Genomic DNA, 57,671 nt, shown 5'->3' with positions numbered 1-57,671 from the left:
ACTGTTTGACTTGTTCCGGTGCCTGTTTGTAGATTTCCCCTTGCGCAAATTGCGCCTGAATTGCCGATTGTTCCTGCTCCAGCGCTTCAATTTCGCCGGGCAAAGCCTCCAGTTCGCGTTGTTCCTTGAAACTCAACGTTTTTCGTGTGGTTGCCGTGGATACATTTGTGGTTGCAGCGGCCGATACTTTTGGCGTGGAAGCGGTTTTTCGACTACGATCCTGGCTGAATCTTAACCAGTCATCGTATCCACCACCAAATTCGGTCAATTTGCCTTGTCCTTCAAAAGCAATCACTTGCGTGACGGTGTTTTCCAGAAAAGCGCGGTCATGACTGACAAGGAAGAGGGTGCCTGAATAATCCTGTAGCAGGTTCTCCAGTAGCTCCAGCGTATCAATATCCAGATCATTGGTCGGTTCATCCAGCACCAGTACGTTGGCCGGACGGGCAAACAGGCGTGCCAGGAGTAAACGGTTGCGTTCGCCACCGGAAAGTGATTTCACCGGTGAGCGTGAGCGTTGTGGCGGAAACAGAAAGTCTTCCAGGTAGCTGATCACATGTTTGCGCTCATTCCCGATTTCGACAAAGTCTGAACCTGGACTAATGGTATCGGCCAAGGTCGCTTCTTCATCCAGCTGTTCCCGCATCTGGTCAAAGTACGCAACATTGATTTTTGTGCCACGCTGAATCTCGCCACTGTCCGCTTCAATGTCACCTAAAATAAGTTTCAAGAGCGTGGATTTTCCAATTCCGTTTGGACCGAGCAAACCAATTTTATCGCCACGTAAAATACGGGTGCTGAAGCCTTTAATTAATACTTTATCGCCATAGGATTTATAGACTCGATCAAGTTCTGCAACCAGTTTTCCACTGCGTTCGCCAGCATCCAGGTTGAGCTTGACATCACCCTGGCGTTCACGTCTGGCGGCGCGGTCTAAACGTAGCGCTTCCAGTCTTCTCACGCGCCCTTCATTGCGTGTGCGGCGGGCTTTAATTCCCTGGCGGATCCACACTTCTTCCTGCGCCAAAAATTTATCGAATTTTGCTGCATGGGTTTCTTCGACAGCAAGCAGCTCTTCTTTTTTAATTTGGTATTGTGAAAAGTTGCCCACAAAATTTGTCAGGTTGCCACGGTCAAGTTCAGTAATGCGTGTGGCCAGCTTGTCTAAAAAACGCCGGTCATGGGTAATAAACAACACACTGCCATTAAATCCCAATAACAAATCTTCCAGCCACTCGATGGCTTCCAGGTCCAGGTGGTTGGTCGGCTCATCCAGCAACAATACTTCAGGCTCTGCCACCAGTGCGCGCCCTAATGCCACGCGTTTGCGCCAGCCACCAGACAGCGTGGAGACGAGTACATCTGCATCGAGCTTTAAGCGACTGAGCACGGTTTCGACACGAGACTGCGCTGCCCATCCGTTCTGCGCATCCATTTCATGCTGCAATGCCTGCATGTGTGCCATCAGCGCGTCAATATCGGCATCCGGCATGCCCATGTCATGCGTAACCTGATGGTAGTCAATAATGGTTTGTTGCAAGCTGCCCAGACCTTCTGCCACCGCTTCAAACACGGTATGTGCATTATCCAGTTCAGGCTCTTGCGGCACATAGACCACACGCACGCCTGGTGCTCGCCATACGGTGCCTTCATCTAGTTTGATGGTGCCTGCAATGGCTTTGAGTAAACTGGATTTACCTGCCCCGTTGCGACCAATCAAGCCGACGCGTTCACCTGGGTCTAACTGAAATGAGGCTTGGGCAAGCAAGGCATGATGACCGAATGCCAGACTGGCATTATCAAGCGTAATATGAGGCATAAAGGGCGTAAGCGCAGAGGTTGTTGAACGGGTTGATATTGTAAACGACATCAAACCATAGGCTAAGCGTCAAGCGTAAATAAAAGAATAGATCAGTGCTTATCGACGGGTCAGCTGCCTCGCTGGCAATCAAGGTAGCACAGTGATCGCGCATGGCTTGGAAGGATACGCTTCTCCTGGTCTTGTATGCTGTTCACAGCGGTTGCTCTGAGTAATGTTGTCGGGCGATGCAAGCCGGTGCACGTCAAACTAGGATAAAACGTACAGCGCAGCACCCAAGACTGGCCATTTTAAGGCCAATAAGTAGTTAATGTATCTGTTGTGAGGGTGAAGGCAAGGTGCCCAGTGTCAGGGCACTGCCCCGGGTGAAGACTTCAGGTGCCGGGCGTGGATCTGGTTGATACTCCTCTACCCAGCGTTGCAAATCTTTTTTGATCTGTGCATCGGACATGGTCGGTGTCTGTTGCAGCCACGACAGCAAAGCTTGTAGCCAGTCATGATCTGCACTGCGCGCACGCGCAATACGCAATTTTTCATGACTGGTTGGCAATGTGTTTTCGTCATCTGCCAGTAATTCTTCGTACAGTTTTTCACCTGGACGCAAACCGGTAAACGCAATCTGGATATCCTGTGCTTGCAGCCCAGAGAGGGTAATCATGTCGCGGGCCAGGTCGACAATTTTGACCGGCGTGCCCATGTCCAGTACAAACACCTCGCCGCCATTGCCCATGGTGGCGGCTTGCAACACCAGTTGCGCCGCCTCTGGGATAGACATGAAGTAGCGTGTGATATCAGGATGCGTAATCGTAATCGGGCCCCCCTGAGCGATCTGCTCGCGAAACTTCGGAATCACACTGCCGCTGCTGCCGAGCACATTGCCAAAACGCACTGTAATAAAACGCGTGACGGATTGTTTGGCGCCATGCTGCAAACCCTGGCAAATCAGCTCCGCCAGTCGTTTGCTAGCCCCCATGACGTTGGTCGGATTGACCGCTTTATCGGTTGAAACCAGTACAAAAGTCGGTACGCCTACTTGTTGGCAAGCAGAGGCCATTTGGTACGTCCCGTAAGCATTGTTCTGCAACGCCTCTACCACGTTAAAATGTTCCATCATTGGCACATGCTTGTAAGCCCCGGCATGCAGCACCACATCCGGATGGTGCTCTGCAAGGATGCGCTGAATGCGCGCCTGGTTTTTCACATCCGCCACCAGATACACCAGTTCGGTATCGGTCACCAGTTGGCTGAATTCCTGCTGCAATGTATAAAGCGCATATTCTGAAATATCCAGACAAATCAATTGCGTAGGATGAAAGCTCAGAATCTGACGACACAGCTCGGAGCCAATGGAACCGGCAGCGCCGGAAACCAGTACGACTTTATATGCCAGCATCTGGCTCAAACCATGCGTATCCAGCTGCACCACATCCCGTCCCAGCAAATCTTCCACATCAATTTTGCGGATCTGCGACAAACTGATGCGGCCACTGATCAAGTCAGACATGGCCGGCAGCGTTAAGACTTCCATGCCTTCCACCTGGCGTGCGGCTTCCACTGCTGCACGGCGTTTTTCGTGACGGCTTCCCGGCATGGCAATCATGCAATGCAAAGAGCCATATCGCTCGGCAATCTGAGGAATATCCTCCAGACCACCTTCAACCTTGGTATGCATGATCTCACGCCCGACCAATTTTTTGCTGGGGTCTATCATTGCGACCACGCGCCACTCAGGGCTTTTGCTTAACTCTTTAATCAGGTTGAGTGAACTGTCTTCCACACCAATCACAATCACCGGCTTACCTTGCGCGGCGACATTGTTAAATAAACGTCTTTCTTTCCAGGAGCGATATAGAAAGCGACTGCCACCCATCATGATCACCAGCAACATCGGATGAATAAAAAGGACCGATCTTGGAATAATAATTGAGGGATGCGCCAACAAAGCGAAGCTCACCATGAGCAACGCGCCAAAGGCGATTGCGCGTACGATACGTTTCAAATCCGGCAGGCTGGCAAAGCGCCATAAGCCACGATAAAGACCGAAGACATAAAAACAAACGCTATAAAAAATAAATACTGCAGGCAGGCTGTCTAAAAAATACCCCTGAAACACTGGCGGGACATCAAAATTGAAACGTAAGTGAAAAGCCATCCACCAGGCAAACGCCAAGGCCAATCCATCGTGTAGAAAGGCTAGGCTAGATAAAATTCGCGTAGGCAGTTTGAGCATTAGAGGGTTTTGAAGGCTGATTAATGCGTGATGTTATCACGTCTTAACACTTTGATAATGGTTAATATAATGATCTTCAGGTCCAGCCATAATGTCTGATTTTGCAAGTAGTAACCATCCAGAGCCACTTTTTGTGGAATAGGAATTTCATCGCGTCCATTGACTTGTGCCCATCCGGTAATCCCCGGTTTTAACGTATGCACATTCATTTGCGTACGCAACTGAATCAAGTCGTCCTGATTAAACAGGGCGGGGCGCGGACCCACAATCGACATGTCTCCTTTCAGCACACTCCATAGTTGAGGCAATTCATCGAGACTGGTTTTCCGTATAAAGCTACCTACAGGGGTCAGGAATGCATCAGGATTGGCTTGCTGATTCATCAGATGTGTGGCGATTTGCGGGGTGCCTGTCCGCATGGAACGGAATTTAGGCATCAGGAAAAGCTGGTTCTCACAGCCTACACGTTGGCTCCAGAACAAGGCTGGCCCAGGGGAGCTCAGTTTAACGAGCAGATAGGTGATAGCAATGAGCGGGAATAATAGGATTATTCCAATGATGGTCAGGGCAAGGTCGAGCAATCTTTTCAGCATAGTTATTCTTTTAATGACCGCACAATACCTTCATGGAAGCTTATTTTTGGCTGCCACCCGAGGAGTGCTTTAGCTTTTGAAATATCTACCTGCAAAGTGCCTATTAGGCGTAACGCCATGCTGGATTTGCCTATAAGTTTAAACAGCAACGTCAGAAACCAAACCGGCATAGGAATAAGCAAGGCTTTTTGATTATTCGCCTGTCGAATTGTTTTAATCAATGTTGCCGTAGAGACATCTTCCCCATCTGAAATCAGAAAAGTTTGATCAGCAGCCTTGGGGTGCCAGCTACATAACATAATAAAATCAGCTAGGTTATCCAGGCTGATAAAACTGCGCTTGTTGGGTACAGAAGCAAATGGGAGTGGCAGGGATAAGAAACATAGCTTAATTAATTGCCTGAAGTTTGCTTTAACGCCAGGACCGTAAATGAGAGGAGGGCGAATAATCACCAATTCGATTTGGTGCGCTGTACAAAATTCTTTGAGAGCGATTTCAGCCTCAAGCTTGGTCTGGCCATAAGCATCCAGCGGTGCAGGCGTATCGGTCTCAGTAAAAGGCTTGCTTGAAGCTTCCCCATTCACTTTGATCGAGCTCAAGAATACAAACCGCTTGATCTTGAGGCGCCTCGCCAACTCAGCTACTTTAAGCGTGTAATCAATATTCACGGCAGCATATGCCTGGTAAATATTTTCTTCCGTCTCATGCATGACATGCGCACGTCCGGCTAAGTGAATCATGCAATCATATGTCGCTGGATAACATTCAGCATCAAGCACATCACGCTCTATCACAGTGTGATCATATGACTTGGCAGCCAGTTGACGACATAATCTCTGGCCGACAAAACCGCTGGCACCTGTGACTAATACTTGCATTAATTAAAGTCTGGTTTGCTAAAAAACTGCGGAATTCTGGAAAAGATTTTTTTGATGATGAAAAAAGGACCTACCTGTAAATTATGCATTTTGCAGGCACGGTAGGCCTCCAGATTCCCTTTAATAATGCCTTTAATACTATTGTTGGATGCACCGCCAGTTCGCATCCTTACCCAAACTTTCGGAATATAGACTGATTTTATCTGATGGATTTCAAGAAAGCGCATCGTCAATTCAAAATCCGCCTGACGAGGAAAGTTGAGATTGAAATTTCCGAATTGCTCATATACTTCTCGCCGCGCAAAAAAAGTGGGATGCGCAGGCATCCAACCTTTTTTAAAGAGGCCAGCGCAAAATGGTCGGGATTTCCAGTAACGAGTTATACGCGAAGTATCACTTTTATCCACATATACGAGATCCGCATAACATGCCTGCACCGATGAGTCTTGAAATGCTATAGAAACTTGGGTCAAGACAATATCATCGGCATAAAAGTCATCCGCATTTAAGAAACCAATTACATCCCCATTGGCTAAGTTTAAGCCTTTATTCATGGCATCATAAATACCTTTATCTTGCTCAGATATGAGTTTCGTCACACTGGATGCCGACTTCACTATAGTTAATGTTTCGTCTTTTGAGCCTCCGTCAACGACTATATGCTCAATATCAGGATGATCCTGATTAGCAATTGAGGTGATGGTGTCTTGAATGGTCGCCGCGCTGTTGTAGCACACCGTGATGATTGAAATTTTCATTCGCTTCAAATCCCAGGGATGCGGTAAAAGCTTAGGAATGCCAGGCCGTTATTGAATAGGTAAATTGCATGCGTGAGTTTTTTACCTAAACTTCCCTTGCGCTCAAGCTTTTCGATAAGTAAAGCCAGTAATTTCAAATAGCGAGCCCTGAAAGAATGGTTGCCAAATTTCATCCCTTCAAATGCGGCCAATTCAAATATTCTCTTCGACTTCACTGACATCGACTTATTTTCTCCATGAAGACGATAACCGGCTACTGGCATCGGAGATTCCAGCCATTGATACTTGAGATATGCCTGATAAAAGAAGACTACATCAAATACAAAATGATAGTTGGATGGCCATTCGTCTGGCTTGTAGACGTGCTTTTGCCAGAAAGTCGCAGGCTGGATGATCGCAGTTCTATAAGGCATCCAATGGAATCCGTCTAGTGGATGATAGCGATAATTTATTTTCTTTATTTTCTTACCATCGGCATCTAGATAGTCTCCGCCGTAAGTCAGGACACTAACTTGTGGATGCATTTTAAAGTCATTCACTACTGTACTAAAAACGTGATTATGCAAAAAGCAATCATCAGCATTCAGAAAGCAAAGAATATCCCCGGTAGCATATGCAAATGCCAGTTTTATCGCATCAGCCTGGCCAGCATCAGAGCGGCTGACAAATTTGAATCTATTATCTTTCTGGCAGTATGCTTCAATGATCTCTACCGAACCATCGGTTGAGCCACCATCAGCAATGAGTACTTCGATGTCTTGATGTGCCTGTGTGCGAATGCTATCCAGGCATTGGCTCAGAAAGCGCGCATAATTGAAAGAGGGGACTGCAATACTGATCTTCATAGATGGCCATCCATGCGCTTATTTACAAACAGCATGTCGGCTTCCAGGATATGGCCGGTTTGTTTATCACGGAGAAGATCTAATAGCTGTATGCATTCAAAACCATGTTCACGCAAAGCTAGCATGACTTCGTCAGCATGCGCACCGTTGGTATAAGACGAAGAAAAAGAAACTTCAGCAAGTACATAGCGACAGTGCCGAAAAAAATTAGTTGAACCCTTTATCACAGCAAGTTCAAAGCCTTGCACATCCAGTTTAAGAAGGGCAGCCTTTGTTCTGGGTAAGGTTGTACTGAACGTATCTAAGGTAGTACAGTCTACAATTACCTTAGTATATGACTCGGTCTCGTTGTGCTCTGTCCTAGTCAAAAACGAGTTATTGACGGGGTTTGCATAACGACGCAACTCCAAGCTTGCTTGTTCTGCACCAAGCGCGACATTGTGCGGCTGGCCCGGAATGGCATATTTGGCAAAATTCTGCTGCAATTGTACAAAACTATCGGGATCCGGTTCAAAACTATAAATTGGAAGTTCCGGCCAGACACAATGAGCCATAAAGGCAAATTGCCCCTGATTCGCCCCGATATCCCATATTGAATCAATACCAGAGATTGTCTTCCTACGTTTCATCACATTCAAATTAGCTAGCAGCCCAAATGACACCATTTCTTTTCGGCAAAGGCGCTTCAAAATCGCGGATGGTGCAGTTAATATACCCATGCAGTCAGGTAAGAGATTATCTAAGAACATTTAATTTACCAACTCGTTAAGGTATTGATCTCGCAGTTTATGGTTAGAATGCTCCTGTCTGAAGCGCTCTACTCCAAGCAGGAGTTTTGAATATTCTTTACTACCAGCACGAGGAAGCGATTGGAGTAGAGACTCTATGTCAGCATGGTTTGAAGGGGCAATTAATCCGTTGCCATATTCAATCACCTGCCTGCCACACCAGCCATTGCCAAAAGCAATCACTGGTCGACCTGCGCGTGCCGCCAGATAAAGCACAGCACTTTCCATTCGAGCATCCCAGTTATCGTAGAGCATGAGCAAGTAGTGTTGTTGTTGAGCAATTGCCAGCATTGTATCATCCGCCAGATATTCATTACGGAAGCCACTGAAGCCTTGTAAAAAAGCCATAGCTTCGGCCTCTCTGGGGTTGTTAAAAGCGCCAGCGACTAAAAGCTCTCCTAGTTCAGGTTTACTTATAAACATGGGCACCAGCCACTCAAGCCCTTTACCTTGGCGAATCTGCCCTAAGATGCCGAACTTGAGATGATTGCAAATGATTGGAGACACAATTGGAGCAAGTGGACCAGGCAGTTCGAGAGATGGTAGATGCCGAATACTGGTAGGTGGTACTCTAGTAAAAACCTTATGCCATGCGCCCACGAGTTCTTCAGTACGTAGATAGAGCGTCACCTCTTTACGTCTTAAGAAACGACTCACAAAGCTTGTAGCTATTCGAGAGCGTAATATACGCTCAGGACCCATTAAATAAATGAGGCTAAGTCGTTGTGGTTTTAAAACAGAATAAAAAAAAGGCCATAGAATGGAGAGAAATACTAAATGTGCATCAAAAAAAAACACATGCTGAAAGCGTCTTTTCTGCTTGTTTAGTTTAAAGAGCTTACACAATGCTTTTAGCGTACCCTCACGTAGTGACGAACTACTCACCTTGAAGTTTTCTGCGTCTGCCAGGACACACAATTTTTTAAATGGTTCTTCAGAAGTGCCATCTTGCGCAGAAACTAAATAGCTAATGCCTGTTGAACTGCTCAGAGCTTTAGCCGTATTTAAAATAGATTGAGCGGGGTGACCAACTGCTGTAAACCAGGGCTGTACGATTACAACCTTAGTCATATTATTTCTCTTAAAGGTCTTAATATTTTAAAAGGCTGTATTTTACTGTTTTTTTAAGTAAATCGCGGCATCTTCTTAACAGCATTAAAAGAGAGATTTTTTCAGGGAAAGAAGGGATTTCCATTTGCATCGCATTGAGTAGCTTTAGTTTTTCTTGTAGCGTTTCTATATAAGCCTTATATAAAAACATACTTTGTTTACTGATCTTATAGCCCTCATACAGTCTGACAATTGTTTTACCAGCCAGTCGTAGTGAGTGGAAATGATAAAACACAGGTGTTTGAGCTTGGTTCGCCATGTAGAAACTGACATTCCAGGGTGCCAAGGTTCTATGCACTTGCGCAAGGATATGCACATGATCTCCAAATAACCCAGGCCACTTGTTCAGGTATTTTTGATCACCAAAACGATCTTTTTCAATACGCGCATAACACCAGTCTATGCATGCATCTTGCCACCAGTGCATCACCTTAAATGCTTCGGGGGTATTGTTGAAGGTGAGGAACTGCACGCAAAACCTGCCACTGGCTTCCTCCCAATGCGCATATTCCGGGGCAAAACCATGTTCGGTTATTAATACTTCTTTATTATTTTTCTCAAGTTCTTCAAAAAAACAGGCTGGATTATCATAAAAAAACAGGTCAGCATCTAAATAAGTGACACGCTTTGCTTCAGGAGCTAACTTGAATACAATTTCCGGCGTGAATGGGGTCATCGTCCAGCAATACTCCCCTTTGCTTCGATCATTCTTTACGGATAGCAGGCGATCATTTTCTGCTATTTCTAAAGAAATGAGCTTTACTTGTGGCAGATCTAGTTCAGCCAGTTGTTGCTCAACCTTCTTGTCCATGCACACTATCCATAGCGTGAATTCGGAGGCATGCTCAATCAATGAACTATGTAAACACAAGCCTGAAGGCAGAAAGCTGCTGTCAAAAAGGGTGACGTAATGCTCCATGTATAAACTCTTTAAGATAGGCTCAATGCTTTGGTTTAGTTGCATTTTTTATAAGAACATATGAAAAATGCATTTTCAGGCTCGCAGTGTTCAAGATGTTTTCTCGAACAAGAAACCTTTGACTTCTCCAAACTCAAAATTTTCATCACAATCAAATTCGTAAATACATTTATATCCTAACGCGTGCATGAGTTTATCAAACTCTTTCTCTGAGAAAAACCACGCAGGGTAACTGGCTTTATAAATGGATTTTGGTACGCTTTGTATAGTCAGCCTATCTTTTTCGCATTGGATAAAAGGTGTTCTATCAATCAATATATATTTGAATCCAAGTTCGGCAATTTCGGTTAATAATTTCTGTGGTTTTTCAATGTAAGGGAGTACGCTTGATAAAAGAACAGTATCTGCTTTACCGGCCTTGAGGCTTTCCGCTAATGTCAGATGGAAACTCAATTGCTGGTTTTGTAATTGTTTTTTTCCGTATTCAACATAGTGAGACTGCTCAACAATCGACCAGTTTACTTCTTGAATCGTACTCAAGAAATCCCTATGCTGGTAATACAGGCTGCCTAGAGCACCTCCGAAATCAATAATGTTCAGCTTGTTGTTTTGTTTGTTTGCAATTAATAATAAACAGGCTAATAAAGGCCAGCGATATGTGTGTTCGTAAAAGCATACGGAATCTCTTTCATACGCAGCTTCCCCGGAAACCACTTTTTGAGAAGACTGTTTAACTTTTTCAAAAATATGGTCGCTATCGTACCCCATAGCTCTATTTTTAGCTTCGTTCCAGGAGGCATAATCACCAGTGAACTGAATCCTGTCGTGCCGAAAAAAGGCTAAAATTTTAAGCAGAATGGGAGGGCATAAGAGCTTCAATATTTTTTTTAAAGTCAAAGTCCCAACTTTCTTTTTATTCTACGTAATATGTTCATTGACCTATTTTTTTGCGTTTTGAAATATTTTTCAATCAATCTTAAAGCTACTAAATCATCCTCTACATTTATTGGAAAATTATTAATTTTTTGATCAGAAACTCGAGATGTAAAAATGTCGGTATTACTGAAATGTGTACCGCTTCCATCATTACCAATATTTTCAACCAAAGATTTCCCAGGATATAAGGTATACAGATTATTTAAGAAAGCGCTAGCATGCCAACGAATAGCCCAGGAATCATTTTTCCCCGCTATCTGATCTTCTAGCATCCTGGAATATGGATAAGAGCCATTGAAATCAAAGCGTTTTAAAAGTTTCTGCTTTTTAAGTCCGTCTAAGAGCTGAGCTCCATCGGAGTTGAATAATTCCCATTTTTCATTCCAAGTGGCCCAACCCCAGCAATCAGCTCCTCTCAAGAAAAATGTTTCAGGTAAACCTTGAGTCGGGTATATATAACCATGAATACTTGCTACCTTTTTGTTATTCTTATAATGGTTAAGCGCATCGTTCATATAGGTTAAAAAATAGTTGGAGGTGACAATGTCATCTTCCAAAACAATTACTTTTCCAAATTCACTACATACTTTTGTTACTCCATCAATGATAGAGTTCGCTAAACCATAATTGCAATCCCGCTCGACAATCTTAATCGACTTGAACCCATCGATAGACTTAATAAAGCTTCTTACGCTCTCCACTTTTTTACTCTGTTCTGAAGAGCGAGGCCCATCAGAGAAAATAATAAGGTTAGTTTCAGAGGATAGAGGGTTTGATTTTAGTGCTTGTACTGTATTTTGAGTATGAAGAAGTCTGTTGTATACAAATAAAGCGATAGGCGCATACTCCAATTAAGAACTCCTAGAGTCTTTGTAGATAATAGTATTATACGTCCGGAATTTTGCCTGATAATCGACAGATTTCATGTAGTGATGAATTGGAAAGTCCAAATTCTCAATGCTCTCGAGTTCTAATTGCTCAGCGAGCAAATATTGAGGTCGAAATTTTGCCCAGTTATTAGACATTAAAACATTTAGATCTAAACCTTCAACGTCAACTGACAAAAAGTCTATCTTTCTATTTTTAGGAGCAAATTGCTCAAGCAGCTCACTTAATGGATGGACTTCGATTTGAATTGTTTTATTAACAAAGTAAGTTGTGTTAGATAGACGACTTTTCACTAAGTCAGGGTCAAAAGTGTTCAAAGCCGGTTCATTAAACATGTAGTACTCCAAAGTTCCATTGATCGCATCTACTCCGCAATTCACATTAATGTCTCTGGGGCGATTTTTTTTAAAAAGAGAATACATATCTGGATTGGGTTCAATGTTTATGCCAGTCCAGCCTTTTTTATAAAGTGCAAAGGTATTCGAAAATCGAACAGGATGATGAGCCCCAACATCTACATAAAAACCATACCGTTGATCAGAGAATAACCTTTGAAGCAGGATATCCTCACCTTCTTGACTATAAGATGAGTTTAGGTACTTATATTGGCTAGGCAAAAATCTTTTAAGTTTTTCAAAAAGATACATAGTATTTATTGGGATAATTAAAGTGATATTTCAGATAACTTCAAAAATTTAAAAGCTTCGTTACTGGCAGAATGATTTATGTGCTTTGCTGTATTGCAAACATTTGTTTATATAATTTGCATGCTTTCAGCAATTCTACATGCGTACCTACAGCTACTACAGATCCCTTATTTAAAACATAAATTTTATCGCAAAATATAGCGGTAGATAATTTGTGAGTTACCATGATACTTGACACATTTCCGCGAAGACTCGCAATTTCATCAATGAGCAGTCTTTCTGAAACTGCATCTAAAGCACTTGTCGCTTCATCAAAAATAAGAATACTGGGCATTTTATATAAAGCTCTAGCTATCCCAATTCTCTGGCGTTGCCCTCCAGAGAGTCTTAATCCATTTTCGCCGACTTTTGTAAATAGACCCTCTGGGATATCTTTAATTAAATCTTCCAGGCATGCTTTGCGAATCACATCATTTAATTTTTTGAGATCGGGAGCACTTTGAAACGTGATGTTATATGCAATTGTTTCATCTAATAGGGTTATTGCTTGAGGCACATAACCAATTAGATTGTGAATCGATTCACTAGTATAGGGATTAAAAGGCTCATCATCACAAATAAATTGGCCGCTTGTGGCAGGTTGCAAGCCTGTAAATATATCTAATAGTGTCGATTTTCCTGCACCGGAAGGCCCCACAATCGCTATTGATTCGCCGAACTTTATATCTAAAGATATATTATTAATAATCTTATTTTTATGATAGCTAAAACATATATCTTTCAGTTGAATACTTTTACTAAAGCTAAGATTGTCTTTGATATATGGGGCTGATGCGCTGGAAAGTGTTTGTTCTAATGCAAAAAGATTTTGGACGAATCTAGATGAAAATTTATAGCTACTAAGTGAATTGAATAGCCTTGAAAATGCTGGAACAGCTCGTACTGTTGCTACAGCAAGTAAACCTAGAGCAGGAGTTGCATCCTCTCCGGGGATCTGTGAAATTATTGTAATAATAGCCACCGCTACAACCGCAGACAGGGCAAGAAACTCTATGATAAACCTTGGAAGCGCTGAGTTATGGTTATAACGCCACGCTAAGTCGGCGTATTGTTTCGATATTTCCTGATTCTTTTTATCAAATAAATTCTCTAATCCCATAATCTTAATATCCCGGATAGATGTAGTTATTGAAAAAAGCAATCTGTAGCGAATATTTTCTATATGCGTTTGAGCTACTCCAAGGTTGGATGACTTTTTAATGACAAAATTAAAGAGTAGAAAACTGATTAATATCAACACTCCAATTGTGCCAACAGCAAGCACCGGGTTAATCCAGAAGAACCCAATCATCAAAAATACAATTATTAATGCTTCGTTAAACGATTGAATTAAAGCAGCTAAAGCGATAGAAGTATGAACAGTATTTGAATACGCCGTACCTGAAATTTCTGAAGCAGCCGTATTTTGAAATATGGAATATCTAGCTTGTAGTATTTTGGAAACAATATCGTTTGTGTTTTTACCGGTATATCTTGAAAGATATTGAGCTTGCTTCTTTGCCAGCTTGGATTGAGCCAGGGATTTCAAAGCATAAAAAGAAATCAAAAGAAATCCAAGAGATAAAACCAAATTTTGATGTGAAAAAGGTATATGAATATTCAGTTGATTGGCTTTGTCGATAAGTAGACTCGGGTTAGCAATAATTTGTAAGAAAGGAAAAATGAGCGCTATGCCAACAATGTCTAAAATTGAGTTAATGAAAACAATTACCAATAAATGAAGTAATCTTTTCTTACCAATGCTATTGAGTAGGAATGTTATAGGGTGAGTATTTTGTGTTTCTATTTTTTTCAAAATCAAATTGCCAATCAATCTTATTAAGATTTAATCAAGCTTTTCAGCCTGAAGTGATTTTTTTAAGTTATCAGAATACTTGTCAAGAGTTTTTCTAGTTTTTTCTCGGTATTTTTGTAAGTGACTAAGGTCGGAATTGCCTCTTAAAGTAGAGTTAGGTTGGGTTTTATTGCCCATAGGTGAAAGCTTTAAAAGTGCGTTAGAACTTTTGAAAACTTTATTAAACACCGAACTTGCAACTGGATATGTGTAATTATTATTGAAAACCAAATTAAACCCTCTGCGGAACAATGTTTTAAATCCACCACTATTTCTAAAGGTTAAAATCGTTTGGAACTGACTTTCGTATGCATTCGTTGTCCAGTAAATTAACTTTAAGTCATCAATTTTTGGTGGTGTCGTTCCGCTAAATATGCATGCAGTAAGTGCTTCTATTGTAGTTGGATGCGCTACAAATTGTTCAAGAGGATACATGAGATATTTAGGGAATGCCGATACAACAGGGACTCCCATTAAAAGTGATTCAATTCCAAAGGTCGACCACGAAACAATGACTAACGTTGATTTTGAGGCTAGATAATAAGACGATATTTTGCTATCTCCCAAAATAATCATTAAGTTCTTCGGTATTAATTGATTAGATAGAAAGTGCTTATATTTTTTATGCTCTTCTGACTCAAAACTATCTCTCTTATTAACGGCCATCCTAGGATGTAGCCTTACAATAAAACCAATTTCAGGCGCATTGTGAGCTTGTTTGATAAAGTATTCCGTAAACTCGAATTGACTGCTAAAGCGAGATTCGATTGAACCATTTGTGGTTAAATTGTGAGTAGTGATGTGTGGTGTTAATTCGTCTTCACTGCTTAAGAAGTAAGAGTGTACTTTTTTATATTCTTTTAAAAAACCAACTAATTCACTAACTTCAGTCTTTGCGAGAAGTGTATTGTCAAGATTGGTATAGGCATTATATTCGGCACCATTAATTCGAGATTGAAAATTATGAAGCACTCTTTTTATATCATCTTTATTAAATCTCGCAGTCATTTCCTTCACAGCAAATAAGGCTTCTTGTTCTAACTCTAGTCTATTTATTTTGAATGTAATTTTATTAAATAGGCTTTGTGTGAATAATTGAGGTTCAACACTCCAACATAGTATGTTCTTATTTTTTGTATATTCTCTTACGAAAGTGTTCTGACTATAGTTCCCATTAATGTAAATAAAGGCTGTCACAGGATGTGACTTTAAGAAGGAGTCAAGATTACTTTTAATTGAAAATAAATCTCTTAAGCCACCGAGAAAGTCTTGAATCTGCTCATTATCAAGATTTGATGTTTGAGAAACTTTATTTTTTATTGAGAAATCAAAAAATGCAATCTGACATAGATTAATGCTTTGGTACGGCATGTTTATTACAGATTGGAGTGTTCTTTGGGCAAATAGTGTAGATGAAATAGCGTCTACAAAAAGTTCTTGCTCAGGATTAACCCGCTTTGAAATATCAAATATTGGACTATCGGAATGTAATTGCCTCTGACTATTAATACATTTGCAACAAATAGACTCTTTCTGAATCGGGTTTAATTTTGTTTTCCCAAGTGAATTTATTGATGTACATGTAGATAAAGCCCTGTTACAGCCAATAACATGGTGTTGCAACTTTTCCTTTTTAAGGAGCCATGTTATTTGACGCAATGTTTCAGCATACATGGATACGTAACCATCCAAACAAAGAATAGCTATAGATTGATGCTGATGAGTCATTTTTAGATCATATCCCAACGGAGAGCAGTGCCCTTTGCAACATCAGCTTTTACTGACTTACCCAAAAACTTATCAAGATATTTACATGCAAGTCCCAGACCTGGCCTAATCGCCCGTAGATTCTCTGTTGTTAGCATTTCTCCAGCTTTGATGTCTTTCACAACATATAAAGAGCGTCTAAATTGAATGGATTTATTCTCTGCTTCTGTAGCACCGTAACTAACTTTCCCCAAAGCCTCCCAAGCACGCTTAGTCTCAACGACCAGTTGAGCCATTTCATCTGGTTCCATTGAGAAGGTACTATCAACCCCGCCATCTGCGCGGTTTAAAGTAAAGTGCTTTTCAATAACAGTGGCACCTAAAGCCACACTAGCTACAGATACGCCCACGCCCATGGTATGGTCAGACAAACCTACCTCACACCCAAACAACTCCCGCATATGGGGGATGGTTAATATATTGGTATTTTCAGGTGTAGCAGGATAAGTGCTGGTGCATTTAAGCAAAATTAAATCTTTGCAACCAGCCTCACGCGCAGCGCGAACAGTTTCATCCAGTTCTGCGGTTGAAGCCATTCCGGTCGAGATGATGAGTGGCTTACCTGTAGCCGCAACCCTTTTAATGAGAGGGATGTCGGTATTTTCAAATGAGGCTATTTTGTAGCAGGGTACATTTAATGACTCAAGAAAGTCGACAGAAGTGCCATCAAATGGTGTGCTAAAAGCGATGATGCCAAGTTCTTTGGCACGGGAAAAAATCGGCTCATGCCATTCCCAAGGTGTGTATGCTTCACCATAAAGTTTATAAAGCGATGTGCCTAGCCACAGGCTTTTGGGGTCTGAAATATGAAATTCACGTTCGTCTATATCCAGCGTCATAGTATCTGGAGTATAAGTTTGAATCTTAAGGGCATGGGCGCCAGATTTTGCTGCAGCCTCAACGATTTCCAATGCACGTGCTAGTGATTGATTATGGTTGCCAGACATTTCGGCAATAATAAAAGGAGGACGATTCGCTCCAATTTTTCTATTGGCGATAGTGACTTCCAAATTATTCATTATTTGCCTTTTCGATTTTAATTAAATATCTATGACCTCGGTGGTCAAAAAAACATGGGTAGCGGTTGTTATCTGCAACACGTAACAAATCAATCTGTTCAGATATCGTTTTATTTGGATCAAGCCTACTGTCATTGGGTAATCTTCTTACCCAATATGTCGGATCTCCCCTTTGTTCATAGGGTTGAATCTGATAGTGATTTTCAATAGCTTCGGACATTAAATCAACTTCTGTTTTGAATAGAAGATTATTAATTTCAGCCGCCAGTTCATGGCCTTCTAAAGCGAATTGTTTTTTTAACCAAATGCGGCCTGTGTCTACTTTTTCTGCTACTTCCAACAAAGAAACAGTAATAGTGTGCTCACCATTTAAAATACTCCATATATAAGGTGACCAGCCTCGGCCTTTGGGTAAGTCGCTTGCATGCAGTACCAGACTATATTTGAAATTTTTGAGTATTGCTTTTTCAATGATCTGACTACATGAAATCAAGAAAAGAAAGTCTCCGGACACCAAGTCGCTTTTATTATCAACAATTATTATCTCGTGTCCCAGGGAGCTTTGCATTTTACTCCAGTCTATAAGATGCTCCATGACTGGATGTAGGGGGTCGCTGCATAAAATAGCAATTTTCATTTTATAAATTAAGCTCCTTAACAACCCTTAAAGCACCCTCAGCATCAACGAGTTGCATACTTTTGCGAGATATATATTCGCGGAGTAGGGCGTTATTATACAAGGCCGTAAAGTGTAAACGTATGGTTTCGACTAAGTTTTTACTGGGGGTGGGGGCATATATCAGGCATGCTCGGGCAGCATTTTTAGTAAGTTCTTGCTGATTTTCTGCGACAACGAAAGTTATTGAAGGCAACCCTAAAGCACATCTTTCCCATGTGGCTGATCCTCCAGCACCAATACATAAATCTGCCTGTGCAATCAGTTCTGCCATTTTGTTTGTTTGAACATGACAGTGATATCCCAATTGCTGGCAGATAGAAATAATATTTTCTTTATTAGGGTGCGTGTTGCCGATCACAACATCCACCATAAAGGATAGTTCTTTAAGCATGGAGAGCGCTTCTATCGCGATAGAAGTCATATCGCCAGTATCGACTCCACCAAAAAATATCAAGACGCGTTGTACCTCATGATTTCTTTGCTTAATTTGATTTCTCAGCTGTCTAAACTCGGGTCTTAGTAAAGCATACCTTGGTCCAATAAGTAACTGGCAGTCATTTGTCACCAAGTCAGAGTAAGGGTTTATATCGTCATGGTAATAGTTTTGATCTAATAGCAAGTCACATCCGTGCTTACGATTGCCAAGATCATCAATCACCATGATTTTTTCTGTGCAGGCCTTTAATTTGGTTTCCCATCTGTGATCAAGTGCATAGTGATCAACTATTAACCAAGTGGTCTTGGTGCCAGAAAGTACTTCTATTGTTGCTTCTGCATCGACTAGCTGGTTAGTCCCAAGCCAGTCGGCATATGTGTCAGTATCAAATGTAATTGCAAGGGGAGTGTTGGGCGAGGGTAATTGTTTCAGCCCTATCCCATGCTGTTTTAGAAGATAAGCCAGCGGGGGTAATATGTGTCGGCAGACAAAGCAAACTTTCGCGCCTTGCTTTAATAATTCGGTAGCGAGTGTGAAGCATCGCATAAAATGCCCCGTACCGATTTTGGTTGAGGCATCCACTCTAAAAGCAATTTGACGATTATCCATTTTTATATTGATGTGCAAATTTACGAAAGCGTGAGATACATCTTTAGACTGGATTTAAAAGCCTAATTGCCAGAATTGCTTAAATGTGGGCTCTTTGCTTGAATTATAAAGTCAGCATAGTTTAGATCTGATGCATTATCTATATCAATAGACCTTTCTGCGGGCATGGTGTAGCCAATAAGAGGTTGTGCGTAGTAGGACTTTTCCTTTTTAAATGTTTCAACATTCAATATGTGAATTGCCCCATTTGCCCGATAAGCTTTCGGCATTTGCTGAGATTTTTTTCCAATATAATCGGGGAAAAATGGATCGAGTATGCCGCTCTCATCAAGCTTCATTGCCGCGAATGGTGTGTGGCTATATTCGGAGACACTCATCAAGAAATGGGCATGTTCTTGTTCATAAAGTTTTAACGCTTGCTGAACATCCTCTGCGGTTCTGAATGGACATGTGGGAAGCAGGATAATCAAAGTTTGGTAATGTTTCCCCTGACTTTCCAATTCACTCAGCACATACAATGCCACGTCTACGACACCTGCAGGATCAACAGCCAGCTTCTCAGGCCGCTGTTGTATAAGAATATTTTGAGATAAGGCGAATTGAATAATCTCATTGCTCTCTGATGAGACCAGAATGTCTGCGTCTAATTGAGCTTCTTTTGCGCAATCAATCGCCCATTGCAGCAATGGCTTCCCTCTCAATAACTGCATATTCTTTAGCTTGAGTCTAGTAGACGCGGCTTTGGCAGGTAGCAGGATTAATATTTCTTTCATGGATAATCAGATAACCCTAAATGTTTTTGAGGGAACATCCAATGCCTGTTCTCCCGATTTTTCTGGAGGATTGTCCGGGTTATAATACAGATTCCTATTTTCTTCCGAAAACGTTCTTTCCTGAACTTGTGGTCCACGTGATTTTTCTTCACGTTCCGTAATCGCGTGATTAAAAACCGCATCATTGGCGACCCAGCCGCCATTTTCATTTTTCTTCCAGAGTGTTTGATCCCTCATAGGAGCGACCCAGTCGTAAAACTGCTCTTTCGAAATGCCCATAAAGTCACAGTAAGTTTCCAGTGTTGAAGGTTCGCGACTGTCATATCGCTTGACCAGCTCCATTCCTTCTTCACGGGTCATGCGGCCATGCCTGATTTCCATGCTGGCGTCATCGGTGGCACGACCATAACCAAATTTAAGATACTTAAGATAATCATGAACATCATTGGCATGATCTTCAATTTTGCTATGGAGGTTGAATGTTCGCTCTCTCTCATATGCAATTGGCGCAAAGTCCCATTCTTCCATCATGACTTCTGCTTGCTTTTTCGCATTCCAGTAAATGAAATTAGACAGATAGATGCCTCTTACCTCGACGCGTGCTATATCTTCATCGGACGGATATATATAAGGCGCAATATCCTGCTCGGTAATGCCACCCTTACCTACGAGGTCGTGTGGCTCATATCCTCGCATGTCATGTTCTTTTCTTGTCCAGCGTGTAAACTCGACAAAATCTTCCAGTGAAACAATGCCAGTCAGTTCTGCAAAGCCATGTTCACCCCATACAATTAATGGGATATTTCTTTCAACTGCAACTTGAAATGGATAAGTGCGTATTCCCGCATGATAGTGCCAAGTCAGATCCCCAACGGTTTCCAGCATATAGCGGGAAATTCTTCTGACTGATTCCAAGCCGGCTGTGTAGCGCACAAAGTCACAACCTGATTTTTCAACCAGGTTATAAAGGTTGCGATTGCCCGCAGGTGTATTAAAAGCATGGTTAAAGGTCACCAAAAGCGGATTCATGCCGTATTTCTTTTTAAGCAGCCAAACTTGGTAGTGTGAATCTTTGCCGCCGGAAATCGGTACTATACAGTCGTGACTATTGCCACGTTTACGTGCCAAATTCTTAGCCTCTTCCAGAATCTGCTCAAACATCTGTAAACGTTCTTCCCAGTCGATCTCCAGTTTCATGCGGCTTTCGTGATAACGGCAACCACTACAAACGCCTTCGTCATCAAAAATAATCGTAGGTCTAGCGTTTTCTGGATATAGACATCTTGCACAATATTTCATGGAAAATCCTAATTAATTAACTAATTACTACTGGTTTTGAGGTTCTGGCCCTGAATACGAACCAATACACCAGCATTTGCAAGAAAGCTTTTAGCTTTTCTTGTACTTTGTTCAGTATAGTGAAACTGGTTGGCTGCCGCTACGGCTGACGCTCCGGCATGAATGCCCTCTACCAGGTGATTCCAGCCAAAGACGCCTCCAAAAGCAATGACAGGGACATTAACTGTCGCTGATATTTTTTCGAGATTTTGTAGATCATAGCCTTTGCGTGCACCATCATGATCAATTGAGTTGAAAAAAATTTCACCAGCACCAAGGCCAACCACATGTTTTGCCCACTCCTCCGGTGAGGTATGGATTAAACGAGTACCGCGATCTACAGCAATCCAAGACTCACCTTCATCACTATGTTTGCCGTCTATAGAGGCGACGATGCATTGCCGGCCGAACTTAAGCGAGAGGCTTTTTACTAAGTCAGGATTGTCGGCAAATGCCGTATTTAGCACTATTTTGTCAGCACCGCATCTCAGTAAAGTTTGTGCATACTCAGCAGTATCAATCCAGCCGCCTGCCGAAAGAGGAACAAAACATTGGCTTGAAATGCGCTCTACGATCTCTGCAAACTGAGTTTTTGATGACGGTTCGGGGCTGACATTTAAAATAACAATTTCATCGACAGCCCATTTGTTAAAGGCTTCCATGGCATGAACTGCGTCATAATGAATAACATTAGTATGCTTGAATCTTACGCTTTGAACCACTTTACCCTCTCGCAGTATCAGAACCGCGATTAGCCTTTTCTTTAACATGCTATTTCCAGATAGTTCTTAATTAGATTCAGTCCGAATTGCTGACTTTTTTCAGGGTGGAATTGAATCCCTCTCAGATTGTCATGTTGAATGATTGAGGTAAATTCCGAGCCATAGTCAGTCGATGCGAGTATATCCTCTTGGTGATTGCATACGACGTGATAGCTGTGAACAAAGTAAGCGTCTTCACCTGATTGGATATTAGTAAAAATAGGGTCATCTTTTTTGATGTCCACGCCATTCCAGCCGATATGGGGCACCGGTAGGCCTTGCATTTCAGGGAGCCTAATGACTTCGGCATCAAACCATCCTAATCCTTGATGATTGCCATCCTCTTCGGATGTCTTGCACATCAGTTGCATACCCAGGCAAATCCCTAGAATATGAGCACCGTTGTTTTTTCTGAGGGTCAGACCTTCAGCCATTCCTGAGCGTAATAGGCATTCAATGGCTTGCCCAAAAGCACCCACGCCAGGTAGGATGATTTTATCATAATGGTTTAATTGCTCTGGGATACTGACAATATCCGATGTGAATCCCAAATGTGTGATTGCATTTTGAACGGACCGAAGATTTCCCATGCCATAATCAATAATGGCCACAGTTCCAGTGGTCATTTAAATCAAGTCTTCCAAACTAAGTCTTGTTCCAGCTTGCAAGGTGTGTTTTAGTGTTTTTGCTAAAACTGTTTCCAACTTGTCCGGTGATATACCGGTGCCAGGGCGACGATAATCAATATCTGCTTCTCTTAAAACATGGCCCTCTGGCAAATCACGAATAACATGAATACTTCTTCTTATAGCATCACGCTTCACTTTTTCTGCATCCGAAAGTACGCGTCTGTTATTGCCAAGGGCTACTTCCAAGTTCCTGATAATTTGAACGAACTGCTGCATATCTTGTGGTTCAAGTGACATGACATGCTCAACAGAACGTGTAGTTCGGTCTTCCGTAATGGTCTTTTCTACCATGTTTGCACCTACAGCAACTGCTGCAATATCCATGTCCCAGCCAACACTATGGTCAGAGAATGCAACTGGGCATCCAAAAACTTGTTGTATAGTGGGTATCGCTCTCAAATTAATACTTTCCAAATGTGCCGGATAACCAGAAGGACAATGGTGAATAATGATGTTGTTATTGCCTTCTGCTCGGATAGCATCTACAGCGACTTCCATTTCCCCAATTGATGCCATCCCTGTATCCAGTTGGATACACAATCCGGTTTTGGCCGCATAGCGAATAAATGGAAGGTGATTGACATCAGCTGAAGCGATTTTTATGGAGTGGCAGCCAATCTCCACCAGAAAATCAACATCTTCGTGAAAACATGCTGTTGCAAAAAAGGCAATACCAATATTATCGCAATAAGCTTTGAGTTCACGCCATTCATGCTCCTTCATTTGCCTGCGTAGCAATATGTCACGAAGTGGTTCTGAGATGGTTTCCAATTCACCTGAATCGCGATTCTTGAGCGTTTGGTAAGTAAATGGAAGACTAGGGTCTGCAACCAGTCTTAATGAGTCAAACACTTGAAATTTGATAGCATTCCCACCAGCATCTTTAGCATGTTTGGCCAATTTTTTTGCTGACTCCAAGCCTTGATGGGTAGGGCCCGCTTCAAATGTAATGTAGCAAGAGTGGTTTTTACCAATTTGAACACCGTTAATTTCAAAATTTTGATGTTGGATGGCCATAAGTTTCTCTATCGAAATATTTATTTAAAGTCATTGATGATCTGAATTACTTTTTCTTGTTGTTCAGGTGTCAAGTCCGGATGAATGGGTAGGCTGATTGCCCGCGCATAGTACTGCTCAGCATTTGGGAAGTCTGATTCACGATACCCTAAGACTTGATAGTAAGGCTGTTTGTAAATTGGAATGTAGTGAAGATTGACACCAATACCTGATGCCCTCAAGTGCTCGAAAGCTTGTTGATGCGAGGTTTGAAGGGACTCCAGTTTTAGTTGCACAATATAGAGATGATATGCGGAGTAAGTATCCGGATGTTGCCAGGGTTTGATAACGACTTTTTCTGAAAGCTGTAGCTGATAACTCTCTACGATACTATGGCGTTGTGCTACAAACGCATCCAAACGATTAAATTGACTCAGTCCCAGCGCTGCCTGTATGTCTGTCATACGGTAGTTGAATCCCAGGCCAATTTGTTGGTAATACCATGACCCGTCTGGTTGTTGGGTCATCTTCTTAGTATCGCGAGTAATGCCGTGACTTCTAAGTAACTGCATATGATCAGCAATCTCGGCGTTATTGGTTAGCGCCATGCCACCTTCGCCTGTAGTAATGATTTTAACTGGATGGAAGCTGAATATTGTAATGTCACTGAATTTACAGCTACCTATTGGCTGGTTGTTATATTTAGCGCCGATTGCGTGTGAGGCATCTTCTATAATTTTAAAACCGTATTGATTTGCAAGTGCTTGTATTGCTTCCATGTCACAGGATTGACCAGCCAAGTGCACAGGGATAACAACCTTAGGCAGCTTCCCGGCTTTTTCCGCCAGTTCCAGTTTATTTTTCAATTGAATAACACTGATGTTGTATGTGTTGGGGTCAATATCAACGAAATCGACCTCCGCACCGCAATACAGAGCGCAATTGGCACTAGCTACAAAAGTGATAGGACTGGTCCATACAATATCGCCCTTGGTAACGCCCAACGCTAAGCAAGCAATGTGTAATGCACTCGTTGCACTGTTGACGGCGACTGCATACTTAACCCCACAGTATTGCGCGATGGCATGCTCAAATTGAGGAACTGCTGGCCCTTGCGTCAGATAATCTGATTTTAGGACCTCAACAACAGCTTGAATATCTCTATCAGAGATTGATTGACGCCCATAAGGAATCATGCTTATATTTTTCCAACCATGCTGGCATTATTTTGAATCCATGCCTGTAACTGTGAAATAGTCATCCAGTCCTTATTATTGTTGGATGAGTAGGTAAATTCAGGGGAGACTTTAATTCCATCATTAATTCTGGCAGGGTCTTCGCTCCATTGATGAATTGCTGGCAATATCTTAAAGTGCTGAGGATACTCATAAGTGTAAAGTGCATCTTCCTCACCAATCATTTGCTCATGCAGTTTTTCGCCAGGCCGAATGCCAACAGTTTCCAGATGCGCATCTGGTGCCACGGCTTTAGCAATATCTGTGATTTTCATTGAAGGGATTTTTTTTACATAAATCTCTCCACCAACCATATCCTCAAAAGCATGCCAGACAAGATCTACTCCTTGTTCAAGCGTAATCATAAACCTGGTCATTCTTTCATCAGTGATTGGCAAATTCCCGTTATCTGCTATAGACATAAAAAAAGGAATGACTGAGCCCCGTGAGCCCATTACATTTCCGTACCTTACAACAGAAAAACGTGTGGCATCTTTGCCGGAAGCATAGGAGTTACCGGCTACAAATAATTTATCTGATGCTAACTTAGTCGCACCATATAGATTGGCTGGACTGCTTGCTTTGTCTGTAGACAAAGCAACTACGCGTTTTACGCCCTGATCAATACATGCATCAATCAGGTTCATCGCTCCCAAGATATTTGTTTTGACGCATTCGAAAGGATTGTACTCTGCGGTAGGTACAATTTTTGTGGCCGCAGCGTGGACTACATAATCAACGCCATCGAGAGCTCTGTACAAACGATCCTTATCACGAACATCGCCAATAAAGAACCTTACTCGTTTGTCATTTTGGAATTTTTTTGCCATCTCCCACTGTTTCATTTCATCACGAGAAAAAATAATCAGTTTTTTTGGATTGTATTTTTCCAGCGTCATCGGTACAAAAGTGTTCCCAAATGATCCAGTTCCACCGGTGATTAAAATTGTCGAGTTTGTAAACATGGGTTAAATCTTAAATTGTTTAATGATGTTGGTTACTAATTGTACATCTTCGATCGTATGACCAACTGAGATGGGAAGACTTAATTCTGTTTCATGCAATTTGTCTGCAATCGGGTAATCTCCTTGCAGTATTCCTTGCATAGCTTCTTGTCGATGTGGTGGGATAGGGTAGTGAATTTCAGTCTTCACGCCTTGTTCCAGCAACCAAGACTTCAATCTATCTCTTTCTTGATAACGAACACCAAAAATATGGAATACATCATACTCATCCTCTTTTTGGTGAGGTAAAGCCATCCAGTCTGGTAAGTTCTTGAAATATACTCGTGCTAAATTACGCTTGTGCTCGGTCATTTCGTCTAAATGACGCAGCTTGACTCTCAGTAAGGCAGCCTGCATTTCATCTAATCTTGAATTTACGCCTACATATTTGTTGATGTATTTTTGCTTTGAGCCATAGTTTCGAAGATGGCGAAGACGATCAGCTATTTCGTCATTGTCTGTCACGACGGCCCCTGCGTCACCAATCGCCCCAAGATTCTTTGTCGGATAAAAACTGAAACAACCCGCATCACCAAATGTTCCGGTCATGCGTCCTGATAGCTTAGCGCCATGCGACTGGGCACAATCTTCAATTAACTTTAATCCGTATTCATTGGCAATAGCGCAGATATCATCCATACGGCATGCCTTGCCAAACAAATGCGTGACACAAATCGCGCGCGTGGCCGATGTAATGGAAGCTGTAATTTGTAGTGGATCAATATTGAATGTTTCAGCGTCTGGTTCAACGAGTACGGGCTTATGGCCAGCACGAATAATTGCCAAAATTGTCGCTATATAAGTATTTGAGGCAACTAGTATTTCGCTGCCTTTGGGTAACATCAGTGCTTCAATCGATAGAATTAATGCGTCCAAGCCATTCGCTACGCCAATACAATGGCGCGTACCTACCCAGGTCGCAAACTCTTTTTCGAACTCAGTAACCTCATGCCCCAAAACATACCAACCAGAGCGTATAACATTAGTCGCGGCAGTTTCCAATTCACGCATGAATTGCTGGTTGGAATTAGCAAGGCTTTCGTATTCAATCATTTGCTTGAGAGCTCGTAAGGCGTATCAATATATTCGCTTCTGTCATAGACATGTGATGCCATCACAAACAGGACGCTGCCTTCTCCAAATGTCATGGTGTGCCAATCTTTTGGTTCAACCAGCAGGCATTGTCCAGGTGAGTTTAGAGCGATGGTTTCTTCTGAAATACCATCGTTCATATAAATTGCAATGTTGCCATGTAACGCAATGAGTGCCTGTCTGGTGCTGGTATGTCTATGACCTCCACGCGTTTGACCGTCAGCACCATAAATCCAATATGTACGAACAACAGAAAATGGCAATGCATTTTCCAGCACGGTAAGGGAGCCGCGTGCGTCGGAAAATGTTGGTAAATTGAGAATCGTAAAATGAGACATATAGCTAGAAGTGTTTATGATCAGTTTAATGATTAATGGTGCTTAAGGAAATCTTGATAGGCAATTTCTAATCCTGCTTCAATGGATACTTTTGGCTGCCAACCAGCTTGATGAAGGATCGTAGCGTCCATCAGTTTTCTAAGGGTACCATCTGGCTTGGATGTATCGAATTGAATGTTACCTTGATGCCCAATAATTTTTTGAACAGTTTCTGCTAGTACTTTGATTGTGATGTCGCTGCCATATCCGACATTAACAAGCGGAGGCTGGAGTTTTCCAGAAGCAGACTCATCACTTTCGAGCAGTTTTTGAAATTGGTTGTCAGGTAGTTGCATTAAAAATACACAAGCATCTGCCATGTCTTCATTGCATAAAAACTCACGTTTTGGTGTACCAGTGCCCCATACAGTGACTACAGATTGATTATTAACTTTTGCTTCATGAAATTTTCTGATGAGTGCAGGAATGACATGGCTGTTTTCGGGATGATAGTTGTCACCTGGACCATATAAATTGGTAGGCATAGCTGCCAAGTATTGCGTGCCATATTGCCGGTTGTAGCTCCAGCACATTTCTATTCCGGCAATTTTAGCAAGGGCATAGGGCCGATTAGTTGGTTCAAGTGCCCCCGTCAGCAGGTGCTCTTCCTTCATCGGCTGCGGTGCAAATTTAGGGTAAATACAGCTGGAGCCTAAGAAAAGAAGGCGCTTTACACCATTCACATAAGACTCGTGAATGACATTGGTTTGGATGGCTAAATTTTGGTGAATAAATTCAGCAGGGTAAGTATTATTCGCATGAATGCCGCCTACTTTTGCCGCAGCCAGAAAGACGTATTCAGGTTTTTCTTCACTAAAGAATTTCTTTACCGCATTTTGATTAGTGAGATCTAATTCTGCATGGGTTCTAGTCAGTAAGTTTGTATACCCCTGTTGTGACAGCTGATTTATTAACGCTGACCCTACTAGACCACGATGCCCAGCAACATAAATTTTTGCATCCTTTTTCATGGCTTATTCGTGGTAGTCCATAGCTTGATAGCCATGTTGCTTGATTAACTCATCACGCTGGGCGGATTTGTAATCTTCGCGCACCATTTCTGAGACCAGTTCTTCAAAGCTGGTTTTTGGTACCCAGCCCAGTTTTTCTTTAGCTTTCGTAGGATCTCCAAGCAATGTATCAACCTCAGTTGGCCTGAAGTAACGCGGATCAACTTGTACGATGCATTTATCGTCCCAATAGCCTTTTTCTTCTACGCCTTCACCTTGCCATATAACGGTAATATCCAGCTCTTTGGCGGCTGCATTAACAAAGTCACGTACGCTGTATTGTTTGCCGGTGGCAATTACGAAGTCTTCAGCTTCTTCCTGCTGCAACATTAGCCATTGCATTTCAACATAGTCTTTGGCATGTCCCCAATCACGCAACGAATCCAGATTGCCTAAATACAAGCACTCTTGTAGACCAAGCTTGATTCGCGCCAAGGCGCGGGTAATTTTGCGTGTAACAAAAGTTTCGCCACGGATAGGGCTCTCGTGATTAAACAGGATACCGTTACAGGCATAAATGCCATAAGCCTCACGGTAATTGACCGTAATCCAGTAAGCATACATTTTTGCCACCGCATAAGGACTGCGGGGATAGAAGGGCGTAGTTTCTTTCTGCGGTGTTTCTTGCACCAGACCATATAGTTCAGAAGTGGATGCCTGATAGAAGCGTGTTTTCTTTTCTAACCCTAGAATACGAATCGCTTCCAGAATACGCAAAGTGCCGATGCCATCAGCATTCGCTGTATATTCCGGAGTTTCAAAACTGACGGCCACATGACTCATCGCTGCCAGGTTGTAGATTTCGTCTGGCTGGACTTGCTGAATGATTCTGATTAGGTTGGTGGAGTCAGTGAGATCTCCATAGTGCAGAACAAAATTCTTGTTATCAACATGTGGATCTTGATAAAGATGATCAATTCTATCGGTATTGAATAATGAGGCTCTACGTTTTATACCATGCACAATATAGCCCTTATTGAGCAAAAGCTCGGCTAGGTAGGCACCATCTTGACCAGTAATGCCGGTAATTAAAGCGACTTTTTGTGACATGTCTTAAATCAGTTAGTTAAAAAGTGTTCGGATTATATCATGGGCTATATTTACTTAGCGTTCAGCCATGCCAACGGACTAAGTATTTTGCTAGCCAGTATCTCATGCGTAATTAATAGGGGATACGGGAACTGTCGATTTGATAATGATTGTTGCTTGAGGCGCGAACTGTATTGCCTCTTTTATGACGGCCTCAACACTAGTTGTATTGAAATAGTTGGTATCGGCATCGTAATCAGTAGGTGTTGCAATAATCACAAAATCACTATTTTTATAAGCGTCTTGTTTATCAGTGGTCGCTTTTAAATTGAGGTGTTTTTTACTTAAAAATTCTTGTATTTCTTTGTCGGCGATGGGTGACTGTTTGGAGTTAAGCATCTCAATTTTTTGGGGTACGATATCCAGTGCAATAACCTCATTGTGCTGCGCCAAAAGGACCGCATTAGAAAGTCCAACATAACCTGTACCAACGACCGTTATTTTCATATTTCTATGCCTTTTTAAATGTATATTCTTTAAACATATTCGGTGCCATTTAACTGAATATGCTGAGGCTCACTGACAGTCGTTCTTAATAATGAGCTAATTCTGATTCGTACCAGATTTTAGCATCGCCTTGATATTCGCCATCTTGCTTTTCCCATAATTTTTACTAGGCGGTTCAGCAGCGCTGTTAAACGGGTTGCCAAAGGGTTTGAAGTCTCATCTTTGGAGAGTACTGCGATAAAGCGGCTGGGTTGAATGCTTCGACTTTTGATTGATTAGTATATTGTGCGAGTCAAGAAGTTAATACCTAATTGCTCTATGTGCGCAACTAGAGCAGGGTTGTCAATTTGATGTTTGAGAGATAGATCCACCTTCCAAGGTAGGTTCAAGTCATCTATTTTTCCCTCAATTAGGTGCAAGTCTCTTAGCTTTAACGCTTCAGCTTCTATACATAAATCAATGTCAGAGGCTGGCTTCTCTCTGCCTAATGCTCTGGAACCATATAGCCAAACGTTTTCGATGCGCGTATCTTGGTTAAAAACTTCTTTCAGTTTTTGTATCGCGGTATCGGGCAGTCCAAATGTCATCACTGATTTGCTATTCTAAATTTGACTTAATTTTTTTGAATGTATGCATGAGTGCCACAAATAAATCATAGTAACTATTTTGTATGGCCTCAATGATTTCTTCGGCAACAGCTTTGTTATAGGTGTGCGATGTTTTATTGCGGCTTTGTATCATCGCCATCCATCCCTCACCATCTTGGAGCAAGCCTTTACTAAAAGCTTCACGCGTTGCGTCACGTGAGCCTGTGATGTTTTGTGTGCCTTGGTAATCAAAATAGTCTTTGAGGACGTTCCAAGCCAACTCATGAGTAAATTCAAAGGCTTGAATTAAACCTTGCTTTTCCAAGTCAGATAATGGTCTTTCTTTACTTAAGTCGATTGCAGAAGTCAGGCTTTCAAGCGCTTTTTCATAGTTGCTTAATCGCTGCACCCAGCGTAAATTTTGAGTACTGCTCTGTTTCATTTTAGTCACCTCCATTCATACTTACTGCTTAGAATTTTTTGAGCAGAAAATCTGCAATGAAGTCTAGTTTTTGATCAGTGAGCAGGGCATAGACAAGATTGAGATCTATGTTCATATAGTCATGTACGATACGGTTACGAAGACCGATTGCCGCGTTCCATTCTGTTAGGGCTGTTTCGGAGATGAGTTTTGCTCTTGAAAGGCTTGCAAAGGCATCATATGCGGAGACAGGTACCGTTTCACCATGTAATTTTAGCAAGTGTTTGGATTTGCCGATGGCATTTTCAATTAATACTTGAATGACATGAAGCAGCCCACTTTGCTCCAGTTTCGACAGTGGCTGTTGGTTGCTAATGCGGTTTCTTGCTTCATTTAAAAGCATCATTTTTTCTTGTGCGATCCGTTCGCATTCTGCCTGGTAAAGATCAAGCCGCATGTTGTGCTCTCCAGTAATGCTCTTCCAGTTCTGCCCATGTTTGTGTCAGAAAGTAACTCCATGCAAGCGAGTCCTCTCCTGCCAGGGGGATGCCTTCCTCAACGATGGTCGCGCGCATGGCAAGCCTGGCAGTGGTCATGTCAATCAGATCGATAGCTTCAGGAGGTACGTTTAAGCATTGCGCAATCGCTATTTGTAGCGTGCTGGTCAATGAGAGGGCATTGATAGCAGAGATGTGTTTTTTCCAGCGGATGGCGATATCCCAGTCACTGTTTTGATTTGCGCTTTGTTGTGCACGGCTACCAATCAAAATGGCCAGTTCAAGATCCTGTTGCAAGCTAAGTATCGCTTTTAACTGTTCTATCAATGTTTGGTGTGATGGCATGGTTGTCATTACATACTGTTGGGATAAGCGACAATGTCTTTTATTATAAATGATACTACCAGACAGTCAGCCGCCTTGCATCTGTTGCTTGCCCGCCAGCATCGCCTTGATATTCGCCATCTTGCTTTTCCCATAATCTTTGCTTAGCACCTGATCCGGCCCGTTAAACGGGTTGCCAAAATGTTTGACATCATCTTTGGGTAGTTCTGCAATAAACCGGCTAGGTTCGCAGGCTTGCATTTCGCCGGCGCGTTTGCGTTTTTTGCACCAGGTGATGTTGAGTGACTTTTGCGCGCGGGTGATGCCTACGTACATCAGGCGGCGTTCTTCTTCGATCTGGTCACTGTCGATGGAGTTGGTGTGCGGCAGGATGCCTTCTTCGCAGCCGATCAGGAATACGTGGCCGTATTCCAGCCCTTTGGCAGCATGCAGGGTGGAGAGTTTGACGGCGTCGGGTTCGCCATCTTCACGGCCTTCGAGCATGGTGATCAGCGAGACCAGTTGCGTGAGTTCGATCAGGTTTTTACCATCGGATTCGTGGCCGAATTCGGTGGAGGCTTCGCCTTTTTTGCTGAGCCAGCTGACGAATTCCTGCACATTGCCCCAGCGGGTTTCGGCAGAGCGGGCTTCTTCACCGTCGTATAAATAGCTTTCGTAATGGATGGCGTTGAGCAGGTCATTCAATACTTCATTGGCCGGGTCTTTGACGGCGCGGCCTTGCAGGGTTTGAATAAAGCGGCAGAAAGTAAGCAGGTCGTCCAGTTGTTTGTTGCCGACTTCCTGCTGAAAACCGCCTTCAAATGCGGCGGCAAACAGCGAGAGTTTATGCGCGCTGGCATATTCACCCAGACGCTCCAGCGTGGTGTTGCCTATGCCTTTTTTCGGCGTGGTAGCCGCACGGATAAACGCCGGGTCATCGTCTTCATTCATCACCAGGCGCAGGTAGCTGATGATGTCCTTGATTTCGGCTTTATCAAAAAATGATTGGCCGCCGGAAATGGTGTAGGGGATTTTCTGGTTGCGCAGGTATTGTTCGATGATGCGTGCCTGGTGGTTGCTGCGGTACAGGATGGCGTAATCTTTGTAAGTGGTGCGGTGCTCGAATTTGTGCGCCTGCAGCTTCATCACTACGGTTTCGGCTTCGTGCTCTTCGCTGTGTGTTGCTGTGACGTGCAGCAGTTCGCCGGTGCCCAGTTCACTCCATAGTTTTTTCTCAAACAGTTTGGGGTTGTTGGCGATGACCTGGTTGGCCGCCCGCAAAATGCGCACGGTCGAGCGGTAGTTTTGCTCCAGTTTAATCACCTTGAGTTTGCTGAAGTCTTTGGTCAGCTGGTTAAGGTTTTCCACGTCGGCGCCGCGCCAGCCGTAAATGGCCTGGTCGTCATCGCCTACGGCGGTAAATTGACCGCGTATGCCGGTTAACTGCTTGATCAGTTTGTACTGGCAGGCGTTGGTATCCTGGTATTCGTCAATCAGCAGGTATTGCAGTTTGCGTTGCCATTTGTCCAGGGTCTCGGCATGCTGATCAAACAGTTCCACCGGGATCTTGATCAGGTCATCAAAATCCACTGCCTGGTAGGCGCGCAGTGTTTGCTGATAGAGTTGGTAAACACGGGCGGCGGCATGGCTGAGCTCTTCGTCAGCCGTGGCTTTGGCTTGATCCGGGCTTAATAGCGCATTTTTCCAGCTGGAGATCTGCCATTGTGTTTTGCGGAGTAGTTGCTTGTCGGTCGTGGCCAGAACATCACTCAGAATTTTAAAGCTGTCAGAAGCATCCAGAATGGAGAACTGGGGTTTGTAGCCCAGCAAGGCGGCTTCCTGCCGCAACATTTGCAAGCCCAGCGAATGAAAGGTGGTGACGGTCAGGCCTTTGCCACTTTTGCCTTCGAGCAAGGGGCTGACACGCTCCTGCATTTCGCGCGCAGCCTTGTTTGTAAAGGTGATGGCGGCAATTTGCGAGGCCTGGTAGCCAGCCTTGTTGACCAGGTAAGCAATTTTCTGGGTGATGACGCGCGTTTTGCCGCTGCCCGCACCTGCCAGTACCAGCAAGGGGCCGTCCAGGTAATGAATCGCTTCGCGTTGTGGCGGATTTAAGTGATGCAACATGAAACTTCTGATGGTTTTCTGAAGAGATGAAACGGCATGACAGGCTGGATAGGGATTAGCCTGTATGGACTATTTAACCTTAAGCAGGCTGTGGGTATAGTGGGGTAACCATAGTATTATCCTATCTTATATAAACACACTTTGATCATGCCTGTGCTCGATCTCAATAGCGTTATTCTATCATCGATTGGCCTCACCTTCATGCTGGTGCTGGTCTTGCTGGTATTTGGCGCCTATCAACAGCGTGCACTGGTCATGCGCTGGGTATGGGGCATGCTGCTGATTGGTCTGGGGCTCAGCATCTACTTTATTCCGGATGTGTTTGCATTGCGTGCCCAGCACGAATTGTATGTTTCGATTGCTTTCAGTGCCATTTGCCTCGGGCTTAGTGTGTATGTGAATGGCATACGCATGCTCCGCGGCTATCGTATTTATCGTTATCTTTCTTTACTTGTGCTCACCACGTTGCTGGCCTGTAATGCCATTTTGCTGAATATGCATGCGCCATTGCGGGTGATTTTGCTGTCGAATTTTCTGGTGATGTCTTGGGTATTTGCCTATGGCAGCCGCAGCTTGATGGGCTTTGGCAAGGACTTTATCAGCCATGTATTCTGGTTATGCTGTAGTCTGTTCTCGGCAATGACGCTGATGTTGTTGTTCATGATGTTTGAAGTCGCGTTGATTGATGCGGAGCTGCTCAAAGATTTTCAACACTGGTCTGCCCATGCGTATATGATTGCGACGATAGTGATGGTGCTCATCGCCGTGACTTGCTTGCTGTTGCTGGTCATGAATGTGCGTACTCAGGCCGGACTGCAGGCGATTGCGACACTGGATGGCTTGACCGGTGTGTTGAATCGTCGGGGCTTGCAGGATGCTGCAAACCGCATGCAGGCGGTTTCACAACGGATCAAACTGCCGATGGGCATGCTGATTGTAGATCTCGATTATTTCAAAAAGGTCAATGATGTCTACGGCCATCTGGTGGGAGATGCAGTGTTGAAAGTCTGCGCGGGGACCATCCACTCCGCCCTGCGTGGGGGCGATGTGATTGGCCGTTATGGGGGGGAAGAGTTTTGCATTTTGTTGCCCAATACGGGGGAGCATGAATCAGCGGTATTGGCTGAGCGGATTCGTAAAACCATAGAAACCACGCCAGTCAATATTGCGGGCATTGAGAGCCTGGATGTGTCCACGCGTGCGATTAAATGTACGGTGAGTGTGGGGGCGGTGAGTTCAGAAACAGTAGGCTATCAAATAGACAGCCTGTTTGCGGCGGCTGACCACAATCTGTATCAGGCGAAACAGGCAGGACGTAACCGGATTGCCAGTAACGCGCATCGTCTGCAGGCGTCTGACGAGGCCAAGCCGGTAAAACGCAATGCCAGTGTGATTGTTTCGCAATAGCTTATTCAGCGGGATTAGGCTCATCCGCAGCCGCAGCCGCAGCCTTGGCTGTTTTGGCTGCCAGTTGACGCTCGGCCTCTAACTTGGCCTGCGCCACCATTTCTGCCCGGCTTTTGGGGGATTCCAGACTGACACGGCCAATCGCTCCGCTGCGATAGTCGGTCAGTAAAGCCATGGCAGTGCGCTCCATGTCCCATTCGCCATCGGTGCGTTTGTAGGCGCGGCGCCTGGCAATCGCTTCCAGCAGGTCTATGCCATCGATTTCAGTGACGTTCAGTTTCATGGCATCCAGCTTGTAACGCGTGTTGATCAGCGCCGGGTACTGCTTAATCAGCACATTGCCCAAAAACTCGGCGACATCTTCATCAATCACCGCATTGCGGCCAATCGCGTGGCTGGCAGCCAGTAAATAACCATCCGATTCATGTTCGATCTTGGGCCACATCATGCCTGGTGTGTCGGTAATGTTCTCGCTGTCGTTCAACTCAAAACGCTGCTGACTCTTGGTCACGGCCGGTTCGTCGCCCACTTTGGCTGCACGGCGGTTAAGCAGAGCATTCATCAGTGTCGATTTGCCCACGTTGGGAATGCCCATGATCATCATGCGGAGGGGTTTGAGCGGGCTACCACGGTGCGGCGCCAGTTGCTTGCACAGTCCTGGGATTTTTTTGGCGTCGCCGGGTTTTTTGCAAGAAAGCGCCACCGCTTTGGTGTTGGGTTGTGCATTGAAGTAATTCAGCCAGGCCTGCGTGACTTGCGGGTCGGCTAAATCGGCTTTGTTCAGTATTTTGAGGTTAGGACGCTGGCGGAAATTGCGCATCTCCTCGATCATCGGGTTATGGCTGGCTGCGGGTACGCGCGCATCCAGCACCTCAATCACCACGTCGATATGCTCCATGGTTTCTTCCGCCTTTTTGCGGGCGGAGGTCATGTGTCCGGGAAACCATTGAATTGCCACGTGCAACCTCTACATCAGATAAAAACCGTATTTTAACATTCAAGCGCTGTTCAACCTAAATTGCTGGCCACCACGCACTATTTCCAGCTATATCCCAGTGTAAACAGGGCACGTGTATCGCCCTTGACGCGCTCATCTGCGGGACGGCTGTCAAAGTTATAGTCGACCTGTGTGGATGCACTCAGGCCAAAAATAAACGGAAAACGCAGGCCGGTCGAACTGTAAAGCAGGACTTGTGACGGCGATCTGGGCGTATACAACACTTCGTGTCGATGGAATGCCTGCACAAATGAATCAAACAAATACTGGTTATAGTTCACCGCCCAGCGCAATGCGGCATGTTTGTCATCATTTTCTTCGTAATAATCCTGAGAGATCAAAGAAACACCGCCTTCCACGGACAGATTCAGTTTCTCCCCTTCAAAAATCTGGTAACCAGACCCCACACCGTAGGTGCTGCGTAATTTGATGTCTCTGAAGCGGTCTTTTTCCTGAATGGTGTTGAGGTAGCTAAACCATTTTTTAGTGAAAAAGTGGTCATACTGACCGCGGACACGTGCGTTGTTTTGCGTTTGTGAGCCGCTATCCTCTGCCCAGTAGTAATAACCCTGCACTGTATAACGATCTTCCAGTCCACGTAATACAGACTCACCATTGAACTGCATATTGCGATTATCGCTGTTGCCATTGTTAAAGGCACCGCCCAGGCTCAGGTTGCCGGTCCAGACATAGCCCTCGCCGATCAGGTCGCGGCTTGGGTTAATGTAATGGATTTCATCCAGCTCGGTGTCTACCAGCGGCGTATTGGTTTCTTCATCCAGAATGACCTGGCCTTCATCGGTATGGATCAGACGGCCATTGACAATGCTGCCGTCAGATAACTGCATCAATATCGGTTTGTCGGCATCAATGCTGTGAATATCATTCCAGTTAATTTTGACTTCGTCGGCGTAGCTGGTTTTGACCGTCAGCTTGTTAGAGACTTTGACGCCCAGGGTGCCCGTGATCTTGTCGCCATTTTTAAGCCAGATGGTGTCGGCAAACACCGGAGCTGAAAGCAGGTAAGGCATGCTGATACTGAGAATGGCGAGTTGGATTGTGCTACGTGTACATAAAACAGCCGGATTGGCTAAACGTTGAGGCATACATACTCCCTGATGCGATTGAACAACAGTGCTGTTAATACAGCTGATTGAATACAGCGCACCTGGCGTGGGCTGCAAAGATGGTATTGCTGGTAAATATTGCGAATACCCACAAGCATTACATAGACTTGATGCTGAAAACGGCGTTTGAGTTCCCTAGAACATGCATGGCATGGAAAGCAGAACCAATGCTGTTAAACTAGCATATTGGTATTTTAAAACAGCAACACGCATGGTCAACACAACATTACCGCCCGAGATCAAACCCGGGCAATCCATGGCCTTATTGCAAGCGCTGCATATCCTGACGCGGGATGGCAAACTGAATCAGGATAGCCGGCGCAAGCTTAAACAGGTCTATCATCTGGTGAATTTTATTGAGCCGCTCATGCAGACGGTTATGGCCGGTCAATCCCATCCGGTGTTGGTCGATCATGGGGCTGGCAAGTCTTATCTTGGCTTTATTTTATACGATCTTTTGCTCAAGCAACATGCTGGCGGGCAAGTCATCGGTATTGAAACGCGTGGCGATCTGGTTGAAAAGTCCAAAACATTGGCCAACGCATGTCAGTTTGAGCGCATGGCATTTGAGCACTTGTCCGTTGCCGAGGCCATCTCCTCAGCCCGGTTGCCTGCCCAGGTGGATATTGTGACGGCTTTGCATGCCTGTAATACGGCCACGGATGATGCCATTCAGTTTGGCCTGCACAAACAGGCACAATACATGGTGTTGGTGCCCTGTTGTCAGGCCGAGGTGGCTGAAGTGCTGCGTAAGCACAAGGCAGCCTCCTTGGGACAAACACCCTTGAGCGAGTTATGGCGACACCCGATTCATACCCGCGAGTTTGGCAGCCAGATTACCAATGTGTTGCGCTGTCTGGAACTCGAAGCGCACGGCTATCAGGTCACTGTGACCGAATTGGTCGGGTGGGAACACTCGATGAAAAACGAACTGATCATTGCCAAATATACCGGACAGCGTAAACGCAGTGCACGTGAGCGTGCTTTGCAGATTCTGCAACAATGCAATTTAATGGAACTTGCCCCCAGATTCGGCTTTGCGCCTGACGCCACCTGATTAACCCTGTTGCACCTCTCCACGCATCAATCTACAATTGTTAATTTAAATTAACAATTGTAGGGGAAAAGCATGCACTTTTGCATACAATCGATGGGCCGAATGCTGCTGTGGTTGGGCATGGCATGCTGCAGCGCGACCGCCCATGCACAAGCCCCGGATATTCTGCTGGCACATGTCTACCACGAAGGCATTGCCGTGCAGGACTATCTGGTCAGTGAAAAGCTGGACGGCATTCGCGCTGTCTGGGACGGTCAGCAACTCACCAGCCGTCAGGGTAACCCGATCCATGCGCCTGCCTGGTTTATCAAAGACTTTCCCAAACAGGCACTGGATGGCGAACTCTGGATTGGGCGTGGCCAGTTTGAGGTACTCTCATCCACCGTACGACAGTCCACCCCGGAGGATGCCGCCTGGCACAAAGTGGCCTATTACGTGTTTGAGTTGCCCAATGCCGCAGGCAGCTTTGCCCAGCGTGCCAGCCAGATTGCCGCATTGGTCAAACAGGCGCATACGCCAACGCTCAAAGCCATCACACAATTTCATGTGAAGGATGTAGCCGCATTAAAACGCACACTGGATGCAGTGGTGGCGAAAAAGGGTGAAGGCCTGATGTTGCATCGTGCGGATGCACGCTACATCACTGGGCGTAGCCAGGTGTTGCTCAAACTCAAACCGCAACTCGATGCCGAAGCTAAAGTCATCGCCCATGTGCCCGGCAAAGGCAAATACCAAGGTAAAATGGGCGCATTACTGGTCGAAACCCGGCAAGGCATACGCTTTAAACTTGGCACGGGCTTTAAAGATGCCGACCGCGCCAGACCGCCCCCCATCGGTAGCATGGTCACCTATACCTATCGCGATGTCACCAAAAACGGCAAACCCAAATTTGCCCGCTTTTTAAGGGTACGGCCTCCGGAATAATCAAGTGGAAAGGGCAATATATGAAATGGTTAGCAACTTTACTCGCATGCACGCTGGCGGCGCCTGTGTTTGCAATGGATTTGAGCGGCGTCTACGCCTGTAAGGGTAATGATGCACACGAAGGTAAATACACCGGCACCGTGACCATGAAATTGCGCCCTGAACATAGCAAGGGTAAAGATGCCAGTTATGATTTTCAACTGGAGGTCCCGGATTACGGCACTTATACTGGCCATGCCGCAGTGCATGGCATGCACGCGGCCATGCACTTTGCCTTGCCGATGGAGCAGGGCGAATATGGCGGCAAAACCAATGATTACGGCACGGGGATTGCCGAGTTCAGGAAAAACAGCAATGGGCAGTTGCGTTTCAGAAAGTTTTATTTTGAACCGGGTTTTAAGGGCGGGAATACCGGCGTGGAAGAATGTATCAGAAAATAATTCTTTTCAGGCGGCAGACGAACCTCATGTTGTTGACATGGGGTTTCTTTTTGCGTGCCATCCAGCGCAGAGGTTTTATGAAAAGGGGTAAATTTGGCGGGTTATGGCATGAGAGTTATTTTCTTTGATTTCAAAAGCTACGGGCTTTTGAGTGCGCAGTAGTAGGGTGGGTATTTATATCCCTCTATGACTCTTTTTGCTTAATTTTTTGGGACAAAGCAAGAAAGTAACTGGCGTATAGGCAAAAAATAACGCGATCAGCCAATCAACTTAAGGGTGATGTAAGCCGTCATGCTGCATGGCAGTTGGCATGGCATGTTAAAATCTCACCCCATATGACCACCGCCACACCCCAGACTCTGATCTCCCAACTCGAACAACAACTGGCCACCTGCATGCTGGCCGACCGTTTTCCGCTCAAGCGCCGTTTGCAGCAGCTGCGTGACGCAGTCAAGCAACACAAGCCGGTGGATAAAGCATTGGTAGAAATTGCACAGAAAATACATGCTTCGCAGCAGCGTTTGCAGGCGCGTCTGGCAGCCTTGCCCAAGCCGGATTACCCGCCAGAGCTGCCGGTCAGTGGCAAAAAAGACGATATTGCCGCGGCGATTGCCAAGCATCAGGTGGTGATTGTGTGTGGTGAAACCGGCTCAGGTAAAACCACGCAGTTGCCCAAGATTTGCCTGGAGCTGGGACGTGGCGTGAGCGGGCTGATCGGGCATACGCAGCCGCGCCGCATTGCGGCACGTTCGGTGGCCTCGCGTATTGCACAGGAACTGAACAGCCCACTCGGCGAGGTGGTCGGCTACAAGGTGCGCTTTAACGATAAATTGTCCGAGCGCAGCTATGTCAAGCTGATGACAGACGGCATTTTGCTGGCCGAGACGCAGAGCGACAAGTTTCTCAATGGCTATGACACGATTATTATCGATGAGGCGCACGAGCGCAGCCTGAATATTGATTTTCTGCTGGGCTATCTCAAGCAGTTATTACCCAAGCGGCCGGATTTGAAAGTCATTGTGACTTCGGCAACGATTGATGCCGAGCGCTTTTCCAGTCATTTTAATGGCGCGCCGGTGATTGAAGTGTCCGGGCGTACTTATCCAGTGGAAATCCGGTACCGGCCATTGGGCAATAAAACCACCATGGTCGCCGTCGAGGTGCCAATCGACGATGGTCTGGATGATATTGACCGTTTTGCGCAGGACCTCATGGGCATCAAGCGCAAGCCGCCGCGCACCGAAACACGCTGGCTGGAGGAAGACGAGGAAGAGGAGGTGATGGAAGACGCCATCCTCGATACGGCGGACGATTTATTACGGTTGGGCGATGGCGATATTCTGGTGTTTCTGCCAGGCGAGCGTGAAATCCGCGATACCGCTGACCATTTGCGCAAGTACCAGGGCCGTTCGCCCAAGCTGAAATCGCTGGAGATTCTGCCGCTGTTTGCACGGTTGAGTATTGAAGACCAGCAAAAGATTTTCCGCCCTGGTGGTCAGCGCCGGATTGTGCTGGCGACCAATGTGGCCGAGACCTCACTGACCGTGCCGGGCATCAAGTATGTGATTGACGCTGGTCTGGCACGGGTTAACCGCTACAGCCCGCGGGCCAAGGTTGAACAGTTGCAGATTGAAAAAATCTCGCAGGCGGCGGCCAAGCAGCGGGCAGGGCGTTGTGGTCGCGTGTCCAACGGTATCTGCGTACGCCTGTATTCAGAAGAGGATTTCAACCAGCGTCCGGCCTTTACTGACCCGGAGATTCTGCGCAGTTCACTCGCCAGCGTGATTTTGCGCATGGCTGATTTGCGGTTGGGTGATGTCGCAGAATTTCCATTTATCGAAGCGCCTTCTTCTCGCCTGATCAGCGATGGCTACCAGTTGTTGCAGGAGCTCGGTGCCGTCACCGAGCGGCGCGAGATTACTGAACTGGGCCGCCAGATGGCCCGTTTGCCGCTGGATCCACGTGTTGCACGCATGCTTCTGGCCGCCAAAAAAGAGGCTTGTTTACGTGAAGTTTTGATTATTGCCAGCGTGCTGAGCATTCAGGATCCGCGCGAACGGCCGATGGACAAGCGCGAAGCGGCCGATAACGCCCATGCCAAATTCAAGGCCGATGACTCCGATTTTATGGGGTATCTCAAGCTGTGGGACTGGTATGAACAGGCGCTCAAGACCAAGAAGTCCAACCGCGAGTTGCTGAATCAGTGTCACCAGAATTTCCTGTCCTTTCTGCGCCTGAAAGAGTGGCGCGAGTTGCACCAGCAACTGCTGGAAATGGTCGAGGAAATGGACTTCAAGCGCAGCGACAAGGAAGCCAGCTACGAGCAGGTTCATAAGGCCTTGCTGTCTGGCCTGCTGGGGAACATCGGTTTCAAGGATGGTGACAGTGATACCTATGCCGGGGCGCGCGGTATCCGTTTTACGGTGGCGCCAGGGTCGGCCCTGAAGAAAAATCGTCCGAAATGGGTGATGGCCTCCGAACTGGTGGATACCACCAAGCTGTATGCCCGCGGGGTGGCCAAGATAGACCCGGACTGGATAGAGCCGATTGCCAACGAGGGCGGCATGCGTGATTTAACGCAAAGCCATTACAGCGACCCGCGCTGGGACAGAAAGACCGCGCAGGTCGTGGCCTGGGAACGCGTGAGTTTGTATGGCCTGACCATCGTGCCCAAACGGCGTGTGCACTATGGACCGGTCAATCCGGTCGAATCGCGCGAGATTTTTATCCGCGAGGCGCTGGCCAATATGGAGTTTGACACGCGTGCGCCTTTTTTTGAGGCCAACCGTCGCCTGATTGCCGAGATCGAGGCGCTGGAGCACAAGGCGCGCCGCCAGGACGTGCTGGTCGATGAGCATCAACTGGTTGCGTTTTACGACAAGGTATTGCCCGAAATTGGTGAGCAGTATCGTGTGGTCAATGGCGTTGCCTTTGAACAATGGCGACAGGATGCGGAGCAGGCCAATCCCAAAGTGCTGTATCTGACGCGTGATTCGCTGATGCGGCATGGTGCCAGCGCGATTACCGAAGTGCAGTTTCCGGAGAGTCTGACCATTGATGGCGAGCAAGTGCCATTGAAATATCGCTTTGAGCCGGGTCATGTGCTGGATGGCGTGACGGCGACGATTCCACTGGCCTTGCTTAATCAGCTGGATGCGACGGTGACTGAATGGCTGGTGCCCGGCATGGTGCGCGACAAGCTCACCGCATTAATCAAAGCCTTGCCCAAGACCTTGCGCCGCGTCTGCGTGCCGGTGCCGGAGTTTGTGACCGGCTTTCTGGCAGCGCATCAGGGCCATGAGTCCTTGTTACCGGCGCTGGCGGCCTATATCCAGCAGAAAACCATGCTCAAGTTGCGTCCTGAAGAGTTTGACCTGGCCGGGCTGGATCCGCACCACCTGATGAATTTCAGGGTGGTGGACGAAAAGAGCCGTGAGCTGGGCATGGGCCGTGACTGGCATGCATTGAAAAAACAATTGGGCTCTGCTGCACAGCTCACGTTTAGGAATGGTTCGCCCGGCATTGAAAAAACTGGCCTCAAGCAATGGGATTTTGGTGATCTGCCGGAAACGCTGACCTTCAGCAAAGACGGCCGTCAGCTGACTGGTTATCCGGCACTCGAAGACAATATCGACAGTGTGGCTGTCAAGCTGTTTGATACCGCTGAAGCCGCACACAATGCACATCGCAAAGGCATTTGCCGCCTGCTGCGCTTTGAACTTAAAGAGCAGATGAAGCAACTGGAGAAAGGGCTGCCAGGGTTTAACCAGTATGCCCTGCTGCTACGCAATCTGATGAACCCGGACCAGTTGCGTGAAGACATGCTGCAATGCATTGCCGACCGCGCGTTTATTGGTGAGGATGACTTGCCGCGCACCAATGCCGCCTTGATGACGCTCAAACAGCGCGCACGCACGCGGTTACCAGCCGTCACTGATGCCTTGACCAAGCAGGCACAACTGATTGCCAATGAATACCAGCTGTTGAATGCACAGCTGCAAAAGTTAAATCCGGTCACGCAAAAAATCAAACGTGAATGTGAGCAGCAATTGTCTGAATTGCTTTATCATGGGTTTTTCAGCCAGACGCCGTGGGAGCAGTTGCCGCATGTGCCGCGTTACCTCAAAGGCATCCGCATGCGCATGGATAAATATCCCACCAGTATTGAACGTGACAGCCGCCATGCCATGGCGGTGGTGCAGTTACAGCAGCGCTGGCAGCAGAAAATACAACAGTGCCGCACTGCGCACCTGCCTGTAACCACTTCGTTACACGCCTATGGATGGCAGTTGCAAGAGTTACGTGTATCATTATTTGCGCAAGAATTAAGGACGCCATATCCTGTTTCGGTAAAACGGCTGGAAAAACTCTGGCAAGAACTTCAATAGAAAGTCATGTACTAAGTCATTGATGCAATAATCGCCTTCATGCAACCACCTTCACCCTTTGATCCTTTTAGTACGCCTGCCTGGTTAAAGCCCAAGCAGAAAGACCGTGTGTTGCGTATCTCTGCACGCCTGATGTGGGCGTTTCTGGTGTCGCTGGTGTTTCACGCCATTTTGTTCTGGGGCTTTTTACTGGATTTACTCAAGCCGACTGAGGAGCCCGCGCAGCAACCGCTGAATATCGTACTCGATCTGGGCCTGCCCATGCCGGAATGGCCGCAGGAAATTGAACAGCCACCAGTCACACCGCAACCACCGCCCAAGCCACAACCCAAAGCCAAGCCGCGCCCTGTCGAGCCAGTCATCCCTAAAAAAGTGATGACCGCGCCCAATAATGACAGCGCATTCAAACTGCCTGAACCCAAACCACAGCCACCGGCAGATCCACGGCCTGCGCCGCCTGCCCCGGCGGATGATTTCGCCAGCATGATCAAACGCCGTCAGGCTGACCGCAATGCCGACGAAATGATGGCTAAAAGCATCAACGAGGCTGCGGTTGCGGCTGAACGTGGGCCTTCAGAGGACGAGCGGCGCATGAAAAATATCATGAACAATCTGAAGTTTGGCACCAATGGCCTGTTTCAGATTCGGCGCATGGACCCCTACAATGCCAGCTTCAGCTTTAAAGGCTGGACCAATGATTACAGCGCGGCCAATACCCAGTTCTACGAGGTGGAAGCCAAGAGCGGCGAGGATATCCGTCTGGTGATGGTACGCCGCATGATTGCGTTGATACGCGAACATTACACGGGCAATTTTGACTGGGTATCCAACCGCCTGAACCGCACCATTACCCTGTCAGCCAGACCAGAAGATTCGGCAGGCCTGGAAGACTTTTTAATGAAAGAGTTTTTCGGCCCTAACTATAAAACGCAAGATCCCTTGCGCTATTAAGCAGCCTTAAGCTACGGATGAAAATCGCCAGCGAGTTTGCGCAAGAAGACTCCCGGCACCGGATCGTTCTTGTGATGACCAGCCTGGTCGGCTTGCTCTCTATCATCACCTGGCTGGGCTTGTCACTGTTTGCCACGCTGGGCCTCACCGCAATGGCCTTGCTCTATCTGTTGTGCGTGCTGTGGGTGGCTTATATCGCCCGGTTCCCGCTCGCACTCGGCACCGCCATTCTTGCTTTTCTGCTGATCAATTTTTGTTTTATCGAGCCGCGTTATACCTTCCGCATTGCCAGCATGCAATCGTGGCTGATGCTACTGGTGTTTGTTGTTGTTGCATTAACCGTAAGCAGTGCCATGCAGCAGCTCAAGCTGCAAACCCGGCAGGCGCAACTGGCCGCGCGGCAATCACGCTTCTTTCAATCTCTGGCAGAGTTGTTTGCTACTCAGAGTCACCCGCATGCCTTGCTTGAAGCCGGTTGCCAGCATGTGCATGCGGTGTTTGATCTGCGTGTGGCGGTGGTGCGGCGTTCCTTAGCAGATGGCCCCCTGGAAGTCATCGCTGGAGATGCAGCGCTGGCCGCAAGCCTGCCGCCCTCCAGTGTGCAATGGGCCATCGATTTTAATCGTGCGATGGGAGCCGGCACTGCGGACTGGCCTGCACTGAGCTGTTGTTTGATTCCTTTTGGTTTTCAGCAGACTGAGGTGCTGGTGGTGGCGCAACCACACAAGCCGCTGGATATTGATTTTTTACGCTTGCTGGCCCATCAATGCTCGCAGGCCTATGTCAAACTCGGTCAGCATCAGGCCTTGTTGCAATCAGAACTGCGCATCAGCGAAGCCACCTTCAAAAAAACCTTATTGACTGCCTTGTCGCATGATATGCGGACGCCATTAACGGCCATCGTCGGAGCCGTCAACGTGCTGGCGGATCAGAATATTGCTCTGGATGCGACACAATCCCGGCAATTACTGGAAAGCATCCGCGCAGAGTCCGATTATCTGGTACAGGCCACTGAAAACATTCTGACGCTGGTCAAGCTGGAGGCTGGTCCTGCCACGGTGCATCCCGATTGGCAACTGGCCGAAGAAGTGGTGGAGCATGTGGTGCAGCGCTATCGGCAACGGCCGCAGGCATTGCCGCTGGCGGTGCATGTGTTCGATGTCGGAGTGTTGGTGAAGCTGGATGCCATGCTGGTCGCCCATGCGCTGGCCAACCTGATTGATAATGCCGTTGTCTGGCATCAGGGCACACAGCCGGTCACCATCACCCTCCGCAGGCAGGCGCCCTGGCTAGTGCTCAGTGTCAGCAATGAAGGGCCGGGCTTTCCTGCTGATTTTGAAATTGCAGCCTTTGTACAGCGCAAGGAAAGACCAGCAGGGGCGCGCGGCTATGGCCTGGGCCTGCTGATTGTGAAAACCGTGATGGAACTGCATCACGGTCAATTGCAGATTCAGTCCGTACCCGGACAAACCACGCAGGTCAGCATGCTCTTTCCGTTAAGTCCTGTGCCTGAGATTGCGGCGCGCTGACATGTCACAGCCGGTGCACACATTGTTGCTGGTGGAAGATGATGCCGGTGTTTACCAGTTTCTGATGCCCGCACTTTCGGCCCATGGCTACCGCGTGATCCATGCGCGCACGCTGGCACAAGCCCGGCAAGCGGCTGATTATGCCATGGTGATCCTCGACCTCGGCCTGCCCGACGGCGAGGGCGAGCAGTTTATTCCGCATCTGCGCGCCTGCTCGGATGTGCCGATATTGGTGTTATCCGCTCGGCAGGATGAGGCCGACAAGGTGCATTGCCTGAATCTGGGGGCGGACGATTACATGATGAAACCATTTGGCTTGCCGGAACTGCTGGCGAGAATTCAGGCTGCGCTCAGGCGAACGGCCATGATGCAGATGCGTGACCATGTGTATCAGCAAGGGGCGCTGAGTATTAACCGGGCCTCCGGCATCGTCAGCAAGCATGGCGAGACGCTGCATTTAAGCCCGATCGAGCATGCTTTGCTCATGCAACTGGCGAGCAAGCCAGGCACAATCTTCACCCACGCCCAGCTCTTGACGCAGATATGGGGCGCGGAATATATCAACGACACCCATTATCTGCGCATTCATGTGGGCCGCTTGCGGACCAAGCTCGAAGATAATCCGGCACAGCCCCGTTACCTCCTGACCGAGCTTGGGCTGGGGTATCGCCTGGCCTGATCTTTAAAATCCCCTTTGTGATGACACTTTTCCGCTTTGTTTATGCGGTTGATATACGCTTGCGCGCAAGCTAGGCCCATTCAACCACACACAAGGGGATGCAATGGACAGTTCTTCCATTAAAAAAAGTAGCCTGGCGGCATTGGCGCTGGGGGCTATCGGCGTGGTCTACGGCGATATCGGCACCAGCCCGCTCTATACCATGCAGGTGATTTTTAGCGAAAGCACCGGTGTACCACTCAACACGGTCAATATCATGGGCGCCATTTCTTCCATTTTCTGGCTGCTTACTTTTGTCGTCACATTTAAATATGTATTACTGATTTTACGGGCACACAACAAAGGCGAAGGCGGCGTCATGGCACTGTTGTCGCTGGCGCTTTCCACATTGCGCAGGCCTGAAACTGCGTCCGCAGATCATCACTTATCCAGCCAGACCAGTCCGGATCGTCGCGCAGGCGTGCTCTTGATGCTGGGTGTCATGGGCGCAGCCCTGTTTTATGGTGACAGCGTACTCACGCCTGCCATTTCCGTGCTGTCGGCCGTCGAAGGGTTGCAGGTGGCAGCGCCCGCATTGGCGGCACAAGTGCTGCCAATTTCAATTGCGATTCTGATCGGCTTGTTTTCAGTGCAGCGTTTGGGCACGCATACCGTCGGCCGTTTTTTTGGCCCGATTGTGATTGTCTGGTTTACAGCGCTGGCCAGTATTGGTGTCTGGCAAATAGCACAAGCCCCGGAGGTGTTACAGGCGATACAGCCACACTATGCATGGCAGTTTCTGCAAGCACGTGGCGCAGGCGTGTTTATTGCCATCGGTGCGATTTTACTGGCGGTGACCGGCGCCGAGGCCTTGTATGCAGATATGGGCCACTTTGGCCGTCCAGCCATTCAGCTGGCCTGGCTGGGACTGGTGTTTCCCTGTTTGACGCTGAATTATCTGGGGCAGGGCGCGCTGCTCTTGCTGCATCCTGAGGCAGTCAGCAACCCGTTTTACCTGTCTTTTCCGCAGCCCTTGCAGATAGCAGCGGTGATTCTGGCAACGCTGGCCACCATTATTGCCTCACAAGCCGTCATATCCGGTGCATTTTCCATGACCAGACAAGCCATTCAACTCGGCTTTTTGCCGCGCATGCGCATTATCCATACCTCGGCCAGTGAGTCCGGCCAAATTTACATCCCTGCTGTCAATTGGGTATTGTTACTGGCGGTGATGATCGTCTGCCTGGCTTTCCAGAGCTCTTCTGCACTGGCCTCTGCCTACGGTATTGCGGTGACCGGCACCATGCTGATTACCACCGTGTTGAGTTTTTTCATCATGCGTTACCGCTGGCAGTTTGCGCGATGGCTGGCGCTGTTACTGACCGGCGTGCTGGCGGTTGTGGATAGCGTATTACTGGGTTCGGCCTCGATGAAGTTCATGCAGGGCGGCTGGTTTCCGGTTGCGTTAAGTGTGTTGTTGATCTTGTTAATGACCACCTGGAAAAAAGGCCGTGGCGTGTTGCTGAACACCATGACACGCCATGATCCCAACTTGAATCACTTTATTCAAAGTGTGGCACAGTCTTCGGTGCCCAGGGTGTCACGTACCGCCGTGTATATGGTGTCGCATTTTGAAACCGTACCGCAGGCACTGTTACACAACCTCAAACATAATCAGGTCCTGCATCAGCGTAATTTACTGGTCAATGTCAGCTTTAGCGATGTGCCGTATATGAATGCTCTGGAGCGTGCCACCGTAAAGCAGCTTGCGGATGGTTTCTGGCAAGTACAACTGTATTACGGATTTATGCAGCATGCAGATGTGCCGCAAGCCCTGCTGGCGCTCACGCTGGATGGCGAAGCGCTGGATCCGTTTACCAACTCCTACTTTTTGAGCCGCGACATTATCGTGCCGGATGTGGGTGGGGCCATGTGTCATTGGCGTGATCAGCTATTTTCGGTCATGTCGCGCAATGCCAGCAGTGCGGTCGAGTACTTTAATATTCCGGCCAATAGCGTCATCGAGCTTGGCAGCCGCGTGCAGCTCTAACAAAGCGCTTTATGCCCTGACTGTCTTTTTCTCGCATGGCCGCCCTCTGTGCATCTGCGTAGCGGGCGGTTGCATGTCAGCCGGCCATAACTGCGGCTGACATGCTTGATGCATGGGTTGCCATTGTGGCATGGGCTGGCTTGTGCTGCGGGTATGTCTGTGCGGTGGTGGCACAAACTGCATATGCAGCTTAACCGCACCTTGTGCATCACTTTTTTTCACAGCATCCGTGGGCTTGGAAGACAACAATGCCCATACGTCGATGCTCCCACACATTTCAATCACCAGTAAAATCTGGCACATCAGCAGAAGCAGATAGATTTTATTTCTCATCGCCGTGCGCGCTAATGCAAAATCCATTTGGCATCCGACACCAGGCACATCCCGCCATAGCGTTTTAATATCGGTCTGAGGGCTTCAATCACGGTCTGCAAATGATTTTCGGAACAGGCAATCACAAACGTCACATTCTCAAACTTTTCACCAAAAGCGCCGGCATCCGGAATGCCGCGTTCACCATAGCCACCCACATGTTGGTAAAGCGTGAAGCTGCGGATATTGATACTTTCCAAGCGGCTGATCACTTCCTGTTTTTCAATGGCTTCCACCACCAGTTCTATCCTTTTTACCCCAATCATCTGCTTATCCTTTCGTTAACAACTGCGCCATCTGGTAATACAAAGGAATGCCCAGCAACACGTTAAACGGAAACGTGACTCCCAATGAAAGCGTCAGATAAAGTGATGGATTGGCTTCTGGAATGGCAATCCGCATCGCAGGAGGAACCGCGATATATGAGGCACTGGCTACCAGGACGGCCACCAGCGTGGCGCCACCGGCAGAAAACCCGAGCAAACTGTGGGCCACCAACACCCCAAGCCCCCCGAGCAGCACGGGCATCAGTACGCCAAAGCTGACCAGGAAAGCGCCCGCTTTCTTAAAGTCGTTTAATTTCTTGCCTGCCTCCATGCCCATGGCCAGCAAAAATACGCACAATATCCCCATAAACATCTGATTAAAAAAGGGCAGAATTGCCTGCAGGTTGTTGTCCGGGACCATGTCCCCAATCAGCAAGCCCCCTGCCAGCAAAATAATGCTGCCATTGGTGAATGATTCCTTGAGAATGACTGGCAAGTGCTGGTTGGCTTCTTGCTCGGGTGGATTGTCTTGCCGGCGAACCCAGTTAGCCAGAAGCAGGCCCACCAGAATCGCCGGAGACTCCATTACGGCCAGCATCACCACCGGATATTTTTCATAGGGGACGGCCATCGCCTCCAGAAAGGCAATCGCCGTTAAAAAAGTGCCTGCACTGACTGAGCCATAGTGACTGGCAATCGCTACCGCATTCAGCCGGTCCAGTTTACCCAGGTGATGAATTATCCAGTAGGCCAGCAGAGGAATCAGCAAGCCAAAGCCAAAGGCTGCCAGCAGGGCGGGAACCGCCTCAAGCATGGACGCATGCGCCAGCTCTGCGCCGCCGTGGATGCCAATGCCGAGCAGCAAATACACTGTCATCGATTTGATCAGATCGGGTGGCAACTTCAGATCCGAGCGGATCAATTGTGCAAACATGCCCAATGCAAAAAACAGGACAGAGGGCGTCAGCAGACTTTCAAAATGCATGCGTACTTTCAATGATGTGAGAGCCGACATTATCTTGGGTCTTAAACGTTCTGTATAATATAAATTAAATTTTTAATTAATCTAAAAAACAGAACAAAAGGGTACGGCCATGGCACGCCATTTCAACTTCAATCACTTTTATTATTTTTGGCAGGTGGCCAAAGAGGGCAATCTGACGCGTGCCGCTGCACGACTGCTGATCGCACAATCCGCCTTGTCCAGCCAGATCAAGCAGCTGGAGCATCAAATCGGCACGCCCTTGTTCAGAAAAGAGGGCAGACAGCTGGTACTGACCGAGGCGGGCAATATCGCGTTTGCTTATGCCGAGAAAATGTTTGTATTGAGTCAGGAAATGCACAGCGTATTACGCCACAAAACACTGGCAGACAAGACGGTGCTTAAAATTGGTGTGATTGCCTCGTTGTCGCGTAATTTTGTTGAAAACTTTATTCGTCCCTTGCTGACACGGCACGATGTCGAAATTGTGCTCGATTCAGGCAGTGCACAAGAGTTGCAAGAAAAACTGATCAATCACAAACTGGATTTGATATTGAGTAATTTTTTACCGGATCGCCAGCAGCAATTCCTGTTCAGAATGAAACCGATTGCCGAACAGCAACTCAGCATTGTTGGCAAGCCATTGCCAACAGGTGAGGTGTTTGATTTGAAACAGGATTTGCCACGGCAGCAACTGCTGCTACCTGGCACGGGCACCGAGATTCGCGCCCGCTTTGACCAGATTTGCGAGCAACTGCACATCCGCTATCAGGTCCTGGCGGAAATTAATGATATGCCCGCATTGCGTCTGTTGGCCAGGGATTCGGACGGCATTGCCTTATTACCCTCAGTGGTGGTGCAAGATGAATTGCGCAACGGCACCTTGCAGGAGTACTGCAAGGTGCCCGATTTGTATGAACACTTTTATGCTATTTCGTTAAAAAAACAATACGAACCTGAAATTATGCGTTATCTGCTGCAGCGCAATCAGGAGTTGACCGGCGGCCCGGTTGCTTGACCATGGCGTTCCCAATAAGACGCTCATTCATCCCGGTCCGTGCGTGCCAGTCATGCCGCCGAACGATAAGCGGCCGGCTGTGACTTCCGCGCGTTGGCCTGGCTGAACTCTCCGTTTTGTAGCCTGTAATGGCTCACCGTATCATTCAGCTGATTGGCTTGGTCTACCAGTGACATGGCGGCTGCCGCGGCTTCTTCAACCAGAGCGGCATTTTGCTGTGTCACCTCGTCCATTTGCGTCACTGCAGTGTTGATCTGGTCAATCCCCGCGCTTTGCTCTTGCGAGGCAGAGGTGATTTCGCTGATCAAGTCGGAAACTTGCTGGATGGCCGTTACAATTTCATCGATGGTGCCATTGGCCTGATCCACATATTGCGAGCCATTGGTCACTTTTTCGGCCGAATCGGCGATCAGCTGCTTGATCTCTTTGGCAGCCGTGGCCGAGCGTTGCGCCAGATTACGCACTTCGCCAGCCACCACCGCAAAACCGCGGCCTTGTTCACCGGCACGTGCAGCTTCTACGGCAGCATTCAGGGCCAGGATATTGGTTTGGAAAGCAATGCTGTCAATCACGGTAATGATTTCTTCAATCCGAGAAGAACTTTCAGTAATCTCTGACATGGTGGTCACCACTTTGCCAAATACGTCGCCCCCACGGGTAGCGATTTCTCCGGCTTTCACGGTCATGACGCTGGCCTGTTTGGCGTTCTCGGCATTTTTCTTCACGGTAGAGGCAATTTCCTCCATGCTGGCACTGGTTTCTTCCAGTGAGCTGGCTTGCTCTTCAGTGCGCTGTGACAAATCATTATTGCCAGTGGATATCTCATTACTTGCGGTCAGAATGGTTTCACCGGCAACCTTCACGCGCGCCAGAATATCTGTCATGGCATTCACAATACTGTTCACACCCTCGCATAATTGCTGGATTTCTCCCGCTTTGTCATGCGTAGTAATCCGCTGCGTCAGGTCACCCTCTTTGATCAAGGCGACCACTTGGCTGGTTTCACTCACCGCTGCTTTCATGGCATTGGCTTCATTCACTTTAGCCGTAATATCTGTTGCATATTTCACCACTTTAAATGGCTTGCCATCGATGTCCAGGATTGGGTTGTAGCTGGCCTGTAGCCAAACTTCCTTGCCCCCTTTGCCAATGCGTTTGTACTGGCCTTCATCCGCTTCACCGCGGGCCAGCTTTTCCCAGAACTGCTTATATTCAGGACTATTTTTATAGGCGGCATCCACGAACATGCTGTGATGGTTGCCCACAATCTCTTTGGAACTATAGCCGGTGACTGCGGCAAAATTGTCATTCACATCCGTGATGTTGCCTTTGAGATCAAAGGTGATCACGCCCATCACTTTGCTAATCGCAGCAATCTGGCCTGCAAAATCAGCGTTACTCAGCTTTTCACTGGTGATGTCCGTGGCGTATTTTACGACCTTAAACGGCTTGCCGTTCATATCAAAGATCGGGTTGTAGCTCGCCTGTAGCCAGACTTCTTTGCCCCCTTTGCCAATCCGTTTGTACTGGCCTTCGTCCGCTTCACCGCGGGCCAGCTTTTCCCAGAACTGCTTATATTCAGGACTATTTTTATAGGCGGTTTCCACAAACATACTGTGATGGTTGCCCACAATCTCTTTCGGGCTATAGCCGGTGACGGCGGCAAAATTGTCATTCACATCGGTGATATTGCCTTTGAGGTCAAACGTGATCACGCCCATCACTTTACTGATGGCGGAAATCTGTCCTGAAAAGTCAGCATTCCGTTGTTTATCAGCGGTGATTTCTGTCGCGTATTTCACCACTTTAAATGGCTTGCCGTTCATATCTAAAATAGGGTTGTAGCTGGCCTGTAGCCAAATCTCTTTGCCCCCTTTGCCAATCCGTTTGCTCTGACCTTCGTCAGCCTCACCGCGCGCAAGTTTTTCCCAGAATTGCTTGTACGCATGACTATTCTTGATCGTCTCATCCACAAACATGCTGTGATGCTTTCCTACAATTTCATTGACGCTGTAGCCAGTGACGGTTGCGAAGTTATCATTGACTGCAGTGATGTTACCTTTGAGATCAAATTCAATCACGCCCATCACTTTGCTGATGGCGGAAATCTGTCCTGAAAAGTCAGCATTACTCAGCTTTTCACTGGTGATGTCCGTGGCATACTTCACCACTTTAAACGGCTTGCCGTTCATATCAAAGATTGGGTTGTAGCTGGCTTGCAACCAGACTTCCTTACCCCCTTTGCCAATCCGTTTGTACTGGCCTTCGTCCGCTTCACCGCGGGCCAGTCTCTCCCAAAACTGCTTATATTCAGGACTGTTTTGATAGGCGGCATCCACGAACATGCTGTGATGGTTGCCCACAATCTCTTTCGGGCTATAGCCAGTGACGGCGGCAAAATTGTCATTCACCTCGGTGATGTTGCCTTTGAGGTCAAAGGTGATCACGCCCATCACTTTGTTGATAGCAACAATTTGGCCATCCTGATTCATCTGCTTGAGCAGTTGTTCTTTTGATACCTTGTTTGTGAGTCCACCAAAAATGTTTAATGCCATGAATATTCTCCAATAATGATCCGATACAACAATTGTTATTATGATAATTATTATCCATTAAACACTTATTTGTTGTGTGGGTACTGATGGAACAAAAATGCTTTTTACAGCCTATTTAAAGAATAGGGCAGATAAATACATCTTTATCGTTTTATTGCGGTATGCGCTTGCGTTTGATGACGGGATGCAGGCAATAAAAAACCCGCCTCTGGCGGGTTTGGAACATGCGTTTAAATTTTTTCGCCACTGGTCTTACTGGCTTCGGGTTTTTTGCCCTGATGTATCAAGGTATAAACCTGCTCAATTGCATCCTGCTCGGCCTGGTCCAGCAGGCCATCGTGATTGCCATCCAGATGCTCAAACACTTTCTTTTGATTGCCGGGATCCCCATGCAAATACTCATCGAGCGTAATCTTGCCGTCAGCATTCTCGTCCAGATAACTAATACTGTAGTTAGCCGGGATATTGTGACAATCGGGCATGGCGTTATCTGCCTGCGCAATTTGATAGACCGAAGGAATGAGCAGTACGCACAAAGCAACGATTGAATTTCTCATGACACCACCTCGCAACATTGGATTATAAAAATAATGATGATTGAAAACAGCTGGATTAAAAAAAATACCCACCTGTAAAAGTGGGCATAGGGTAAAACAGGGAAACATCGGTGACACAAGCTGTTTGAGCAACACTTTTGCGGCAAGTTCCCTCAACATAATTCAGCACGATCAGCATCTGTTTAAGCACCTGGTGTTTGATCTCTTAGTATTTGAACAGACAAACCGTCAAAATGAGGATTTGCAACAGGTTAATCACTACACTCATGCGGTGATACAAATTAAAGTTACGCGGCTCTACACTGTCACGCGCTTTATTGATCATGGGCGTGAGTACACACAGCAAAAACACAAAGCACAGGGCACAGGTGGCACATAGCAAGCGTGTTTGCTCGTGGTGGCTTAACAGGGCGGCCGCGCCGGTAACCACGCCCAGAGTGGCATAATAGGCCGGAAAAAACGCCCGAACATACACCCCCGCCCACTGCGCAGGCAATACGCTAAACACCACTGGTGCCACAATGACACTGGAAAACAGCATGATGCCGAGCGCGGCTGCAATCAGTGATTCGGTCATCAATTATTCACCCGTTAAACAGTCTGACTTTAATGCCTGATATGACTTGGGCTGACTGCAAAAGTTTTTCAAGTTGCGGAAATTATTATCGCGAACTTTATTCAGTAGCATGTATCTATGCGTATGGATTTGTGAGTGAATCCATTCATTTTCATTGTATTGTTTGTAGTGTTTGGCCCACCGTTGTGTGGGCGTTTTTTTGCCCGTTTTTCCGGGCGGAGTGTGCAACAAAAAAGCCCGCCGGTTGGCGGGCTTTCATCGTCAGTTCACAGGCTTAATGGTCTTTACCATGGCCGGCAATTTTGTCCATCCAGGCAAACAACACGCCGGTGATGATAAAGGTCAGGTGGATGCCCACCAGCCAGCCCATTTGCTCGGTGGTGAACGAAGCCGTGCCCGAGCTCTGGTGCACAAACGCTTTAAGCAAGTCGATGGCAGAAATCGCCACAATCGAACCAATCAGCTTGATTTTCAGGCCGGAATAATCCACCTTGCCCATCCACTCAGGGCGGTCTTCACTGTTCGCTGTATCAATACGTGAGACAAAGTTTTCATAGCCGCTAAAAATCACCATAATCAGCAAATTACCCACCAGTGTGATATCCACCAGTGCCAGCAGTGACAACACCGTTTCCTGTTCGGACAAGCTGGTCACATGCATAATGATGTGACCAAACTCCTGCCCAAACTTCACCAGCAATACCATTAGCCCGCCAACCAGCCCCAGATACATCGGCGCCATCAGCCAGCGGCTCTTAAAAATCAAACTCTCTAAAATCTTTTCCAACAACTTCCCCATGAAAACTCCAAAGGTAAATAGCGATTAAAAAACACTCAGTGGCTTAATATCCACCCCACTAGAACTGGGTCAGCATGTCACGCACAGCTTCCTCATCAATCCCCTTGCCGATAATCACAATCCGGCTAATCGGCTCCTCTTCATCCCAGCCTTCTAGCAGCGTAGGCGGGTAGGGCGTAAAGTGCACGGCATGTATCGCCAAAGGCGCGGGCGCATCTTCCACATGCAAAATGCCTTTCATCCGCAGCAACTGCTCCCCGTGCGTTTGGCACAGCTTGAGAATCACCCCGCGAAAATCCGCATAAACCATTGGCTTGGGCAGGTACACCGTAAACGTGTGAATATCATCATGCGCAGGCGCCGCAGGCAAAGTGCCTTTTTTACCGGCCGCCCTAAAACCATTGGCAGGGGCACGCAACCAGCGCTGCGGGTTGGCCTGCTTGCTGGCAAAGTCAAACAAGCCTACATCAATAATCTGCATCGGGTCTATCTCGCCATGCAACACAAATTGCTGCGTTGCATTCGGATTGATCTCGTTCAGCTTGGCTTGCAATGCCTCAATCTGCTCATGCGTTGCCGTGTCACGCTTGGTAATCAGCAATACATCTGCCACTGCCGCTTGTTTGAGTGCTTCTTTTTGCTCTGCAATCTGCTGCAAACCATACGCCGCATCAATTGTCACCACCACGGCGTCCAGACGATACACCGACTCAATCACCGGCTCATTCATCAGGTTAGCCAAAATCGGGCCAGGGTCAGCCATGCCCGTGGTTTCAATCACCAAGCGGTTAAACTCCGGCACCGCCTGCAAACTGCGCTTAAAAAACAAATCGCGCATGGTGTCAGCCAGCTCGTTTTTGAGCGAGCAACACAAACAGCCAGAACTCAACAACACCGTGTTATCGGCAATATGCTCGCTCTCAATCGTTTGCGAAATCTGACTATTGGCAAAAATCTGGTCCAAGCCTGCTTCGCCGAGCTCGTTAATGATGACTGCGGTGTCTTTCATCGCCGGGTTATGTAGCAGCTTGTTTAGCAGAGTGGTTTTGCCGCTGCCCAAAAAGCCAGTGAGCAGCGTGACGGGGATACGTTTGTCCATAATGCCTGAGTTTTAAAATGTGAGGATTATTCTAACCGTAAAGCGGAAAACTGCCTTTAGTTGTTTTTACTTATATGGCGGCTGGGGTGTAAATCACAAGGACATTTAGGAATAAAAAAGCCTCTAAATTTTTTGAGGCTGTTGGATGATGGATTGAGCTTACCAAATTTACTTTTGAAACTTAATTTTACTCTGCCCCCAACTCTGCCAACCCTTTAAAAATGTCGTAATGCAAGACCTGATAATCATCTAGCAAGCCCATGATGCGGTCTCCGAGACCAAGCTGTATTCTTAAGTTTCGCAAGCTTAAAACAGCTCAACCAAGGAGACCTAAAT

At 46.6% G+C, this 57,671-nt stretch carries 54 protein-coding genes (1 of these 54 running past the window's edge); 10 read left to right on the top strand and 44 right to left on the bottom strand.

Annotated features, from left to right (window positions below; all coding sequences use genetic code 11):
* From Q9291_RS09580 to Q9291_RS09415, 34 genes are all read right to left on the bottom strand, one after another.
* Positions 1-1,819 carry the 5' portion of an ATP-binding cassette domain-containing protein gene (locus Q9291_RS09580; protein WP_306389822.1) on the bottom strand. The gene continues 80 nt to the left of window position 1, outside the view, so only the first 1,819 of its 1,899 coding nucleotides appear in the window; it begins with the start codon at positions 1,817-1,819; its stop codon lies beyond the left edge, outside the window.
* Between the two features lie 307 nt (positions 1,820-2,126).
* Positions 2,127-4,049 carry a polysaccharide biosynthesis protein gene (locus Q9291_RS09575; protein ID WP_306389821.1) on the bottom strand — a complete coding sequence of 641 codons (1,923 nt, stop codon included), beginning with the start codon at positions 4,047-4,049 and terminating at the stop codon, positions 2,127-2,129.
* A 20-nt stretch (positions 4,050-4,069) separates the two neighbouring features.
* On the bottom strand, positions 4,070-4,642 hold the full coding sequence (locus Q9291_RS09570; RefSeq protein WP_306389820.1) for a sugar transferase: 573 nt from the start codon (positions 4,640-4,642) through the stop codon (positions 4,070-4,072).
* A gap of 2 nt (positions 4,643-4,644) precedes the next feature.
* Positions 4,645-5,520 carry an NAD-dependent epimerase/dehydratase family protein gene (locus Q9291_RS09565; RefSeq protein WP_306389819.1) on the bottom strand — a complete coding sequence of 292 codons (876 nt, stop codon included), beginning with the start codon at positions 5,518-5,520 and terminating at the stop codon, positions 4,645-4,647.
* Positions 5,520-6,278, bottom strand: a complete 759-nt coding sequence (locus tag Q9291_RS09560; RefSeq protein ID WP_306389818.1) for a glycosyltransferase family 2 protein — start codon at positions 6,276-6,278, stop codon at positions 5,520-5,522. Before Q9291_RS09560 ends, Q9291_RS09565 begins: the two co-directional genes overlap by 1 nt.
* 5 nt (positions 6,279-6,283) lie before the next feature.
* Positions 6,284-7,123 carry a glycosyltransferase gene (locus Q9291_RS09555; RefSeq protein WP_306389817.1) on the bottom strand — a complete coding sequence of 280 codons (840 nt, stop codon included), beginning with the start codon at positions 7,121-7,123 and terminating at the stop codon, positions 6,284-6,286.
* The gene (locus tag Q9291_RS09550; RefSeq protein WP_306389816.1) at positions 7,120-7,872 is read right to left on the bottom strand and encodes an FkbM family methyltransferase; all 753 of its coding nucleotides are present in this window, start codon (positions 7,870-7,872) and stop codon (positions 7,120-7,122) included. The genes Q9291_RS09555 and Q9291_RS09550 overlap by 4 nt, the downstream gene beginning before the upstream one ends.
* Positions 7,873-8,982, bottom strand: a complete 1,110-nt coding sequence (locus Q9291_RS09545; RefSeq protein WP_306389815.1) for a glycosyltransferase family protein — start codon at positions 8,980-8,982, stop codon at positions 7,873-7,875.
* Positions 8,983-9,001: 19 nt separating this feature from the next.
* Positions 9,002-9,832 (bottom strand): hypothetical protein, encoded by an 831-nt coding sequence (locus Q9291_RS09540; protein ID WP_306389814.1) that lies wholly within the window; start codon positions 9,830-9,832, stop codon positions 9,002-9,004.
* A 198-nt stretch (positions 9,833-10,030) separates the two neighbouring features.
* A complete protein-coding gene (locus Q9291_RS09535; RefSeq protein WP_306389813.1) occupies positions 10,031-10,837 on the bottom strand; it encodes a methyltransferase, TIGR04325 family in 807 nt (268 codons plus the stop codon).
* Positions 10,834-11,727, bottom strand: a complete 894-nt coding sequence (locus tag Q9291_RS09530; RefSeq protein WP_306389812.1) for a glycosyltransferase family 2 protein — start codon at positions 11,725-11,727, stop codon at positions 10,834-10,836. The genes Q9291_RS09535 and Q9291_RS09530 overlap by 4 nt, the downstream gene beginning before the upstream one ends.
* A complete protein-coding gene (locus Q9291_RS09525) occupies positions 11,728-12,411 on the bottom strand; it encodes an FkbM family methyltransferase (RefSeq protein ID WP_306389811.1) in 684 nt (227 codons plus the stop codon).
* A 76-nt stretch (positions 12,412-12,487) separates the two neighbouring features.
* Positions 12,488-14,266 carry an ABC transporter ATP-binding protein gene (locus tag Q9291_RS09520; RefSeq protein ID WP_306389810.1) on the bottom strand — a complete coding sequence of 593 codons (1,779 nt, stop codon included), beginning with the start codon at positions 14,264-14,266 and terminating at the stop codon, positions 12,488-12,490.
* Between the two features lie 30 nt (positions 14,267-14,296).
* Entirely contained in the window at positions 14,297-16,033 is a 1,737-nt protein-coding gene (locus Q9291_RS09515) for a glycosyltransferase family protein (RefSeq protein WP_306389809.1), read from the bottom strand.
* Positions 16,034-16,035: 2 nt separating this feature from the next.
* Positions 16,036-17,091, bottom strand: a complete 1,056-nt coding sequence (pseI, locus tag Q9291_RS09510; RefSeq protein ID WP_306389808.1) for a pseudaminic acid synthase — start codon at positions 17,089-17,091, stop codon at positions 16,036-16,038.
* The gene (locus Q9291_RS09505) at positions 17,084-17,728 is read right to left on the bottom strand and encodes a formyltransferase family protein (RefSeq protein WP_306389807.1); all 645 of its coding nucleotides are present in this window, start codon (positions 17,726-17,728) and stop codon (positions 17,084-17,086) included. Before Q9291_RS09505 ends, pseI begins: the two co-directional genes overlap by 8 nt.
* A gap of 1 nt (position 17,729) precedes the next feature.
* Entirely contained in the window at positions 17,730-18,815 is a 1,086-nt protein-coding gene (pseG, locus tag Q9291_RS09500; RefSeq protein ID WP_306389806.1) for a UDP-2,4-diacetamido-2,4,6-trideoxy-beta-L-altropyranose hydrolase, read from the bottom strand.
* 62 nt (positions 18,816-18,877) lie between these two features.
* Positions 18,878-19,588, bottom strand: a complete 711-nt coding sequence (locus Q9291_RS09495) for an acylneuraminate cytidylyltransferase family protein (protein WP_306389805.1) — start codon at positions 19,586-19,588, stop codon at positions 18,878-18,880.
* Positions 19,589-19,594: 6 nt separating this feature from the next.
* Entirely contained in the window at positions 19,595-20,887 is a 1,293-nt protein-coding gene (locus tag Q9291_RS09490; protein ID WP_306389804.1) for an N-acetyl sugar amidotransferase, read from the bottom strand.
* Positions 20,888-20,907: 20 nt separating this feature from the next.
* Complete coding sequence (hisF, locus tag Q9291_RS09485; protein WP_306389803.1) at positions 20,908-21,696, bottom strand: imidazole glycerol phosphate synthase subunit HisF; 789 nt, start codon at positions 21,694-21,696, stop codon at positions 20,908-20,910.
* A complete protein-coding gene (gene hisH / locus Q9291_RS09480; protein WP_306389802.1) occupies positions 21,690-22,313 on the bottom strand; it encodes an imidazole glycerol phosphate synthase subunit HisH in 624 nt (207 codons plus the stop codon). Before hisH ends, hisF begins: the two co-directional genes overlap by 7 nt.
* Positions 22,314-23,393, bottom strand: coding sequence for an N-acetylneuraminate synthase family protein (locus Q9291_RS09475; RefSeq protein ID WP_306389801.1), 1,080 nt, complete (start codon positions 23,391-23,393; stop codon positions 22,314-22,316).
* 20 nt (positions 23,394-23,413) lie between these two features.
* Positions 23,414-24,568, bottom strand: coding sequence for a UDP-4-amino-4,6-dideoxy-N-acetyl-beta-L-altrosamine transaminase (pseC, locus tag Q9291_RS09470; protein WP_306389800.1), 1,155 nt, complete (start codon positions 24,566-24,568; stop codon positions 23,414-23,416).
* A gap of 2 nt (positions 24,569-24,570) precedes the next feature.
* Positions 24,571-25,572 (bottom strand): UDP-N-acetylglucosamine 4,6-dehydratase (inverting), encoded by a 1,002-nt coding sequence (gene pseB, locus Q9291_RS09465; RefSeq protein WP_306389799.1) that lies wholly within the window; start codon positions 25,570-25,572, stop codon positions 24,571-24,573.
* Between the two features lie 3 nt (positions 25,573-25,575).
* Positions 25,576-26,664: a DegT/DnrJ/EryC1/StrS family aminotransferase gene (locus Q9291_RS09460; protein ID WP_306389798.1), complete on the bottom strand. Its 1,089-nt coding sequence runs from the start codon at positions 26,662-26,664 to the stop codon at positions 25,576-25,578.
* Positions 26,661-27,041, bottom strand: coding sequence for a sugar 3,4-ketoisomerase (locus Q9291_RS09455; RefSeq protein WP_306389797.1), 381 nt, complete (start codon positions 27,039-27,041; stop codon positions 26,661-26,663). The genes Q9291_RS09460 and Q9291_RS09455 overlap by 4 nt, the downstream gene beginning before the upstream one ends.
* Before the next feature lie 32 nt (positions 27,042-27,073).
* Positions 27,074-28,051, bottom strand: coding sequence for a GDP-L-fucose synthase family protein (locus Q9291_RS09450; protein ID WP_306389796.1), 978 nt, complete (start codon positions 28,049-28,051; stop codon positions 27,074-27,076).
* Positions 28,052-28,054: 3 nt separating this feature from the next.
* The gene (gmd, locus tag Q9291_RS09445) at positions 28,055-29,140 is read right to left on the bottom strand and encodes a GDP-mannose 4,6-dehydratase (RefSeq protein ID WP_306389795.1); all 1,086 of its coding nucleotides are present in this window, start codon (positions 29,138-29,140) and stop codon (positions 28,055-28,057) included.
* Between the two features lie 102 nt (positions 29,141-29,242).
* Positions 29,243-29,626: a 3-hydroxyacyl-CoA dehydrogenase NAD-binding domain-containing protein gene (locus tag Q9291_RS09440; protein WP_370530754.1), complete on the bottom strand. Its 384-nt coding sequence runs from the start codon at positions 29,624-29,626 to the stop codon at positions 29,243-29,245.
* Positions 29,627-29,901: 275 nt separating this feature from the next.
* On the bottom strand, positions 29,902-30,213 hold the full coding sequence (locus Q9291_RS09435; RefSeq protein ID WP_306389794.1) for a nucleotidyltransferase family protein: 312 nt from the start codon (positions 30,211-30,213) through the stop codon (positions 29,902-29,904).
* Between the two features lie 10 nt (positions 30,214-30,223).
* Positions 30,224-30,655 (bottom strand): nucleotidyltransferase substrate binding protein, encoded by a 432-nt coding sequence (locus Q9291_RS09430; protein WP_306389793.1) that lies wholly within the window; start codon positions 30,653-30,655, stop codon positions 30,224-30,226.
* Positions 30,656-30,683: 28 nt separating this feature from the next.
* Positions 30,684-31,091, bottom strand: coding sequence for a type VII toxin-antitoxin system HepT family RNase toxin (gene hepT / locus Q9291_RS09425; RefSeq protein ID WP_306389792.1), 408 nt, complete (start codon positions 31,089-31,091; stop codon positions 30,684-30,686).
* Positions 31,081-31,476 (bottom strand): type VII toxin-antitoxin system MntA family adenylyltransferase antitoxin, encoded by a 396-nt coding sequence (mntA, locus tag Q9291_RS09420; protein ID WP_306389791.1) that lies wholly within the window; start codon positions 31,474-31,476, stop codon positions 31,081-31,083. The genes hepT and mntA overlap by 11 nt, the downstream gene beginning before the upstream one ends.
* Positions 31,477-31,542: 66 nt before the next feature.
* Positions 31,543-33,582 carry a UvrD-helicase domain-containing protein gene (locus Q9291_RS09415; RefSeq protein WP_306389790.1) on the bottom strand — a complete coding sequence of 680 codons (2,040 nt, stop codon included), beginning with the start codon at positions 33,580-33,582 and terminating at the stop codon, positions 31,543-31,545.
* Positions 33,583-33,729: 147 nt separating this feature from the next.
* Here Q9291_RS09415 and Q9291_RS09410 point away from each other — a divergent pair, with 147 nt between their 5' ends.
* On the top strand, positions 33,730-34,989 hold the full coding sequence (locus Q9291_RS09410; protein WP_306389789.1) for a GGDEF domain-containing protein: 1,260 nt from the start codon (positions 33,730-33,732) through the stop codon (positions 34,987-34,989).
* Between the two features lies 1 nt (position 34,990).
* On the opposite strand, the gene ylqF is transcribed toward Q9291_RS09410, so the two are convergent.
* Entirely contained in the window at positions 34,991-35,947 is a 957-nt protein-coding gene (gene ylqF / locus Q9291_RS09405) for a ribosome biogenesis GTPase YlqF (RefSeq protein WP_306389788.1), read from the bottom strand.
* A 77-nt stretch (positions 35,948-36,024) separates the two neighbouring features.
* Complete coding sequence (locus Q9291_RS09400) at positions 36,025-37,092, bottom strand: DUF481 domain-containing protein (RefSeq protein WP_306389787.1); 1,068 nt, start codon at positions 37,090-37,092, stop codon at positions 36,025-36,027.
* Positions 37,093-37,324: 232 nt separating this feature from the next.
* On the opposite strand from Q9291_RS09400, the gene Q9291_RS09395 reads away from it, so the two are divergent.
* The 8 genes from Q9291_RS09395 (at position 37,325) to kup (ending at position 49,110) form a co-directional block, all read left to right on the top strand.
* Positions 37,325-38,170, top strand: a complete 846-nt coding sequence (locus Q9291_RS09395; RefSeq protein WP_306389786.1) for a class I SAM-dependent methyltransferase — start codon at positions 37,325-37,327, stop codon at positions 38,168-38,170.
* Positions 38,171-38,272: 102 nt separating this feature from the next.
* On the top strand, positions 38,273-39,094 hold the full coding sequence (locus Q9291_RS09390) for a DNA ligase (RefSeq protein ID WP_306389785.1): 822 nt from the start codon (positions 38,273-38,275) through the stop codon (positions 39,092-39,094).
* A gap of 20 nt (positions 39,095-39,114) precedes the next feature.
* Positions 39,115-39,534, top strand: a complete 420-nt coding sequence (locus Q9291_RS09385; RefSeq protein ID WP_306389784.1) for a hypothetical protein — start codon at positions 39,115-39,117, stop codon at positions 39,532-39,534.
* Positions 39,535-39,929: 395 nt separating this feature from the next.
* A complete protein-coding gene (hrpA, locus tag Q9291_RS09380; RefSeq protein WP_306389901.1) occupies positions 39,930-43,922 on the top strand; it encodes an ATP-dependent RNA helicase HrpA in 3,993 nt (1,330 codons plus the stop codon).
* Between the two features lie 39 nt (positions 43,923-43,961).
* The gene (locus tag Q9291_RS09375; protein WP_306389783.1) at positions 43,962-44,873 is read left to right on the top strand and encodes a hypothetical protein; all 912 of its coding nucleotides are present in this window, start codon (positions 43,962-43,964) and stop codon (positions 44,871-44,873) included.
* A 17-nt stretch (positions 44,874-44,890) separates the two neighbouring features.
* On the top strand, positions 44,891-46,402 hold the full coding sequence (locus Q9291_RS09370) for a DUF4118 domain-containing protein (protein WP_306389782.1): 1,512 nt from the start codon (positions 44,891-44,893) through the stop codon (positions 46,400-46,402).
* Between the two features lies 1 nt (position 46,403).
* Positions 46,404-47,081: a winged helix-turn-helix domain-containing protein gene (locus Q9291_RS09365; RefSeq protein ID WP_306389781.1), complete on the top strand. Its 678-nt coding sequence runs from the start codon at positions 46,404-46,406 to the stop codon at positions 47,079-47,081.
* 103 nt (positions 47,082-47,184) lie between these two features.
* A complete protein-coding gene (gene kup, locus Q9291_RS09360) occupies positions 47,185-49,110 on the top strand; it encodes a potassium uptake protein (RefSeq protein ID WP_306389780.1) in 1,926 nt (641 codons plus the stop codon).
* A gap of 9 nt (positions 49,111-49,119) precedes the next feature.
* Here kup and Q9291_RS09355 read toward each other — a convergent pair whose 3' ends face one another.
* Genes Q9291_RS09355 through Q9291_RS09345 form a run of 3 tightly spaced genes read right to left on the bottom strand, consistent with a single transcriptional unit; the run spans position 49,120 to position 50,733 of the window.
* Complete coding sequence (locus Q9291_RS09355) at positions 49,120-49,470, bottom strand: hypothetical protein (RefSeq protein WP_306389779.1); 351 nt, start codon at positions 49,468-49,470, stop codon at positions 49,120-49,122.
* Complete coding sequence (locus Q9291_RS09350) at positions 49,455-49,748, bottom strand: P-II family nitrogen regulator (RefSeq protein ID WP_306389778.1); 294 nt, start codon at positions 49,746-49,748, stop codon at positions 49,455-49,457. The genes Q9291_RS09355 and Q9291_RS09350 overlap by 16 nt, the downstream gene beginning before the upstream one ends.
* A 4-nt stretch (positions 49,749-49,752) precedes the next feature.
* The gene (locus Q9291_RS09345) at positions 49,753-50,733 is read right to left on the bottom strand and encodes a sodium-dependent bicarbonate transport family permease (protein ID WP_306389777.1); all 981 of its coding nucleotides are present in this window, start codon (positions 50,731-50,733) and stop codon (positions 49,753-49,755) included.
* A gap of 109 nt (positions 50,734-50,842) precedes the next feature.
* Between Q9291_RS09345 and Q9291_RS09340 the strand changes: the two genes are divergently transcribed.
* Positions 50,843-51,748, top strand: a complete 906-nt coding sequence (locus Q9291_RS09340; protein ID WP_306389776.1) for a LysR substrate-binding domain-containing protein — start codon at positions 50,843-50,845, stop codon at positions 51,746-51,748.
* A 50-nt stretch (positions 51,749-51,798) separates the two neighbouring features.
* Here the strand turns inward: Q9291_RS09340 and Q9291_RS09335 are convergent, their stop codons facing one another.
* From Q9291_RS09335 to Q9291_RS09315, 5 genes are all read right to left on the bottom strand, one after another.
* Positions 51,799-54,303 carry a methyl-accepting chemotaxis protein gene (locus tag Q9291_RS09335; RefSeq protein ID WP_306389775.1) on the bottom strand — a complete coding sequence of 835 codons (2,505 nt, stop codon included), beginning with the start codon at positions 54,301-54,303 and terminating at the stop codon, positions 51,799-51,801.
* Between the two features lie 230 nt (positions 54,304-54,533).
* Complete coding sequence (locus Q9291_RS09330; RefSeq protein ID WP_306389774.1) at positions 54,534-54,860, bottom strand: EF-hand domain-containing protein; 327 nt, start codon at positions 54,858-54,860, stop codon at positions 54,534-54,536.
* A 205-nt stretch (positions 54,861-55,065) separates the two neighbouring features.
* Positions 55,066-55,437: a DUF4149 domain-containing protein gene (locus tag Q9291_RS09325; RefSeq protein WP_306389773.1), complete on the bottom strand. Its 372-nt coding sequence runs from the start codon at positions 55,435-55,437 to the stop codon at positions 55,066-55,068.
* Between the two features lie 274 nt (positions 55,438-55,711).
* Positions 55,712-56,236, bottom strand: coding sequence for a TIGR00645 family protein (locus Q9291_RS09320; RefSeq protein ID WP_306389772.1), 525 nt, complete (start codon positions 56,234-56,236; stop codon positions 55,712-55,714).
* A gap of 58 nt (positions 56,237-56,294) precedes the next feature.
* The gene (locus Q9291_RS09315) at positions 56,295-57,335 is read right to left on the bottom strand and encodes a CobW family GTP-binding protein (protein WP_306389771.1); all 1,041 of its coding nucleotides are present in this window, start codon (positions 57,333-57,335) and stop codon (positions 56,295-56,297) included.
* Positions 57,336-57,671 lie beyond the last annotated feature (336 nt).

The organism is Methylophilus aquaticus, from assembly GCF_030769565.1.
Taxonomy (GTDB): Bacteria; Pseudomonadota; Gammaproteobacteria; order Burkholderiales; family Methylophilaceae; genus Methylophilus; species Methylophilus aquaticus.
This window is presented reverse-complemented; position numbering and strand designations above follow the sequence as displayed.

Excerpts from the sequence above, each read along its gene's own strand:
- Q9291_RS09575 (WP_306389821.1), bottom strand. The coding sequence starts at position 4,049 with ATGCTCAAACTGCCTACGCGAATTTTATCTAGCCTAGCCTTTCTACAC.
- Q9291_RS09570 (WP_306389820.1), bottom strand. The coding sequence starts at position 4,642 with ATGCTGAAAAGATTGCTCGACCTTGCCCTGACCATCATTGGAATAATC.
- Q9291_RS09565 (WP_306389819.1), bottom strand. The coding sequence starts at position 5,520 with ATGCAAGTATTAGTCACAGGTGCCAGCGGTTTTGTCGGCCAGAGATTA.
- Q9291_RS09560 (WP_306389818.1), bottom strand. The coding sequence starts at position 6,278 with ATGAAAATTTCAATCATCACGGTGTGCTACAACAGCGCGGCGACCATT.
- Q9291_RS09555 (WP_306389817.1), bottom strand. The coding sequence starts at position 7,123 with ATGAAGATCAGTATTGCAGTCCCCTCTTTCAATTATGCGCGCTTTCTG.
- Q9291_RS09550 (WP_306389816.1), bottom strand. The coding sequence starts at position 7,872 with ATGTTCTTAGATAATCTCTTACCTGACTGCATGGGTATATTAACTGCA.
- Q9291_RS09545 (WP_306389815.1), bottom strand. The coding sequence starts at position 8,982 with ATGACTAAGGTTGTAATCGTACAGCCCTGGTTTACAGCAGTTGGTCAC.
- Q9291_RS09540 (WP_306389814.1), bottom strand. The coding sequence starts at position 9,832 with ATGGACAAGAAGGTTGAGCAACAACTGGCTGAACTAGATCTGCCACAA.
- Q9291_RS09525 (WP_306389811.1), bottom strand. The coding sequence starts at position 12,411 with ATGTATCTTTTTGAAAAACTTAAAAGATTTTTGCCTAGCCAATATAAG.
- Q9291_RS09515 (WP_306389809.1), bottom strand. The coding sequence starts at position 16,033 with ATGACTCATCAGCATCAATCTATAGCTATTCTTTGTTTGGATGGTTAC.
- pseI (WP_306389808.1), bottom strand. The coding sequence starts at position 17,091 with ATGAATAATTTGGAAGTCACTATCGCCAATAGAAAAATTGGAGCGAAT.
- Q9291_RS09505 (WP_306389807.1), bottom strand. The coding sequence starts at position 17,728 with ATGAAAATTGCTATTTTATGCAGCGACCCCCTACATCCAGTCATGGAG.
- pseG (WP_306389806.1), bottom strand. The coding sequence starts at position 18,815 with ATGGATAATCGTCAAATTGCTTTTAGAGTGGATGCCTCAACCAAAATC.
- Q9291_RS09495 (WP_306389805.1), bottom strand. The coding sequence starts at position 19,588 with ATGAAAGAAATATTAATCCTGCTACCTGCCAAAGCCGCGTCTACTAGA.
- Q9291_RS09490 (WP_306389804.1), bottom strand. The coding sequence starts at position 20,887 with ATGAAATATTGTGCAAGATGTCTATATCCAGAAAACGCTAGACCTACG.
- hisF (WP_306389803.1), bottom strand. The coding sequence starts at position 21,696 with ATGTTAAAGAAAAGGCTAATCGCGGTTCTGATACTGCGAGAGGGTAAA.
- hisH (WP_306389802.1), bottom strand. The coding sequence starts at position 22,313 with ATGACCACTGGAACTGTGGCCATTATTGATTATGGCATGGGAAATCTT.
- Q9291_RS09475 (WP_306389801.1), bottom strand. The coding sequence starts at position 23,393 with ATGGCCATCCAACATCAAAATTTTGAAATTAACGGTGTTCAAATTGGT.
- pseC (WP_306389800.1), bottom strand. The coding sequence starts at position 24,568 with ATGATTCCTTATGGGCGTCAATCAATCTCTGATAGAGATATTCAAGCT.
- pseB (WP_306389799.1), bottom strand. The coding sequence starts at position 25,572 with ATGTTTACAAACTCGACAATTTTAATCACCGGTGGAACTGGATCATTT.
- Q9291_RS09460 (WP_306389798.1), bottom strand. The coding sequence starts at position 26,664 with ATGATTGAATACGAAAGCCTTGCTAATTCCAACCAGCAATTCATGCGT.
- Q9291_RS09455 (WP_306389797.1), bottom strand. The coding sequence starts at position 27,041 with ATGTCTCATTTTACGATTCTCAATTTACCAACATTTTCCGACGCACGC.
- Q9291_RS09450 (WP_306389796.1), bottom strand. The coding sequence starts at position 28,051 with ATGAAAAAGGATGCAAAAATTTATGTTGCTGGGCATCGTGGTCTAGTA.
- gmd (WP_306389795.1), bottom strand. The coding sequence starts at position 29,140 with ATGTCACAAAAAGTCGCTTTAATTACCGGCATTACTGGTCAAGATGGT.
- Q9291_RS09440 (WP_370530754.1), bottom strand. The coding sequence starts at position 29,626 with ATGAAAATAACGGTCGTTGGTACAGGTTATGTTGGACTTTCTAATGCG.
- Q9291_RS09435 (WP_306389794.1), bottom strand. The coding sequence starts at position 30,213 with ATGACATTTGGACTGCCCGATACCGCGATACAAAAACTGAAAGAAGTT.
- Q9291_RS09430 (WP_306389793.1), bottom strand. The coding sequence starts at position 30,655 with ATGAAACAGAGCAGTACTCAAAATTTACGCTGGGTGCAGCGATTAAGC.
- hepT (WP_306389792.1), bottom strand. The coding sequence starts at position 31,091 with ATGCGGCTTGATCTTTACCAGGCAGAATGCGAACGGATCGCACAAGAA.
- mntA (WP_306389791.1), bottom strand. The coding sequence starts at position 31,476 with ATGCCATCACACCAAACATTGATAGAACAGTTAAAAGCGATACTTAGC.
- Q9291_RS09415 (WP_306389790.1), bottom strand. The coding sequence starts at position 33,582 with ATGTTGCATCACTTAAATCCGCCACAACGCGAAGCGATTCATTACCTG.
- Q9291_RS09410 (WP_306389789.1), top strand. The coding sequence starts at position 33,730 with ATGCCTGTGCTCGATCTCAATAGCGTTATTCTATCATCGATTGGCCTC.
- Q9291_RS09400 (WP_306389787.1), bottom strand. The coding sequence starts at position 37,092 with ATGCCTCAACGTTTAGCCAATCCGGCTGTTTTATGTACACGTAGCACA.
- Q9291_RS09395 (WP_306389786.1), top strand. The coding sequence starts at position 37,325 with ATGGTCAACACAACATTACCGCCCGAGATCAAACCCGGGCAATCCATG.
- Q9291_RS09390 (WP_306389785.1), top strand. The coding sequence starts at position 38,273 with ATGCTGCTGTGGTTGGGCATGGCATGCTGCAGCGCGACCGCCCATGCA.
- Q9291_RS09385 (WP_306389784.1), top strand. The coding sequence starts at position 39,115 with ATGAAATGGTTAGCAACTTTACTCGCATGCACGCTGGCGGCGCCTGTG.
- hrpA (WP_306389901.1), top strand. The coding sequence starts at position 39,930 with ATGCTGGCCGACCGTTTTCCGCTCAAGCGCCGTTTGCAGCAGCTGCGT.
- Q9291_RS09375 (WP_306389783.1), top strand. The coding sequence starts at position 43,962 with ATGCAACCACCTTCACCCTTTGATCCTTTTAGTACGCCTGCCTGGTTA.
- Q9291_RS09370 (WP_306389782.1), top strand. The coding sequence starts at position 44,891 with ATGAAAATCGCCAGCGAGTTTGCGCAAGAAGACTCCCGGCACCGGATC.
- Q9291_RS09365 (WP_306389781.1), top strand. The coding sequence starts at position 46,404 with ATGTCACAGCCGGTGCACACATTGTTGCTGGTGGAAGATGATGCCGGT.
- kup (WP_306389780.1), top strand. The coding sequence starts at position 47,185 with ATGGACAGTTCTTCCATTAAAAAAAGTAGCCTGGCGGCATTGGCGCTG.
- Q9291_RS09355 (WP_306389779.1), bottom strand. The coding sequence starts at position 49,470 with ATGGATTTTGCATTAGCGCGCACGGCGATGAGAAATAAAATCTATCTG.
- Q9291_RS09350 (WP_306389778.1), bottom strand. The coding sequence starts at position 49,748 with ATGATTGGGGTAAAAAGGATAGAACTGGTGGTGGAAGCCATTGAAAAA.
- Q9291_RS09345 (WP_306389777.1), bottom strand. The coding sequence starts at position 50,733 with ATGCATTTTGAAAGTCTGCTGACGCCCTCTGTCCTGTTTTTTGCATTG.
- Q9291_RS09340 (WP_306389776.1), top strand. The coding sequence starts at position 50,843 with ATGGCACGCCATTTCAACTTCAATCACTTTTATTATTTTTGGCAGGTG.
- Q9291_RS09335 (WP_306389775.1), bottom strand. The coding sequence starts at position 54,303 with ATGGCATTAAACATTTTTGGTGGACTCACAAACAAGGTATCAAAAGAA.
- Q9291_RS09330 (WP_306389774.1), bottom strand. The coding sequence starts at position 54,860 with ATGAGAAATTCAATCGTTGCTTTGTGCGTACTGCTCATTCCTTCGGTC.
- Q9291_RS09325 (WP_306389773.1), bottom strand. The coding sequence starts at position 55,437 with ATGACCGAATCACTGATTGCAGCCGCGCTCGGCATCATGCTGTTTTCC.
- Q9291_RS09320 (WP_306389772.1), bottom strand. The coding sequence starts at position 56,236 with ATGGGGAAGTTGTTGGAAAAGATTTTAGAGAGTTTGATTTTTAAGAGC.
- Q9291_RS09315 (WP_306389771.1), bottom strand. The coding sequence starts at position 57,335 with ATGGACAAACGTATCCCCGTCACGCTGCTCACTGGCTTTTTGGGCAGC.